The organism is Trabulsiella guamensis ATCC 49490, from assembly GCF_000734965.1.
GTDB classification, from domain to species: Bacteria; Pseudomonadota; Gammaproteobacteria; order Enterobacterales; family Enterobacteriaceae; genus Trabulsiella; species Trabulsiella guamensis.
On sequence record NZ_JMTB01000121.1, the window covers coordinates 57,672 to 115,342 of the forward strand.

Genomic DNA, 57,671 nt, shown 5'->3' on the forward strand with positions numbered 1-57,671 from the left:
GGCGCCTGCCAGCATCATGCTGGCTCTGCCGCTGCGGATCACCTCAAACGCATCGCCAGTCGCGATGGTACCGGTGGCGCAGGCGGCAATCACCGTATTCTGATAACCATTCAGTCCCCAGAACTGACTGCACGCGGCGGTTGCGACGCTGGGCATGGAGTAAAAACAGTTAAACGGCGAAGTCACTCCGGTGGTCGAAAATTCGTCAATGGCGTCGTAGTTTTCATCGAGCCCCGCCCAGCCGGTACCCATGATGACGCCACAGGCGAGGGGGTTATAAAAGGTCTGCGGCGGGGTCTCACCAAAGGCCATAGTCACCGCCTGACGCGCTGCGCCGAGCGTCAGGCGCGCAAAACGCGGAAGCCGACGGCGGATCGCGGCGGGAACGCCTTTCAGATCCGGCTCTTTATCCACAAAACCCAGAAAATGGGTATGGATGTTATGTGCGGTTTTATCGACGTAACGATAGCCGAGACGATTATCCATGATCGCCTGCCAGCTCTCTTCTGCCGTGTCGCCAAGCGGGGTGATGGCGCCATAGCCGGTAACGACGACGCGCTTCAGTGCATTATTCATTGTCATGATTCGTTATCCTGTATTGCGTTTCGCCACCCCCTTGCGCCAGCCAGAGTTGCAGGGTGGCGTAGAGGTAGTCGTATTGGGTTTGTGCGAGCGCGTTTTCGAGCGTCAGCAGATCGTCCTGCGCATCCAGCAGGGTCTGAAAATCCACTGCGCCTTCGCGATAGCGGCTTTCGGTCAGCCGCAGGCGCTGCTGGCTGAGCGCCAGTGATTCATGCAGACGGGCCCGCTGAACTTCAGCGCTGAGCCGCTTTTCCATCGCGTTATCCACCTCGGCGAGCGCCGCATAGGCTGTGCTGCGAAAGGCAATCGCCGCCTGTTTCACCTGCAGATCTGCCTGCTTCACGGTGAGCGTCATGGTGTTCCACTGAATGAACGGCAGCGCCAGCGAACCGCCAACGGTACGAATGGGGTCACTGAACCACTGGCTGAAAATCTGGCTACCGGCGTTAAGCGCGGCATCCAGCGACAGCGACGGGTAAAAGCTCAGGCGCGAGGCGTCATACCCGGCGAGCGCAGCGCGCAGGCGCGATTCCGCGGCCTGAATATCCGGGCGTCGGGCTATGACTTTCAGCGGTGTTTTTTGCATTACCGGTACCCGCTGGCGGGCATCCAGTACTGTCGATTCATCCGCGTGTTGTTCCGCCGGGCGGTTCAGCAACAGCGCCAGCGCGTTGCGGCTGTTATCCCGCTGTTGCTCCAGCGCGCGAAGCTGGTTCTGGCGGCTGAGTAATGACTGCTGCGCCTGCAACAGATCAAGCTGCCCGACTTTCCCGGCGCGGTACCATGAATCCACCAGTTGCACAGTCTGTTCTGAAATGGCGATCCCCGCCCGCTGGTTGCGGATTTGCTGGTTATACAAGGCGATGCTCCAGTAAAGCTGGGCAGTGGTGCCGATGGTCGACAGTACCGTCGCGTCATAATCCTGTTCGCTGGCCACTGCTTCCCATTCGCTTTGTTCGCGGGTACGCGCCAGTTTCCCCCATAGATCAAGCTCATAACCGAGGGTGATGCCAGTGTTGTAGCTCTCCTGGGCAGTAGGGTTGCGGCGCAGGTTTCTGCTGTTGCTCGCCGAGCCTGAGACCGCCACGTCTGGCGTCAGGTTGGTACGGGTTAACCCGGCGGCGATCCGCGCCTGCTGGAGCGTAATGGCTGCCGCGGCGAGATCGTTGTTACTTTCCAGCACTTGTTCGATCACCCGCGACAGACGGGGATCGTCAAATCGCTGCCACCAGTTTTGACAGGCATGTGTACTCTCAACGCCGGTCACCGGTTGCCACTGAGTGGGAAGCGACAACAACGGGCGCTGGTAGTCGCTGCGGGTGAAACTGCCGCAACTGGTCAGCAGAAGCAGAGCCGGGATGAGATAAGCGATTTTCGTCTTCATTCGCGGGCTAGTGCCTCAGTCGGATTGAGGCGGGCTGCTCTGCGCGCCGGGAAATAGCCAAACGTCAGGCCGATCAATGCGGAAAACCCGCAGGCCATCACCACCGGAAACGCGGTGAAGACCATCGAAAACTCATCGGTGAAAAGGGAAAAGAGATTACCGGCGACCCAGGAGCCAATGACGCCGATAAGCCCGCCGAGGGCGCAGATCATCACCGCTTCGATCAGAAACTGGTTCATGATGTCCAGCGGACGCGCGCCGACTGACAAACGGATGCCTATCTCATGCGTGCGCTCCGTTACTGACACCAGCATGATATTCATCACTCCCACGCCACCTACCAGCAGGGAGATCGCCGCAATGGTGGTGATCAGCAACGACATCGAGTCCGACGTTTTCTGCAGGGCGTTAGCCAGTTGATCGTCGGTCTGGGTAAAGAAATCCTTTTTACCGTGCTCGCGCAAAATATGGCGTTCGACGCGCTGCGTCGCTTCCTGCGGCGTCAGGGTCTCCTGAAAACGCAGAATGATGGCTTCGAGCGGCTTTTCACCAGTGATGCGATGCTGGAGTGAGGTATGTGGCACCCACGCCGCCATGTACCCGCCCACCACTTTCGGACCGGGTTTTACCGCAACGCCAATCACTCGCCACGGCGCACCGGCAATCTGCACGATTTGCCCGAGCGGATCTTCGCCGCCCGGAAAGAGCGTATCGCGCCCGGTTTCATCAAGGATCAGCACTGGTTCGCCTTCAGCGACATCGCGGGCGGTAAAGCCATTGCCCTGCACAAAGCGCAGCCCCTGCAATGGGAAATAGTCCTGCGAAACGCCGGAGAGCATCATTGACGAGTCGAGGCCGTTGCGTACAGCGAGCGTCATGCTACTGACCATTGGCGACACGCCCAGGATCCACGGCAGTTTTTGCAGACTACTGACGTCATCCATCGACAGCGCGCGCTCCATATCCGGGCGCTTGTTTCCCCAGCCGGTGCCGGGGCGGATCTCAAGCGTGGTGTTGCCGAGCTTGCCGATCTCACTCATTATCGCCTGCCGTGCGCCTTCGCCCACCGCCATCGACGACACCACGGACGAAATACCGATGATGATCCCCAGCATCGAGAGAAACGCGCGCATCCGGTGACCGAGCAGGGAACGCCACGCCATACGAACTGACTCGTGGATGCTGCGCCCCAGTGAAGCGCGCCCGTTATCCTGTTCAGGCAGCGTAACCGCGTTGTTCACGGCTTCTGTCTGCCGGATGTCAGCCACGATGCGGCCATCGCTGATCTCAACAATGCGTTGCGCCTGCGAGGCGATGTCGCGATCGTGGGTCACGATGATCACCGTATGGCCCGAGGCGTGGAGCTGGTGGAGCACCGCCATCAGCGCTTTGCCGTTGACGCTGTCGAGCGCCCCGGTGGGTTCATCCGCCAGAATCACCTGCGCGCCGTTGATCAGCGCCCGGCAGATGCTCACCCGCTGCTGCTGGCCGCCGGAAAGTTGTGCCGGGCGATGCTGGAGACGGTCTTCCAGACCGAGTTTTTGCGCCAGTGCCTGGGTGCGGGAAACGCGTTGCGCTTCCGGCATGGCGGTATACAGCGCCGGAATGGCGATGTTTTCTTCAGCGGTCAGGTAGGGCATCAGATGGTAGCGCTGGAAAATAAAGCCCAGGTAACGGCTGCGCAGTTCGGCAAGCCGCAGACTGCTGGCGTTGTGCACCGCCGTGCCGTTGATGATGACTTCACCGGCGGTGGGCTTGTCCAGGCAGCCGATGATATTCATCAGCGTTGATTTTCCCGAGCCGGACGCACCGACAATCGCCACCATTTCTCCCGCGGCGATCGACAGCGAAATGTCGGTCAGTACCGGGATTTTTTGTGTTCCGGCAGAGAATTCACGATACACATGGCGCAGGGCGATGATCGGTTCCATGGCTTATCCTTGCACCGTGTCCTGCGCCACGACGACGCGATCACCCATCTGCAACCCTTCCAGTACCTCCGCGTACTGGCGATCGTTAATCCCGATCCGGATCGTGCGCTGCTGCGTTTTGCCGTTCTCAACCGTGGTGACCCGGTAGCGGTCGGTGTCCAGCGCCTGACCCAGTGCTACTACCGGAATACGCAGCACGCCTTTGGCTTCGGCAATCTGAATAAATACCTGCGCTGTCATGGCGGTTTTGAGTTCACGCTGCGTATTCGGGATATCAAAGGTGCCGTTGTAATACACGGCGGTGGCCTGCTGGTTATTACCGCTGCTGCCGGGCTGCTGCTCTTCCAGCGCCTCCTGTGGTGCTGGCTGCACAAATCCCATTGTGCTGGTGTAGTGCTTGTCGGGGTTAGCAATCACGTAAAAGCGCAGTGGCTGACCGGGGTGGATTTTTTGGATATCGGCTTCGGAGATCCGCGTCTGCACCAGCATGGTGTCGAGATCCGCCAGCACCAGGATGGTTGGCGCCATTTGTGACGACACAATCGTCTGCCCTTCATGGGTGACGATCCCGAGCACTTCGCCGTCAATTGGCGCGACGATGCGGGTATAGCCGAGATTGGCGTTGGCGGTTTTTACCGCCATCTCCGCCTGTACAATCTGCGAATCGCTCACCTCAACCTGCTGGATCTGCGCTTCATAATCCGCACTGGCTTGTTCTAAATCGCTGCGTACGCCGGAGCCGTCGCGCATCATTGCTTGCTGGCGCGCATACTCCAGACGATAACGCTTGAGGGCGGTCTCTTCGGCGCGTTTCTGCGCCCGGGCGCTCGCCAGTTGCGCCTCGGCGTTATTCAGTTCGGACTCCTGGATAGTGGGGTCGATCTCCGCCAGCAACTGGCCTTTTTTCACCTTGTCGCCGAGTCGCACATACAGCTTGCGCAGTTGCCCATTCACCTGTGCCCCGACGTTGACCTGCACGGCAGGTTTGAGGACGCCGGTCACCAGCACCACTTTTTCGATATCGCCTTTGTCGACCGTTTCAACGTGCAGGTTTTCCTGCGGTGACGGCGAGGTGAGGGAGGCGATCGCCACACTGATCAACGTTGCTGCCGCCACGATGCCAGCGCCTGCGAGTAACCAACGGGGTTTGAGACGCCATAGCTTCATGCGGTAAGTTCCTTCTTAAAGTCCAGGGAAGTTAAGGGGCTGTTCAGACGGGTGAGTTGCCCCTCCGCCAGCTGGTAGATGCGCTGAAACCCGGCCAGTACCTGGTCGCTGTGGGTGACGACAATCAATGATTTTCCGGTCTGACGGCAGTGGGTATGAATGGTGTCCATCACAATCGCCGCGGTGTCGTCGTCGAGGTTGGCGGTGGGTTCATCAAGCAGCAGTACCGGGCGCGCGCTGTACAGTGCCCGCGCCAGCAACAGACGCTGCCGCTGGCCGAGCGAGAGCGCGGCATGGCTTTCACGGATCAACGCGTCGATACCGCCAGGCAGCGCCTGCACGATATCGCCCAGCGCAAGCGACGCCAGCAGTGACTCGATCCGTGGGCGATCCCGCTCGCGGTACTGCGCGTCGAACAGGGTGATGTTTTCGCGAACTGAGGCGTTAAACAAAATATCTTCCTGGCTTTGCAGGCAGATGGTTTGCGCCAGTTGCTGACGGGGGATCGGCGTTTCTCCGGCGTAACAGGTGCCGCGCTGCGGAGAAAACAACCCGGCAATCAACCGCAGCAGCGTGCTCTTGCCCGCGCCGGATTCGCCGATAATCGCAATCTGCTCGCCCGCCGGTAACGAGAGCGACACCGAATCCAGAATGGGTTTTTGCGGATCGTAGTAATAACAGACGTCATCAAAACGCAGATCCGGGACGGTGGATGCAGGCTCCGCCAGCAGCGGGACGCTGGCCTCTGCATGTTGCGGGAACAGGCTGTGGGCGCGGGTATCAATCACGTTTAACTGGGATTTCTGAATAATGGAGAAAAAGATCCGTGTGACGTACGAGGTAAAAATCTGCCGCAGAAAGCTGTAGGCAAAAAAGTCGCCAAACGAGATGAGCTTGCCATGTACCATTGGCAGCACCAGCAGCATAAACACCACCATCTCCAGGCTGCCGGTCAGCTGATAAAGTCCTTCTTTTACCTGCTCATAGACTTTCTGCTTCTGCAGGCAGGAGAAAAGATCGCGGCTGAACCAGGCGAACTGCGCCTGACGGCGGTTTTCCAGCCCGGCGGTTTTAATGGTCAGAATGCCCTGCAGCGTCTCCATAAAAAAGTCGTTGAGCGCCGCGCTTTTCAGTTGCAACTGCTGGGTGTACCAGCGGTCACGAAATACCGCCCAGACGCTGATAAGCCCCATGATGGTGACGCCCACCGCCGAAATTGCCGCCAGTACGGGTGCTATCCAGAACATGATGGCAAGCGCGATGGCACAGATCACCCAGTCGGAACGCAGGCCGTTGTCCAGTTCTATTTTCTGCAACAGCCCCACCTGCCAGGCGGTGAAGCGGCTGTAAATCTCCCCCGGCGCGCGCTTTTCAAAAAATCGCAGCGGGTTGCTGAGCAGGCGGGAAAACCCGAGGCCGCTGTTGACCAGCACAAAGCGTTTGATAAACCGCTCGCTGATGACCCGCACGCCCAGCGCCATGAAGGTGGCGACAATAAACGCCACGATAAACCAGCCGTAGGGGAAGCCGCTGTTATCCACACTGGAGAAGGCCTGGTTGATGGCATTGCTCACCATGGTGGGCATCAGGAAGAGGGTGAGCGACACGAGGAACGTCAGCAGCATCAGGCGGTAAATGCCAGGCACGACGGCGGTTTCCTTCAGGCTCATCGCCCGCGGTGCCGTTTTTGCGGTTGATGAAGGTGGCAGATCGGCAGGCGCGGGCAGGATGGTGTCCGGCTCGACAATCAGCGCATAACCGCTGATCTCCTGCTTTAGTGCTGCAAACGGCAGCCACTGTTCGCCCACGGCCGGGTTCATCACGCAGACGTGATTACCCTTGCGCCAGGTGAGCAGCACGTAATGGCTTGCGCCGTAGTGCAGAATGGCGGGCAGTGGCAGCGTACTCAGCTCATGGTGTTCAAACAGCACCGGCGTGGTGACAATGCCAAGCCGTGCCAGAATGACCATCAGCGAATCCAGCGATGTGCCGTGATCGGAGGCCGGAAACATCTCGCGCAGGGTGTCCAGCGAGACGGTTTGCCCCTGGGTTTGCGCCAGCATCGCCACGCAGGCAAGGCCGCACTCATTGGTCTCTTCCTGATAAATCATGTCGGGGAGCGTGGTTTTCATGATGCGTTCTAATGATTAATGAAATAGAGAGAGTGGCTGTGCCAGAGCAGCCAGTCCTGCGGGTATTCCCGCAACGTCTGTTCGATAACGCCGGGCATCGCACCTGCCACCGCCTTCGCCGCCACCGGCGGGTGAATGCGGATCTGCAAACCGCCGTCATAACAGAGGTGATAAAACACCACCTGCGCGGCAATGACGCCGGAGAGCCGCACCACGCCATGGTGTAATTTCGCCGCCCGGCCAAATAAGCGGCACGGCAGTTTCGCTTCCAGTGCGCCTTCCGCCTGCAGGGTGTAGTCCGGGGAGATATCCGGGAAGATGATCATGTTCTGCTCGCCCGCGGCGACATCGGCGATCAGCGACATCAGATTGCTGGCGAGCGCCTTGTTCTCCTGATGAATGGAGCAATAGGCGAGCTGAATGCCGCCAAGCGTACGGGCATGCTGGTTATAGAGTTCGGCGCTGGCAGAGACCACCACGCTCGCCTTGCCCGGCGTGACGCTGGCGCCGACGATAGCCGCCAGCACATCCGACACCGCATGCAACGGCGCCAGAATGACCGGGATTTTCTGGTGATGCAGCGGTGCCACCACCGCGTCCAGTTGGTCTGTGCAATGGCGGAGCTGGCGGAGCAGCGTCGGGTTTTGCCCCCAGGTCGCCGCTTCTTCCAGCAAACGGCGGCGAACGGCAATCCACACCGCGTTAATCGGCGTTTTCTGACCGGTCAGACAGCGGAAATTCTCTGTTGCTACCGCGTTTTGCAAGCGGAAAGCGCGCCCGGCCAGGCCCAGCGCACACAGACCCCGCGCCACGCCCAGCACCACGGTGATGGGTACGTAACGCACTATCTTACGCAGCACGGCAAGTTCACCGCGCGCGATCTCACGGTGCAGCCGGTAAAGCCATTCCAGGCTGTTTTTAACGCTAAAGACACTCCAGAGGATAATAAACCTGACCACGGCGCTTATTTTTCCCCTGTCAGCAACTGCTGCATCCGTTGGGCAAATTCAGGGAAATCGCGATCCTGCGCCACGACATAGCGTTTGTTGATAATAAACATCGGCGTGGCGGTGATGGCGTAATGCCGGGTAATGTCCGCCATTTCTGCCAGCCGTGCTTTTACGCCGTCGCTCTGGCGGGTGGCCTGAAAGTGTTTCACGTCGATATTATTTTTGACCAGCCACTCAAGCAGGGTAGGCTCATCGGACAAATTCAGGCTGCGCGTAATAATGGCGTTATAGGCGCTGTCGCGGACTTTTTCTTCAATGCCCATTTCTTCGAGCGTGGCAAATATCGGCGCGTAAACCGCAAGGCCATTACTGTCGCTGGTAATATGGATCGTTTTAAATACGCTGCCCGCTGGCAACGTACGGGCAAATTCTGTCAGATTTTCTTCATTGGCGGCGCAATAATGGCAGCCATAAGACATCACTTCGATAATGCTGTTGTCGTCTTTAATGGGGCTGTCTTTAATCTCTTCAGCACTGACTTCACGAAATGCCTGAGTCTGCGTTTCATCCGTCGCAAAGGTATTAAATACAAAAACGTGATAGCAGAGTACCGTCATCAGCGACGAGACAATAATAAGAAACAGGGAATAGCTAATGAAACCAGCACGCTTAAATTGAATAGCCATAATCATCTCGCAACAGGAAAGAAAAATACCCGGAGAGCAGAGGCTCTCCGGGCAATTACTGATTAACGAAAACGGTTCGGAATGCCGCCACACTTGCTGGCGTCAGCATTCTGCATAGTGGTGGTGGTGCCGTGTTTGTCTTTGCAGGTAGTGACCAGTTTACAGGAGGTCACACCGCCTACGGTCACGTTCTGGTATACACTTTCACAGGTCTTGCAGCAGCCGCCAACGATTCCCGCGGCTTCAAATGCAGTCAGTTTTTTCATCTAGTTTTCCTTATCCAGGTTGTGGTTTATACAGGTAGTGAATTGCAACGAATTACCGGTAATGGACTGCACCGGTAAAATTGCTCAGGGAATGATGCCTTTAATGGCAGCAAACAAATCGATATTGTTTCTTATATTCAGCCTTTTCATTAAGTGGCGTTTTATATAGCTCAACCGGCGCACATCAACGTTCACCTCACAGGAAATTTGTGAGAGTGTTTTCCCTTTGATAATCTCTTCCATCAGCCACCATTCATTACCCGATATCGCATCATCGGTCCGGTTTTGCAGTCTGTTGCGCGTGTATTTAGTCAGTGAGTGGCTGAAACAGTTTCCATTGTGCCGTTTGTGTAATAACTCCTGAAAAAAGAGCCGGGCATATTCAACGCTCTCTTTTTTATGCAGCCAGTGGGCATTGGGCAGCAGTGAATAGAGCGTAATAAACAGCGGCATATTGTGTTCGCCCAATAAAATAATGAGCTTTTTGTTCCTGTGCTGACAAAACCCTCTCATTAAATGCAGCGCCTGAAACCGCTCGCGCGGCAGACTGTCCAGGTCACACAATAACCACAAATGATGTTCGTTACTGCTGTTATCCCGTATCTGCGCCACCATCTGCGAATAATCATTACTGGCGGCACATCCAGACAGGGTTTCCCTGGCGAACAATCGCAGGGTTAGCGTGACGATCCCCTGCGAAAAAAAACAATTTTTATCGTAGATGAAACACTGATACGTCATGCCCCGGCTCCGCCGCTATTGGTAGTTCAGTGTGTAATTCGCCGTGGCGGTAAACGGCCCGGTGGCAATTGTCCCGTTCGCCAGCGCATCAGGTTCCGCTTCCACAAATGCCTGAAAATTAAGCTGCATCACGGTGTCAGTAATCGCCGTCGGGCTGGTGGCAACCCCTAAACGCACTGGTGTGTCATCCGCCTCCAGTAAGCCGATGCCGACACCGCTGGCGTTGTCCGGCGCGGTAGGCTGGATTGCCAGCCGATCCGCCATCACCGTATTGGTGATGCCGTTAAACGTCACAGTGACCGAGTCGAACGTCGTCGGGTTACAGTCCTGCAATTTGATGGCGAACGGGACCGGCGTTGTTCTCCCGGTGCCATACAGTGATTTAATCGAGATCTTGCCGAAATCCACCGGCACGCGCTCAGACTCCGGCGCAATGCTGCACGGGTAGGCGATCACCAGTCCTTTAAAACTGAGATCGCCGCCAATCAGTTCCCCCAGCGCCAGTACCGGTGCCGGGAGCGATGCGGTCAACAGCAGGACAGCGAGGGTCATCAGTCGTTTCATATTCCCTCCTTACTGGAATTCAGCCACGATCGTTGCGGATGCCCGGAATTCACCTTCCGGGATCACGGACGTCGCGCTTCTGGCGATCGGTGCCGCAGTGAGGTTCCAGTCACCTTCGTTATTGGCGAAGCCCGGCACGTTATAAAACGTGTTCGGCGAAACAGGCGTTCCCTGACGATCTTTTAAGGCGATCCCCAGGTCCGAACGGTCCACGGTGCCGGTGGTGCTCAGGTATTTGCCATCGACAAACGCCGGGTTGGGCTGCTGAATGCCGAGTTTGATGTTCAGTGCGCCCTGCGAGAAACTGCCGCCCTCGCATTTCACGTGTATAGGGACGTTCTGGCTGTAACGGGTGCCATCCAGCAGGTTTCCCGATCCGGGAATGGTGCCGAAATCCACCACAATGGGTGAGCCCTGGTTGACAGTGCATTTATCCGGTACGGTCAGCACGCCAGAGGCGATGGTGATCCGCGACAGCGCGGTTTGCCCCATAGGCCCCGGCCCCAGGCGACCAAACAGCCTGGCGATCTCCGAGCCCTGTAAATTCAGGCCGTTGATAATCGGTTTGGTGATCATAAAGGTCACACGGCCCCGGGCACCGGACGCGAACTGGTTAGTCAGAATCGTGTCGGGCACGTTGCAGTAGTTCTGGTTGACGTTGTTAGAGACGTTTTCGAACGGAACCGTGACGTATTGCTGCAGGTTGCCGCCGATGTAGATCTCAATTTTGACGTCCATATAGTCATTGAGCTTGAGATAACCGGGCGTCGAGCCAGACTGGTTTAACGTCGCCTGTGACATAAAATAGACGGGCTGATTAACCATCGGTTGCGAGCAATAGGCTCGCCCCTGAAACATCCCCGCCAGATCGAATTCATCAACAACGGTCGCCCCGGCCTGGTTATTGGTAATATCCTGATTTCCAATGTCGATGAAATAATCATACGTCCCGTTCACCGGAACGATTTCACCGTCCACCGCCAGACAGGCGGCGGAGGGGAACAGTAATGCGCAAAGCAGCAGCTTCACTGAAGGTTTCATTACAGGTACTCCATCTTCAGACGAACCAGACCACTAAACTCGCCAGCAAGAACGTTTGTCCCGGTGGATTCCAGTGCCGCGAGGAAATTCAGTTCGCTGTCGCCAGGATTCACCAGATACGGTCTGTGCGTTTGATTCACCTCCAGCGCGTTGCCTTTCATGTCCATCAGGCGTACGCCCGCGCCCTGGGTTGACCCTGTGGTACGGATCAACTGGCGGTTGTTGATATCGGATTCGCCAATGAAGGTCACCTGAACCGCCTGCTCGCTGGTGCTGTAAGCTCGCCAGTTGTCGCCAGTGCTTTTCGGGCCGAGGCTGGTACGCGCCTGGCTGGCGCCTTTAAGACAATCTTTCAGATATAGCGTGAAGCGCACAGGCTGGCTGCGATCGCCTGCCTGATGGAACTGCCGGGCGCTGATCTCGCCGAGCTCAATATCCTGAATGCGGCTTTTCGTCGTCAGTACACAGGTCGAGGCATACACAGAACCATGAAACCGGACAATGCCGCTCTCTTCGCCGACACGATCCTGAGTAGTGGGCGAGGGCAGCAACGGCGAGTCGGCACAGGTCTGAAACGTCACGCCCACTGCCAGCAGGGCGAGTAAGGGAAGTTTATTTGGCATCGTCAGGTTCCTTCTTTATTAACCCTGCTGTGCAGACGGTAGCGCTTTACAGGTGTTTCCATCGCAGCGGTATTTCAGTTCCGGGTGACCGCCGTAGTCGTTCACATACATCATCGAAAAATCGCTGACGCCCGCGTCGGTAATCTCGAACTGCTTGCTGGATTTCGGCGCGATCATGATCCCCGGGAAACGGGTGATTTTGCTTCCCGACGCTTTCGACAGGCCAATGATGGTCACGTAGTAGGGCGTCGGGTTCTGAGCGGTCATCTGGCTGCCGTTTTTCTGAAAAATCACCTGGTCCTGCCAGACATCGCTTTTGTTTTTCGGGATCACCGCCGCTGGCCGGTAAAACAGCTTGATGCGTGACTGCATCGCCAGTTGCAGCGTGTTGGGTTTATCCGGCTTGGGCGGGATCTCCCGGACGTTGAGATAAAACAGGCTCTCTCTGTCCTTCGGCAGGTTTTCAATGCCCGCGGTTTTGGTGACGCGGGCAATCCCTTTCTGCCCGCCGTTAATGCGCTGCAGAGGGGGTAAGACGATCAGTGGCCCGGTGATTTTTTTGCCATGTTCATCTTCCACCCACGACTGGGCGAGGAAGGGAACATCCGGACTGGTATTGGAGAGATTCGCGCTCGATGACGCCTCTTTTTCCGTAATAATGACGCGGGTGCGATCGAGGGAAACGCCCGCCTGAGCGTCGATGCCGATCGCACTCAGTACGAGAGCGGCAATCCAGCGTCCGTGATGTCTTTTATTGCTCATTTTTGACCTTTTATTACAGTAAGATAACTCGTTATATGGCGACTTAGCGGCGGCACGGCAGCAGCGTGTCTGCCTGCTGACCGGTCGTGCCAGACGGTATCGTGACCTGACACTGTTTCTTGCCGCCCCACATCACGTTCAGCGTTTCGTCAGGATTCACCCCAGCAAGCCAGGCCTGCCCGTTCTCCATTACCATTGCCACGCTAACGCCATCGCCGTTATACACTTCCGCGCCGAAGGGCGGTTCGCTGCCGTCTGCAAGACGCAGGGTGCCCATCATCTTCATCCCTTTCGCCATGCCGAACGCCTGGTAACCAATTGCGCCTTCGGTGAGCGTTGTGGTGCTGATGGCCTTCGACGGTTCGATATTGCCGTCCATCGCATCGACATCCACGCGGGTGTCAAAGCTGTTGTAACTCACCACATCCGGTACCACGGCAATCCCGGCGCTGTTGGTGCGTGAACGCTCGCCGTTGAGCGGTACGCCGCCGATGCCGTTGGTATCCACCATCACGCGGGCGGTGTTCATGGTGGCGCCGCTGTTATGCAGCGCGGCGCCGTGGCGCGTGGCGGTAAAGCCACCGCGCAGAGTGGTGCCTATCGCCATGTACTGGTTATGCTGATAGCTGGCATTGGTATTGATTTCAGCCAGTTGCGAACGATGCTGATAGTAACCATCGGCGCTCGCGTCACCGTTCTGGTTGGCCCCGGCGCGAATACGCCACAGGTTGTTGTAATCGCTGTTGTCGGTGTAAGACGCCATCGGGCTGGTCTTGCCGTTGTTGGTCTGAATGTCGAGACCCGCCCATTTGTTGTCGCCAATCGGTACCGACACGGAGAAGGCGATGGAGTCGTCTCTGCGCCCTTTGTACTCGGTGCGATACGCGGAAACATTGGTGGTAATGCCGTTGATATCGCCAATGCGGAAGGAGCGCCCTATCGAGAAACCGTAGCGATCCTGACTGCGCCTGTCCCAGTAGTTCTGATGCGTATAGGTGAGAAACACGGTGGTCGCTTTGCCCGGCTCGTCAGCCCAGAAGGTCTTGTTGCCGGTAATGGTATAGAGCTCTTTTTCACGCCCCAGATGGCCATAGTCCTGATAGCGCTCATCCAGGTATTGCGCCATGGTACGGAAATCTTCCTGCGAGAAGCGGTAACCGGCGAAGGTGATCGAGCTGTCGTACTCTTCAAACGTTTTCGCGTAGCTCAGCTTGTACGAAGTTCCTTTGAGACGCTTGCCGTCGGGCCTGCGGCTCCAGGACTCGGTGGCATCAATGGAGATCGCGCCGAGAATGCTGAGGTCACGGCCAATACCGAGCGAGGTTGCTGTGTACTCTCTGCCGGAGGACTGCAAACCGCCATACAGCGACCAGGCGTTGCTGATCCCCCAGGAAAAATCACCGGACAGGAACGACGGCCCCTGGATTTTATGGTTGTATCGAGACGGCGCGCCGCCGGAGACGTTGTAGCGCACATAGCCCGGACGCGTGAGATAAGGAATGTTGGCGGTGTTTACCTGGAAAGTAGAGACCGAGCCATCCTGCTCTTCGACGCGAACATCCAGCACGCCACGCACTGAGCTACGTAAATCCTGAATATTAAACGGACCGGCAGGAACGGTGGTTTCATAAATCACCCGGCCGCTCTGGCTGACGGTGACTTTGGCGTTGCTGCGGGCGAGACCATGAATTTCAGGCGCATAGCCCTGCAATGCAGGCGGCAACATGCGCTCGTCACTGGCAAGGTTGACCCCGGTAAAACGCACTGTGTCGAAAACCTGCGAGTTCAGGTAGATTTCACCCATCGTCAGTTTGGCGGCCATCATTGGCAGCGGACGATAGGCATAAAGTTGGTTCCAGTCGAAATCGAACTGGTGGTTGTCGCTGTAGTAGCTGGTCTGGTACTCGCCACGGAAACGCCAGGCGCCGATATTCACGCCCGCCTGACCGTAACCTGACAGCGAACTGTAGTTGTCGCTGTTATCAAATTGCCGGGTCAACTGCCCGTTCAGGCTGTAGTCGAAAATGAAACCGGCAATGCCCTGATCCCAGCGCTCGGGCGGTGTCCAGTCAGGATCGTTATATTTCATCCATGCCTGCGGGACGGTGATATCAAGCACGCCGGCATAGTTATTGACGGTGGCGCCCGGCAGACTTTGCAGGGAGTAACAGTTTTCAAAGCGTTGCTCGACTTTCAGTCGCGCTTCTTCTTTTAACGCCAGTTTGCTCAGCAGATCGCCAGTGATACACGGCAGCGTGCTTTTGCCTTCAGGCGCGTCGATGTAACGAATTTTCTCCTGACCCACCGGCTGGCCATTAATACGGATATCCAGCAGGTAATCGCCAGGCGTGACATAGTTATCCGTTGAAAAACGGGACAAATCGATACGAGTGCGGTCCGCCGCATCCAGCACGTCGGTATTAAACTCAACGTTCTCATCGGCGTAGGTGGTTGCGGCATAACAGATACTCATTATCTGTAGGGCAATTATCGTTATTTTTGTTTTTAATGTTACCGACATGATTTTTCGTCCCAAAAAAATCTGTTGAAAAAATACTGCGTCCCGTCCTGGAATTATTAATTTTATTTATTAGTTGTAATCCATAAAAACCTGGGCAACAGCATAGAACTCGCCAGCTTTAATATTTTGCTCCTGGACCGGAACCAGTGATGCAGTAAATTGCAAGGTATTATCATCGTCACTGAGTTCATATCCCATTGAGGGTTTACCGATCGTTAATATTTCGCTGTGTCGGCCATGCAGACGAATACCAAAACCATCTGCCTCGCCGCTAATTAATAGCGTGGTGGGATCGGAGTTCAGGGCTTCACCCATGAATGTCACGGTGGCATAGGGAAAAAGCGTGCTGCCATTTTCTCTTTTCACTGTCCTGCAACCCGCAAGCTGGATAAGAAAAGGACGCGTGATACTCACTTCTTTACTCTGGTTGATATGACCGGCGGAGATCTCGCCGAATTCCACCAGAACGTCATGATATGAGGGGGCAAACGCGCAGGCCGCTTCGATGATTTCACCGCTCATCGCTAATGTACCCGGCGTCACGGTTGCGGCGACAGTATCAGGCGACGCCAGCAGCGCACATGAAAAAACGGGCAAAAAGAGTGCCTTGCTTATCGTCATTCTGTCCCTCCCTGACGCGGTCATCATGCTTAATAAAGTGCGGGAAAGGCTCCCGCACTCTGGCTTTCTGAAGGATTATTGATAATCGATCTGGAAGTTAATGGTGGACTGGAACGTACCCGCCATCACGGTTGCCGTTGCACTTTCCGCTTTCACGTAAGCCACGAACGGAATGGTGTTGGTACCATTAACCAGCTGTACAGCAGTGGTTGGCTGGCTCCAGGTAACATCCTGGCTGGCACTGTCACGCAGACCGATACCGGCACCAGACGCGGTGCCGGAAGTGAAGGCTGCCAGCGTGCCATCAACCGGGTTGAGGCTGGTCGGGGTGTAAGAAACGATAGCGCTTTGCGCCACAGTGGTATCACAGTGTTGCAGTTCGATATTTTGATGAACGTTGCCAGCGCGCGCGCCATTAGCCAGAGCTGAAACAGGAATCTGGCCGAAATCAACGACGACCGGGCTTGAGTTTGGTGCCAGACCACAAGCGGTATTAACCAGTTCACCCTGGAATTCAATCATACCGTTCGTTGTATCAGCTGCGAGAACTGACATAGAACCCAGAGCAGCAGAGAAAGCAACAGCCATAGCGACTTTATTCATATTCATAACAATATCCTGTTTGTACAAATTTCCTGAGAAATAAAGAGTCATAACTTCGCGATCATTAATTCGCTCTGTTGTTAAAAACTCTTGGTGGTGTTTCAGCAAAGTTCATTTAATAATTAAAAGAGTGAATCATTCACTATTTAATTATTTATCCTCCGTTGAACTGATTCGGATGCTAACAAATCAAAAATTGCCTTCAAAGCACTACATTCCATGTGGGGATATATACGCATTTATAACTCGCAGATAATTTTGGACGAGATTTATATCTCGCAAATCGGTGCGATTAATCTTAAAGATATTGTTACGGTCGATATTTTTCGAAAAACTGAGTGATCAGGTAAACCGTTCCTTGACTAATGACAAAGCGGTATCGCGGCGGCTCTCTCTATAATCCCCCGTCTTCTTCTTACGGGTATTCATCAATGGCGTATCAACTGAATCTGAACTGGCCGGAATTTTTAGAAAAGTACTGGCAAAAACAACCTGTTGTGCTGAAAAATGCCTTTCCGGGTTTTGTCGATCCGATCACGCCAGATGAGCTGGCCGGTCTGGCGATGGAGCCGGAAGTCGACAGCCGTCTGGTCAGTCATTTCGACGGTAAATGGCAGGCCAGTAATGGTCCTTTTGAACATTTTGACGGCCTGGGTGAAACCGGCTGGTCGCTGCTGGCGCAGGCTGTAAATCACTGGCATGCACCGTCCGCTGAACTGGTGCGTCCGTTCCGTGTGCTGCCGGACTGGCGTCTGGATGATCTTATGATCTCCTTCTCCGTGCCGGGTGGTGGTGTCGGGCCACACATTGATCAGTACGATGTGTTTATCATTCAGGGGATGGGCAGCCGTCGCTGGCGCGTGGGGGACAAACTGCCGATGCGTCAGTTCTGCCCGCATCCGGCGCTGCTGCATGTTGATCCGTTCACGCCGATCATCGATGAAGATCTCGAGCCGGGCGATATCCTTTATATTCCACCTGGCTTCCCGCATGATGGCTTCACCCATGAAACCGCGCTGAACTATTCAGTGGGTTTTCGCGGGCCAAATGGCCGCGATCTGATCAGCAGTTTTGCCGATTACGCGCTGGAAAACGATCTTGGCGGCGAGCACTACTGCGATCCCGATTTAACCTGCCGCGAACATCCGGGACGGGTGGAAGAGTACGAACTTGACCGTCTGCGCGACATGATGATCGACATGATCAACCAGCGTGAAGATTTCATTCAGTGGTTTGGCCGCTTTGCCACCACGCCGCGTCACGAACTGGATATCGCACCGGCGGAACCACCGTATGCGCCGGAGGAGATCTACGATGCGCTGATGGGCGGTGAAACGCTGGTGCGCCTGAGCGGGCTGCGGGTGCTGCACATTGGCGACAGTTTCTTCATCAACAGCGAGCGCCTCGAAACGGTTGACGCCACGGCGGCGGATGCGCTGTGCCGTTACACCATGATCGGCCAGAACGAACTGGGCGATGCGCTGCAAAACCCGGCGTTCGTGGCTGAACTGACCGAACTGGTGAATCAGGGTTACTGGTTCTTCGACGAATAAGTTTTACCGTTGGCACGGCGTCTGACGGCGCCGTGCCGGTCGGTTACTCCCCAACAATTTCAATCAGATTGCCATCCGGATCAGTCAACACGGCTTCGTAATACCCGTCGCCGGTGACTCGTGGCGGACTTTTCAGGATCCCCTGCTGACGCGCGCGATCGGCGAGCGCATCCACACTGGCTTTGCTGCCCACATTCAGCGCGACGTGCGCCCAGCCGGTCATTGTGTTATTGGCCGGGGCATCAGCCAGCGTCGGGAGCGTCATCAGCTCAATGGTTGGGCCTTCATCGAGGGTGATGAAATACGATTCAAAGCCGGGATTGTTACGGCTCTGATATTTCGCATTCGCCGTGCCGCCAAAAAAGGTTTGCCAGAACGTGGCCTGCGCCTCGAGATTGCGGGTCCATAGCGCAACGTGGGCAATTTTCATTGTTTGTCTCCTGTCATAACCGCCATAAGGGCGAACAATTTACCCTCAAAGGTATCACTGACCGGCCATTCGTCGCCTGCGATTTTACTGATATTGCTGAAGCCGCAGTCCGCCAGCAACTGCTGATACTGTTCGTCATGCCATGCTCTCGTCTGGCTACTGAATCGTGTGACAACGCCATTATCCTCAAGCACCCAGAAGAGCGTCGTGCTGATCTGCGCGGCCTCATCCCACTGGTTTTCCGTGAGCAACACATGCGGGCGATCCACAAACAACCCGACCGGGCACGGCTGCCAGCTCCGCTCCGCCTCGCCCTGGCGTTTCACTTCTGCAAACGTATGAACTTCGATCAGCAGCTTTCCGCCGGGTTTGAGCCACGACGCACAACGGCGGAGCAGGGCGAGGGTGTCTTCAGCGCTGAACACGTTGATTTCGCCGAAGGTCATCATGATCAGATCGAATGACTGCGCCGGGGCAAAATGCCGGACATCCTGCTGATGATAGTCGATGTCGAGGCCGTGCTGGTGGGCCTGCTGCCGTGCCCAGTGGATCGCTGCGGGCGAAAAATCGACGCCGGTACAGGGATAACCCCGCTGTGCCAGACGCAGGGTATACAGACCCGGGCCGCAGCCGAGATCCAGAATCTGCCCGCCATCCGGAAGCTGGCGGGCAATCCATGCCACCTGCTGTTCAATCACCGGTAACTTGCGGCTTGCCCAGTCATGATCTTGTGACAAATGGTTATCCAGCATGCGCTGGCTGAAAGCGGCATCATCCCACGGAATTTTGCCCTCGCCAGGAGCGAGCGGTGTGGGACGCCGGATAAAAATGATATCGCTGATATCCATATATTCTCCCTGAAAACCCCGCCTCCCGACGGGGTACTGATTTACTTATCTGTCCATCCGGTCATGCGGGTGAAGTTAAAATAGCGACCGGCTTCCACGGCCATCATCGCCCGATCACGGATGGCGTAGGGGTGATTACAATCGAGCCACGATTGCCAGGCCGCGCCGTTTACCTCGCTCTCAGTGCAGAGATCCATCCTGAGAAACGCGCTTTGCTGCCATAACTGCCGCCACCAGTCGACGGTGAAAAAGTTCATGCCCGACTGCCAGTACGGCGTCATCTCAGGTGGAACGCCGTCGTTAAAGGGTGCTTTCAGGCCCGGCACGACCACCGCCACGCGCGCGCCGGGTTTGAGAAATGGCACGAGGTGATTATCGAAAAACGACGAGCTGGCGCCGAAATAATGCCAGGCGTCGATGCTGATCAGCGCGTCAAAGTGATCTTCCGGAAAAGGGCGATCACGTGGCAGGTCATTAACATCCTGATGTAACGCCGTGATCTGCTGCTCAAGCCCGAACTGTGCGAAACGCTGCCGGTTGTCTTCGGCGGCAATCCACAAATCCATCGCCACGATCTCCACACCGTAACGCCGGGCGAGGTGAATCGACGTCAGACCGGTACCGCAGGCGAGATCGAGCACCCGCATACCGGGTTTCAGGTTAAGCGAACCGGCGACTTCGTCAGCCAGCATCAGGGCGTTCGGCCCCATCATGTTGTCATTGATAAATTCGTGAGAAATCATCGTGTTCATTTCACGCTCCTTAGCGGTTATCCAGCTGAGAACGCACGTGGTTCAGGCCTGTGGTATTGATGCGATAAGGCTGTCCGTTGACGGAACGGATCAGTTTTTTGGTTCTGAGTTTTTTGAAAACAGCAAGCGTGCAGTCGCTGAGCAGCAACCCTTCGCGGGAATAGCACTCAACGGCAGTAACGCGGCCGGATGCGTCGCGGGTATGGACGATACGTCCGCCCTTAGCGAGAACGTGCAGGGTACGTTGTTCCTGACGGGAAATGTTCATGCTGAGAAATACCTGTAATCATCATGTGCAAAAACGAGCCAACACCCGCAGGTGTTCGCGTAAGGTTTAAGCGCAGCGATAACCAGTCCGGCCCAGGCGGGTCGGGAAGCTGATTATCTGATGGTTACAATCTCCAGCATCAAAGCCTCAGAATGAGATGAAAAGATATTTACTGGCTGAATGATACCATGACTTTTCACGCGGTCATTATTTGCTGTCAGAAATGTGATCTGCTGACGGCGTGGGAGCCGCCAGCAGCGTAGAGTTACTCCTCCTGCTGGCTTTTTTTCACTTTCCGCATCAGCAGCCACATGCGCACGGTGCGCGGTGCACGGTGGGACGCGTTCGGTTTTTCAGGCACCAGCCCGGTGTTGTGTTTATGGTAGCCATTGAAAAACAGGTTCAGCAGCACGGCGCTGATCGTCGCCAGCATGATCCCGCTGTGCAGCAGCGGCTGCAGCTCTGACGGGAATTTAGAGAAGAAATTCTGCGACAAGGTTGGCGTCATACCCACCCCGAGGCTGATGGCGACAATGTACAGGTTATAACGGTTGGTGGTGTAGTTGATCCTCGCCAGAATGCGGATCCCCGTAGCCAGCACCATTCCGAACATCACCAGTCCCGCGCCGCCCAGCACAAATTGCGGAATGGACGCGACCAGCACGCCCATTTTAGGCACCATGCCGAACGTAATCAGAATCACGCCAGAAGCGATGCATACCCAGCGACTGTACACCCGGGTGACGCTGACCAGCCCGATGTTCTGCGAAAACGAGGTGTGCGGGAAGCTGTTAAAGATGCCGCCGATAATACTACCGACCCCGTCCACTCGCAGACCGCGGATAATGTCCTGCGGGGTCAGCTTGCGTCCGACGATCTCGCCAAGCGCCAGAAACATCCCCATGGATTCAATAAACACGATGATCATTACCGCGGTCATGGTGAGGATCGATACCGGGTCAAAGACTGGCGTACCGAGCGCCAGTGGTGTGACGATGGCAAACCATTTGGCGTCATGCAGACCGGTGAGATTCACTTCGTTCATCAGCATCGACAGCACGAAGCCAAAGACGATCCCCAGCAGCACCGCGACGTTGGACATAAAGCCTTTGGCAAAACGCGTCACCAGCAAAATAAACAGCAGCACGGCAAACGAAATGCCGAGGTAAACCGGGTTGCCATATTCCGGGTTGCCTTTGCCGCCCGCAGCCCAGTCGATCCCCACCTGGATAATGCTGAGGCCAATGGAGGTGATCACCACGCCGGTCACTAACGGCGGAAAAAGCGGTATCAACCGACCAATGAGCGGGGCGAGCAGGGTTGTGATACATCCCGCGGCAATGGTGGCGCCGAAAATCCCCATCAGGCCAATGTCGGGGTTAATTCCGATGGCCAGCATCGGCGTGACCGCCGCGAAGGTCACAGACATGATCACCGGCAGCCGGATCCCCATAAAACGACCAACGCCGACACACTGCAACAGCGTGACGATGCCGCAGCAGAAGAGATCGGAACTGATCAGCAGCGCAATCGTCTCTTTACTCAATCCAAGCCTGTCGCCAATCATTAACGGAACGGCGACGGCACCTGCGTACATAACCAGAACATGTTGCAACCCCAGAATGATCAACTTCCCTGGTGACAAAATACGATCCACCTCATCAGTTGCGTTGGGGCTGCCAGAGACCGATGGTGGCTGAGAATCAATGGCGCTCATAACTAAATCTCCTTGTTATCCAGCAGCGCGATCCTGAGAGATCGGCTGAGCAGAGTGCGAAATAGTGGCAATACAAATCCGGGAGAAAGCATGCTTAGGGAGTGCCAGTTTTTTGTTCAACGGCGGGAAAGTCATTGAAATGCGGCGACTATCACAGAAAAGCACTGTCGCTCATCGAAAGGGGTCCATGGGGTAGCGGAGGAGAGGGTTACCTTTTCTCAAATTGAGAGAAAATTAATCATTCTGACTCGCCCGGTGATTCACTTGCGAAACATTGCCCTTGCCGCGTGGCTGAGCTTTTGTGCGTAATGTTGAGGTGCATCGCAAAATCGGCGCAGGGTTTATGCCCCGCGCAAAACGCGTCTGAATATTGCATTGCGTTCCCTGTTGATATCAAAAACAAGAAAAGGGACACGAATGAATAAGTTTATTGTTGCCGATGCGGCAGAGTGCATCGGTTGTCATGTTTGTGAAGTGGCCTGCGTCACATCGCATCTTCAGGATAGCTGGCCGCTGACGCGCCATGAGTTTACCCCCCGCATCCATGTTGTCTCACAACAGACAGCGAGCAATACCACCACCTGTCGGCACTGCAACGATGCGCCCTGCGTCACCTCCTGTCCGACCGACGCACTGCGCGTTGAAAACCATAGCGTCCAGCTCGATAGAGCGAAATGCATTGGCTGTAAAAACTGCGCGATTGCCTGCCCGTTCGGCGCTATCGAAATGGTTGCGGAAAAGGGCAATGCGTCGCTGGCGCAGAAATGCGATCTCTGCCAACAGCACCCGTCCGGGCAACAGCAATGTGTCGCGACCTGCCCAACGCAGGCGCTGCGTTTGATGGACGAAGACGGGCTGAAGAAACTGCAACGTGAAAGGCAACGGCGTGCGGCGCAGGGGCAAAATACGTCATGGTCACCTGCGGCGAACAGCCGGGAATTCCTGAAAAAGCCGCCACGTAAAGGGGCGGAAAAAATAGCGGCGGAATTGCGCAAAACCCATTTTGCGGAGATCTACCGTGGGCTGGATTGCGCTGAGGCGAGCTACGAAAGTTCACGCTGCCTCTATTGCTCACAAAAAGCGTGGTGCAACTGGACCTGTCCGTTGCATAACCACATCCCGGATTTTATCCGCCTGGCAAAGGACGGAAAAATCATTGAGGCTGCCGAACTGTGTCACCAGAGCAGTTCACTGCCGGAGATTTGTGGTCGGGTATGCCCGCAGGACCGGCTCTGCGAAGGTGCCTGTACGCTCAAAAATCATCACGGTTCCGTGACTGTCGGCAACCTGGAGCGTTATATCACTGATACAGCGCTGACCATGGGCTGGCGACCGGATATGAGCGCCGTATCGCCGCGCGCTGAACGGGTGGCGGTGATTGGCGCCGGGCCTGCGGGGCTGGGTTGCGCTGATATTCTCGCCCGCGCAGGCGTACAGGTGGATGTCTTTGACCGACACCCGGAAATCGGTGGTTTGCTGACTTTCGGCATTCCGCCTTTCAAGCTTGATAAGTCCGTATTGAGCCAGCGGCGCGAGATTTTCAGTGACATGGGGATCCGCTTCCATCTCAACCATGAGGTTGGGCGTGACGTGTCCTTCAGTGATTTGCTGACGGATTACGACGCCGTCTTCCTCGGTGTTGGCACGTATGGGTTGATGACGGCCGGGCTTGACGGTGAAGACGCCACCGGCGTGATTCAGGCGCTGCCCTATCTTATCGCCAGCACCCGCGAGGTGATGGGGCTGGAAGAGAGCGAAGAATACCCATTGCCCCAAATTAGCGGCAAGCGGGTCGTGGTGCTGGGCGGCGGCGATACCGCGATGGATTGCCTGCGCACCTCCGTTCGTCGCGGTGCAGCCAGCGTTACCTGCGCCTATCGCCGCGATGAACTGAGCATGCCTGGTTCGAAAAAAGAGGTGGTGAACGCCCGTGAAGAGGGAGTCGAATTCCTCTTTAACGTTCAGCCGAAATACATCAGCCGTAACCAGAAAGGGCATGTGACCGCCATCGGGCTTATCCGCACCGAAATGGGCGAACCGGGGCCTGACGGGCGGCGGCGTCCGCGTCCGGTAGCGGGTTCCGGGTTTGAACTGCCTGCTGACGTGCTGATTATGGCGTTCGGGTTTCAGGCGCACGAAATGCCGTGGTTACAGGGGCATGGCGTTGAGCTGGATCGCTGGGGGCAGATCATCACCGGCGGTAAAGGCCGGACGAGTACGCAAACCACTCACGCCAGAATCTATGCCGGTGGCGACGCGGTGCATGGCGCGGATCTTGTCGTGACCGCGATGGCCGCAGGCCGACAGGCTGCCCGGGAGATGCTGGCGAGTTTTCGCCTGAAGGAGGCTGTATGACCCGTTTTATCATTGCCAGCGCCGACGACTGCATCGGCTGCCGTACCTGTGAGCTGGCCTGTGCGCTGGAGCATGAGCCGGGTGTCACGGAACTGTTGCCGCGGCTGAAAGTCATGCGTCTGAGTCAGATCAGCGTCCCGGTGATGTGTCACCAGTGTGAGAACGCGCCGTGTGTGGCAGCGTGCCCAGTGGCAGCGCTGACGTTGGGCGAGGCGTCCATCGAAGCGGATGATTCGCGCTGCATTGGTTGTCAGAGCTGCGCGGTGGCCTGCCCGTTCGGGGCGATCACCATCGTGACGTCTGAAAACCGTCATCCACGGATCGTAAAGTGTGATGTGTGCGGTCACCGTGACGCCGGGCCTGCCTGCGTGGAAGTTTGCCCGACGAGCGCGTTGCGTATCATGACGGATGACGCGTTAGCGGCGCAGCAAAAGCAGCAGTTAGTGAAGCATGCCAGCCTGTTGAACCGGCTGTAACGTGAGAGGCCCGGCGTTGCCGCCGGGCAGTTTGTCAGATGGCCCAGCCACCCGCGTAGAAGACAACCAGCACCACCGCGATAGCGATCGTACCGATATTCAGTTTCTGCCATTTCCGCGCAAACACGCGCCCGACCACCAGTGTCACAAATCCAAGCATGATGCCGGTTACGATGTTACAGGTCAGCACGATAAACACTGCGCACACCAGGCCTGACATCGCATCAATAAAGTCGCCAAAGTCGAGCTTCGAAACGTTGCTCAGCATCAGCAACCCGACGTACATCAGCGCAGGTGCGGTGGCGTAACCGGGGATCAGGTACGAGAGCGGTGACAGGAAAAGTACTAACAGGAACAGCACACCGACCACCACCGCAGTGAGACCGGTTTTGCCCCCCGCAGCAGTTCCCGCCGCAGATTCGATATACACCGCCGCCGGGGCCGCACCGACCAGCCCGGAGAAGATAGAGCTGACCGAGTCGCTGGTCAGCGCTTTGCCACCATTGATGATCTGGTTGTTCTCATCCAGCAGATTTGCCTGCCCGGCGACGGCGCGGATGGTGCCCGTAGCGTCAAAGACGGCGGTCATCACCAGCGCCAGCACGCTCGGCAGCACATACGGCTTCAGCGCGCCCATAATATCGAGGGTGAAGATCAGCGAATTGCCCTTGTCATCAGTCAACGACGGCATCGCAATCAGTCCGTGGTATTTCACCGCCGGATCAAAAATCAGACCGATGATCGAAATACCGATGATCGTCAGCAGGATCCCGCCGGGAATTTTGCTTTTCTCCAGACCAAAGATCATCGCTAAGCCCAGCAGAGTCATCATCACCGGAAAGGAAGTGAAGGCACCCAGCGCAACCGGCATGCCATCAAGCGGGTTTTTGATCACCAGCCCGACGCCGCTGGCGGCAATCAGCAACAGGAACAGCCCGATGCCGATCCCGGTGCCGTGGGCGATCCCCATCGGCAAATTACGCAGGATCCATGAGCGCACGCCAGTGACAGAGATGGCGGTAAAAATTACCCCCATCAGAAAGACCGCGCCAAGCGCCACAGGAATGGAGATTTGCTGGCCCAGCACCAGGCTGAACGCGGTAAAGGCGGTCAGTGAAATAGCGCAACCGATCGCCATTGGCAGGTTTGCCCACAGCCCCATCAGTAATGAGCCAAACCCCGCCACCAGGCAGGTGGCGACAAACACCGCGCCGGGTGAAAACCCGGCTTTGCCCAGCATTCCGGGAACCACAATCACCGAGTAAACCATCGCCAGGAAGGTGGTCAGGCCCGCCAGGATCTCCTGACGTACCGAACTACCGCGTGCGGAAATTTTAAAATATGCATCCAGGCCGCCGCGCGGGTTGGCGGCGCCGGGAGTGCGTAGTGAATCGTCTGCCATAGTGGTATCCCCTGCAGAAAGTGATTTTTTATCAGGTACGTTCATAAACCAGACGGCCATCGACATACGTGCGATAAATCGAGCGATCGTCGCCCAGGGTAATCATGACGAACAGCTTGTCGATGAGGGACGCCGAGTTGTCGTAGCGCAGCTGCTGAAGCGGCGTTGCGGTCGGCTCCAGCACGACAAAATCGGCCTCTTTGCCTGGATGGAAATTGCCAATACAGTCATCGAGACCCAGCGAGCGGGCCCCGCCCAGCGTCGCCAGATAAAACGCTTCATAGGCTGACAACCGACATCCCTGAAGCTGCATGACTTTGTAGGCTTCGTTCAGCGTTTGCAGCATGTTGAAGGTGGTGCCTGCGCCGATATCGGTCCCGACGCCCACGGCGACGTTCTTGTGCCAGGCTTTTTGCAGATTGAACAATCCGCTACCGAGATACAGGTTAGAGGTCGGGCAGAACGCGATGGCTGAATGCGTATGGCTCAGGCAATCCCACTCTTTCTCTTCCAGATGCACGCAGTGGGCGAACACGGATCTTTTTCCCGTCAGCCCGTAGTGGTGGTAAACATCCAGGTAGCCATCCCGCTCCGGGAACAGTTCTTTGACCCAGGCGATCTCTTCCACGTTTTCACTGAGATGCGTATGCACCCAGGTATCGGGAAATTCTTCGCGCAGTTTCCGGGCCATGGCTAATTGTTCTGGCGTAGAAGTAGGAGCGAAGCGCGGCGTAATGGCGTAGAGCAAACGGCCATTTTTGTGCCAGCGTTCAATCAGTGCTTTGCTTTGTTGATAGCTTGATTCGGCGTCATCCAGCAGATATTCCGGTGCGTTGCGGTCCATCATCACCTTACCGGCAATAAGTCGCATATTGATGTGGCTGGCCGCCTCAAACAGCGCATCCACTGACTGCGGGTGCACAGTGCCAAACACCAGCGCCGTGGTGGTGCCGTTGCGCAGCAGTTGCTTGAGGAAAAACGCAGACATTTCCCGGGCGTAGTCGAGATCGGCATAGCGCTGTTCCGTCGGGAATGTATGTTTGCTCAGCCATTCCAGCAATTGCTCGCCGTAAGCCCCGACCATTTCACATTGCGGATAATGGATGTGCGTATCGACGAAACCCGGCACAATCAGCTTACCGCGATAGTCACGAATGCGAACGCTGGCGGGCACGCGGGATTTTCCGTCCTGCCACTCGCCAAACCATTCTACTTTTCCGTTACGAACCAGTAGTAAGCCATCCTCAATAAACCGCAGTGCGGATTCGATCTCTTCGGGATGTTCCACCGCACGGGTGACATCAAGAAACGCGCCGCGAATGGCTTTAATGGTGTGTTCTCCTGACATACATAATTCCTTAGTTATTCCAGTTCATTGATGCTGGTGGTGGCGTTTTTTTGCTCATCTCGTCTGAGCGGGATGAGCAGGTTGAGCGCAATCGCCGTCAGCCCTCCGGCACAGATGGGATTTTCAACCAGCACGTAAAGTGACGGGGGCAGCACCTGGAAGATGGCGGGATCGTAAGAGACGCCAAGACCCAGGCCTAACGAAGTGGCGACAATCAGCGTTTCCCGGCGCCGCAGCCCGTTGGAGATGATGATGCGGATCCCGGCGATGGCGATCATTGAGAACATCAGCGTCATGGCACCGCCAAGTACCGGTGACGGAATGGTCGTGAAGAATCGCCCGATCCCAGGGAATAAGCCGAGCACGATCAGCATGATGGCGATAAAGCGTCCGACGTAGCGCGATGCGACGCCGGTCATCTGGATTACCCCGTTGTTCTGCGCAAAGGTGGTAAGCGGCAGGGAGCCGAGTGCGGAGGCAATGACCGAAACCAGTCCATCTGCCAGTACGCCACCTTTCAGGCGCGATTCATACTCTTCGCCTTTGATCGGCCGCTGTGACACCATCGCGGTAGCGGTGATATCGCCGACGGCTTCCAGCACGCTCAGCAAATAGATGGTGCCGACCACCAGGAAGTGATGAAAATTAAAGGAAAAGCCATACTTGAACGGCTGTGGCACGGTAATGATCGGCAGATTGCGCAGGCTGCTGAAATCCACCATCCCGAGGAAAAACGAGACCACATAGCCCACCAGTAAACCGATGGCGATCCCGCTCATGCGAAGTAACGGACTGCGCATGCAGTTGAACCCAATGACCACCAGCAGAACCAGCAGACCGACGCCAATATTCTGATAGTTGCCAAACGTGCCGCTGCTTTTTGCCGCAAACCCGCCGCCAAAATCAATGATGCCGACTTTGATCAGGCTCAGGCCGATCATCAGCACCACGATGCCGCTAACGGTAGGTGTAATGACACGGCGGAGGTAGGGGAGAATAAACGACGAGCCGACCACCAGAAACGCCCCGACGAATGAGACACCCAGCAGGGAAGACATGATTAACTCTTCATGTAATCCGTCGCTTTTCATGCTGCTACCGAGCGCAATCATCACGGTCACGAAGGAAAAATTGACCGACTGGATCGACAGCAATCCGGAGCCGATGCAGCCGTAGCGATGGACCTGCAACCAGGTGCCAACACCAGAGGCAATCATCGCCATTGATACCAGATAAGCGGTGGTATCGGTCGAGAGTTGTAATGCGGTACCGACAATAAGCGCCGGGGTGACCATAGGCACAAAGATGGCGAGCAAATGAGTGATTGCGCCAATCAGGCTCTGGTTTACGGGCGGCTTCTCTTCCAGCTGATAAATAAGATCTGAATCAGTTCGGGTAATATCAGACATCCCTTTACTCCTTCCTGGTAAATTTGATTATCTGATTCAACTGATAACTATCTGCTAGCCAGTAACAGCGTCATACCGAGGGCAGACAGCCCTGTGAATTCATGTCATGTTGTCTTGTCATCAGCCGTGGGCTGACGGTGATTGTGTTGGGGCCGCAGCGCGGCCCCGCGTGGTTACAGTTTTCCAAGTGCGGTGAGTATTTTCTCCGGTGTGAAATGCCATTCGCGCAACCACACGCCACAGGCGTCATGGATGGCGGTTGCAATTGAAGGCGCAGCGCCGTTAACGCCGATTTCAGAGATAGACTTGGCGCCAAACGGGCCGACCTTGTCATCGCTCGGTACCAGCACAGCACGGAAATCGCGCGGTATATCGCCGATTTTCGGTGCGCCGTAGCTGCGCAGATCGCGGGTAATCGGGTGGCCTTCGTCGTCGTAGAGGATCTCTTCTGACAGACTGTGACCGATGGCGCGCAGGGAGGCGCCGTAGATTTGCCCCAGCGCCAGGTCCGGGTTGACCGGCGTCCCGCAGTCGAGCAGGGCATAGAACTTCTCCAGGCGGATCTCGCCGCTACGCATGTTTATCGCCACTTCTGCGAAGTTAGCGCCATACGGGAAGGCGAAATCTGGCGTGATGTAGCAGGCCGACGCCACCAGCGAGCCAAAGCCAGTGCCGGTTTCGCCTTTATGGGCGATCTCGGCAAAACTGACTTCGCCGCGTTGACCGCGTACGATACCCGGTGCCACCAGCACAACATCTTCCAGCGGTTCGCCGATCATCTGTGCGCCGTGGAACAGAATTTTCTCGCGCAGATTTTCTGCCGCCATCCGCGCCGCGTTGCCAGAGAAACAGGTGCCTGACGAGGCGTACGCGCCTTTATCAAACAGCCCGTGGTCGGTATCGCCGGAGATGACATGTACGTCCGCCAGTGGGCAGTGCAACACTTCCGCCGACAGTTTGGCGACCACGGTATCCAGCCCGGTGCCGATATCCGCCCCGCCGGAATGGACGATAAAGGTGCCATCCGATTCCAGCTTGATCATGCAGTTGGCCTGATCGATATCCGGGATCCCCGATTTCTGCATGATGATCGCGACGCCGCGACCAATGCGCCAGTCGCCGTCGTGCGGTTTCGGGGAATCCCATTGGATCAACTCACGCCCCTGACGGAGGATCTCCTCCAGTGCGCAACTGGCGGCGGTAGGCACCGACGTCGGCGCTTTACCTTCTCCGATCGCACCGAGGATCTTCAGCGGCTGACCTTCATGCACGCGGTTACGCTCGATGATCTCCAGTTGATCGATATTCAGTTGTTCGGCCAGCTCTGCCAGCGCCATGGTGATGGCAAAGTTACCTTTTGGCGCGCCATAGCCCTGGTATGCGCCTGCCGGGCACATGTTGCTGTAGTAGGTAGTGACCTGGAAATCCACGTTGTCGCAGGGATACAGTGGCAGCGACAACGCCGGGCCATTGGACGGCACGGTAAGCGAGTGGTTGCCAAACGGCCCCGTATTGGCGCGGAAATCCATGCTGATCGCGGTCAGACGACCATCTTTTTTGGCACCCAGTTTGACCGTCACTTTCGCCACGTGGCGCGAGGTGTTGGCAATAAACTCCTCTTCACGGGTATAGCGGAAATAGACCGGACGCCCGGTCACGCAGGTAGCCCAGGCGCAGACCTCTTCCAGCAGAATGTCCTGTTTCGAGCCAAAGCCGCCGCCGACACGCTCTTTAATCACATGAACTTTGTTCTGCTTCATGCCTACTATGCGCGCCACCTGACGGCGGACGTGCCATGGCACTTGTGTGGACGCGTGGATCACCAGCCGATCGCCATCCATGCGGGTGAAGCAAATATGCGGTTCGGTCGGGCATTGTTGCGCCTGTGTGGAACGGTAGGTGCGCTCAATAATCACGTCTGCATCCGCAAAGCCACGTTCCATATCACCGATGTGGCCATGCAGGCTGGCGGCGATATTTTTGCGCGGGCGGGAGCCGATCGGGAAGTTGATGATCATATGCTCGCCGCGCTGTGCCGCATGGCGGTTGTCCTCTTCCAGCGTATCAGGAGCGCCCGCCACGTAAATAACCGGTTCGTCATGCACTACTGGGGCATCTTCTGCCATCGCTTCATCAATGGTCATCACCGGTTTCAGCAGCTCGTATTCCACCTCGATAAGCTTCAGCGCGGCGAGGGCAATTTCTTCACTTTCCGCTACCACAGCGGCGATACGGTCTCCGACATGGCGCAGCTTTTTACTGAACATGCGTCTGTCGAGCGGTGACGGCTCTGGCGCGCTTTGCCCGCCAGGGGTGTAGTAAATATCCGGGCAGTTCAGGTGCGTAATGACATGAACAACGCCGGGCAGGGCCTCGGCTTTACTGACGTCGAGACGGGTAATGATGGCGTGCGGATGCGGGCTGCGCAGCATTTTAATCACGCAGGCGTCCGGGGTGATTCGGTCTTCAACGTAGCAGGGTTTCGCCTGTACCATTTTGGCGGCGTCGGATTTTGGATGCACTTTGCCGATCAGGGCCAAATCCTCGCGGAACGTCGGCGCATAGCTGGCGGCGAGCTGCGGGTTTTCCTTACGCGCCACGGCCAGTTCGATGACCTGATAAAACTGCTGATAGCCCGCATCGCGGCTGAACAGGCCGGAAAGCGCATCGTCAATCTCTTCGCGGGTCGGGTCGGCGATCCTCTCCAGCAGATCGGTGATGATCAGCGCCGCTGCAGGATCGTTGAAGCCGGACTGCACCACGCCCACATCGACCATCGCCTGTTGCACCAGACTCAGCTGATTCCAGCTTCCCAGTGACTCAGCGGTGAGTACCGTCGCGCGATCCAGTTGTGCAGCGATCAGCAGTGAGGCATTGACGATGCGGCCGTTAAACAGGATGGCATCGGAACCGGCGAAACCAAACCCGTCGTCGCTGTTGCGCACCGAGTGCATACCGAGCGAGAACAACAGGCGCTGGACGTTTTCCCCAGGCGCCACTTTCAGCTCTCGTGCGCCGCCATTCAGAGTGAAATGAATGATCATGCTAATTCTTCTCCCATCTGCTGGCAGTCGGCGTAGAGATCCGCCACGACAACACCAGCGATATAGCGTTTGTAGGCGACGCTGCCGCGAATGTCCTCTCGCGGGAATACCGCGGCGCGAACGGCCATTTCCAGGGCTTCACCTTCCAGTTGCTGTGCTTCGACGTCACGCAATCGGAGCGGGATATCGGCAACGCCATCCAGCGCGATACGCGTTTCGCCATCGTCGGTAAGCGCTACGGCCGCCGTAAGAACGGAAAGGCCGGCATGTGAACGGCTGATTCTGCGGGTCGCGCAGGGGCGGAACGGATCGTGAATGACGATTTCCGTTAACAACTGGTCGTCGCGCGAAGCAAGCCAGGCTTCCAGCGGCAAAGTTTCGCCATTGGCGAAAACCAGTAAGGCATCCAGCGCCAGCAGAACCGGCAACAGCACAGATTCCTCCTGCCGCGCGGCGATCTCACCGCCGAGGGTCGACTGATTCCGCAGATGGCGGGAGTCGATGAATCCCAGCGCGTCGTGCAGGGCGTCAGGAATAAAATGCAGCTCTCGCAGCGTCTGGAGCCGGGTCATGAGACCAATACGCAGGCAGCCGTTGTCCCAGTCAGCCCAGTCGAGTGACAGGTCTTCGAGGGAGATCGCAATACGTTTGTCCGTGCGGCCCGGCGTTGCGTTGAGCTTGCTTCCACCGGCAAACCAGACGGCCTGCTCTTTGTAGTGGCGTTTCAACTCCAGTGCCTGTTCGATGGAGTCTGGTCGGAAAAATTGCTCTAACATGATTCATCCTCTTCGGCTCCTCCCCGCTGCGGGCGGGGAGGGACAGGGTTAGTTCAGCGCATCCATGCGTTGCCATAGCCGGGCGGCGACCTTCCTGGCTTCGGCAAAGATGGGTTCACAATCAAAGGTGAACTGTCGGTTCTCGTAGACCATCACGCCGTTGACCATCACGCTATTCACGCTGCTGGCGCCGAGGCCAAACGCGATATGCCCGGCAATGTTTTCCGCGATAAGCGGCGTCGGAGAGACGTAATCGCAGATCGTCAGATCGGCCTTGTAACCTGCTTCCAGTCGGCCAAATTTGGCGTGGAAGTTGCGGCTCAGCAGGGCGTTGCCGTTGCTTAGCGCGCGGGCAAAGCTGTCTGGCCATAACGGGCCACCAGCGTCGCGGTGTTTGAAGAAGGCGAATTTCATCTCTTCAAACATGTCGGAGCCGATGCCGTCCGTACCCAGCGCGAGGTTACGGATTTGCGTCAGATGTGAGTTGTAACCGACCTGGTTGTTCATGTTGGAACGGGCGTTATGCACCAGGAAACCGTCGTGGTCATTGAGCAGCCGAGTGTCGTTTTCAGAAAGATAAAGGCCGTGCGCGACCAACGTTTTGCTGTTGAGCAGGTCGTATTCCGCCAGTCTTTCCAGCAGGTCTTTGCCGTAGTGATGGTGGCTGTGCGAGACGTCGTAGCGGTCTTCCGCCGCATGGATATGTAACCCGCGATCCGTCGCCTTAACCGCTTCACGCAGCATCGACAGCCCTTCATCGGAAACGGTGAACGGTGCGTGGGCACCGATATGCGCTTCCACCAGCCACGGTTCAGCGCCTTTTTCACGTGCGCTGTCAATTTCATGTGCGAAGCGGATGTTTTCTTCGACGCCTGCCTGCTGTTCTTTCAGGCCGCCGTTGCGATCAGTGGTCTCGAAGCAGGTCATGCCGCGCAGCCCCACTTTGAGGAACGCGTTACGCAACTGGCTCAGTGAGCCCGCAATGTAATTGGGCGAGGCGTGGTGATCGATAACCGCCGTACAGCCGCTGCGGATGGCCTCTATAGAACACACCAGCCCGCTGTAATACAGGGATTCTTCATCCAGCGCGCGATCAAGCTTCCACCACAGATTTTTGAGCGTCGAGATGAAGTCCGGGCAGGGAGCGATGTTGGCCTGAATGCCGCGCGATAATCCGGAGTAAAAATGGTTATGTGAGCAGACAATGCCTGGCATGACCAGACGACCATGCATCTCTTTTACCTGCGCCTGCGGGTAACGCTGGCTGAGTCCGGGGCCGATGTCGTGGAGGATATCGCCTTCAATGGCGATATCGACGTTTTCCATCACCATGGCCGGATAGAGCTGTGCGGCGGTGACATTTTTCAAAATTAACATGCTTATACCTCCACGCTGCCAAGCAGGTAGTGATGATGCTGATGCACATGGCTGATGATGCGGCAGGTGGCGTCAAGCTGCGGCGGTACCTGCTCAAAGCTGCCTTGCTCATCGATGTTCAGCACCCAGGTCTGGTTATCCTGGCGGACGTGCACGCGCGTATCCTCAATCAGGAAGCCGGGGTTGGTGCTGTTAGCGAAATCCTGAGGCAGGCTGAAAATGGTGAGCTTGTCTTTGTAGGGTTTGCCCTGCCACGGGCAGAATTGCGCGCAGTTGCCGCATTCGTTGCAGTAGGCATCCAGATGCAGCGTTTGAAAACGGTTCTGGAACCCCGGTACGGCAATGGAGACGTTGGCGCGGTTTGGACATACATCCACGCATTTGCTGCAGACGTAGTTACATTCCAGACAGCGGGAAGCTTCCTGCGCCACGAAGGCGTCGCGGTCGTCTTTATCCACTAGTGCGATGGAGATTGCCCCTTTGCGGCGATAGATGTCTGCCGGATCGACGTTGTTCCAACGTTTGTCTCCGTAGTGTGAACGGATGTTTTCCCGCGCAAGAATAACATCGGTAGCTCTACGGGCGTTGCCGATAGCAGAGACGATCGAAGACGGACCGCGTTGTACGTCGCCAATCAGGAACACGTCTGGCTTACGGGTCTCCCCGTCGGCGTTGACTTCCGGCCAGCCGCGCGTATCTAACGGGATCCCCATCGCGTCCAGCGCGTCGGCATCCTGCTGTTCGCCAATGGCCGTGATCAGCGTATCGACCTGTATGGTGCGGGTTTCGTCAGTCTCTACCGGGCGACGGCGACCTTGTTCATCGGCCTCGCCCAGTTTCATGACACGCACGGTCAGTGTGCCGTCGCGGTCGAATTTTTCCGGGTTGCTCAGGAACTGGAATTCGACACCGTCATGCAGAGCCTCTTCGTACTCCTCGCGCCAGGCAGGCATTTCCTGCAAGGAGCGGCGATAGACGACGGTGGCTTTTTCCACACCCGGTATGCGAAGCGCGGTACGCGCGCAGTCCATCGCGGTATTACCGGCACCTACCACGACAACATGTTTGCCGGGCTGTAAGGGTTTGCCGAGATTGTAATCACGGAGGAACTGCAGCGATTTCCAGACGTTCTGGTTATCGCCTGCCAGCTTCACGCCGTTGTTTTTTGCAGTACCGGTGCCGACCAGCACATATCTGAAGCCTTCCTGTTTTAGCTGATCGACTGTCAGGTGCGGATCGCAGCCGTAAACAATGTTTACGCCGTGGGCGACCACGAAATCAATGTCGTGCTGGATGAGTTCGCCAGGAATACGGAATTGCGGAATGATATTTCTGACCACGCCGCCTGCGTTTTCTTCGCGTTCAAACAGCGTCACCGGGTGCCCGGCACGGGCAAGGAAATAGCCTGCCGCCAGACCTGCCGGGCCTGCGCCAATCACGGCGACCGGGTTCAGAGAACCAGACCCCGCCGGTTTATGCCAGCGCTGCTGATACTCGTTCCAGCCTTTTTCCAGCGCGACCTTTTTCAGTTCGCGAATGTTCAGCGCGCTGTCGTAGTCGAGACGCGTACAGTTGTACTGGCACTGGTGATCGCAGATATGACCCGTGATGGCAGGCAGGGCGTTACGCTGGTAAATCAATTCCAGCGCATCGGCGTAACGGTGCTCACCCATCAGGCGGATGTATTCCGGGATGTCCTGCTTAATGGCGCAGGCTGTGACGCACGGCGCTACGTAGCAGTCCGTCATTGGCAGTTTTTCGCCGACGTCGATACGCTCTTCCGGTTTCCAGTGTTTCTGTGTGTACTCCATGCTGACGGCCCGTTCCGCCAGGGCGTTCAGGCGCGCAACATCGACATGGTTCATCTCCCAGCCGTCGGCTTGTTCCAGTTCGCGCATGCATTCGCTCAGACGCAGATAGCCACCGGGTTTCAGCAGATCGGTCGCCATGGTGATGGGGCGAATGCCGGTTTCGAAAATATCTTTAATCGTGAGCTGGCTGGCACCGCCGGAATAAGAGATTGGCAGTTTGCCGTCGAAAGCGCGGGAAAGCAGGGCGGCAACGTTGATGGAGAGCGGGAACAGCGCGCGGCCTGACATGTACATTTCATCACCCGGCAATGCACCTTTGTTGTTGATGGTGCCGAGTGTGTTGGTCAGCTTCACGCCAAAGCCGAGCCCTTTCTCTTTCGCCAGCACCATCAGGCGTTGCAGCATCTCCAGTGCCTGGCCGATTTTCAGGTCATGCTCGAAGGATTCTTCTTTCAGGCCGACATAATCAAAGCCGCAGGTATCGAGGATTTCACGCACCCGCTGATAACCGAGCAGCGTCGGGTTGAGTTTCACAAAGGTGTTAAGCCCTTTTTCTTCCAGCATGTAGCGGCAGATGGCTTCGATTTCGTCAGGCGGGCAGCCGTGCATAGTCGACAGAGTGACGCCATGGACCATCGTCGCTGGAATGTGCTCCGTCAGTGTGGCGAGCTGGCAGCGAATATCTTCGAGCTGGTGGCGGCGAAGGAACTCGTCATCACGCAGCCAGCGGTTCAGCGTGTCGCGGTAGAGCGCGAATTTCGGATGGGCGGCGGCGTTCATCATGTTGTCGATGAACTGCTGCATTGGCGGCTGTTTAATACCGTCAAGGTTATAGCCCACACTCATATTGAAGATGAAGGATTTCCCGGCGCGGGTCGGGGTGAGAGGGAAGATGGTTTCCAGCAGATGCAGTACAAACCAGGCTTTCAGGTACTCGTCCCAGGCTTTCAGCAACGTAAATTCGGTGGACCATTCGGTGTTGAAGCACTCGTCTTCAGCATCAATACAGGGCTTTTCCAGTTCCAGCCTGTCGAGGATTTGCACCGTTTTCAGTTCGATGAAGCGCCCACCCGTCAGCCATGAAGTAATGATGTTTTGCGCGAGCTGGGTATGCGGCCCGGCGGCGGGGCCAATCGGCGTCGCGCAGGTTTCACCAAACACACTGAGCTGATGCTCTTTCACCGGTGAATAGAACTGCTCTTCAGGAATACCGAAAATTGAATGGTGGTTCTGGTATTCATCAAAAATGCGCGTCAAAAGTTCCTCAAACGGAATGGGACGCATGATATCCCCCATAACCCTCTCCTTAGTTTCATATACACAGCGGTGTATCAGGTGGAATCAACATGGCCGGAATGGCAGTCACTCCGGCGGATTGGGTTAATCAGAGCAACATTCGCACCAGTTATTACCGTGGAAGGAAGGAAGAATGAAAAAATGTGAAGCGTCTCGAAAGTTAAGGTCGGTTTGTGAATTATCTCACGTCGGTTAAATGAGAATTACACTCACTCATTTCACCGCGAGGGTTATATTTCTCAAATATCATTTTTAACTATCATAATGATAAATTCACCTGCGAAGAGTTTATTTGCGGGCGCGCAAACGATTAACTGGGTAAATTAACCCCGATAATTATCTTGCAGGTTGATAAAATCTTGCGGCGTATCGATATCAAAAATGATTTCCGGTTCTTCCATGTCGATACAGCGATGTTTCCCGGTCAGTAACGCATTGCGCATCGAGCGGGTTAGCCGTTGAGAAACAGCAGCTTGTAGCGTGGACTGATTGATCAGCACAGGGTGGCCCGGCGTGCCGTTGTGGTGCGGAATAAGGGCGTAATCACCGCGTAACACCCAGAGTTTGCTGAAGATTTTTTCATTGAGACAGGGGATGTCGCCGTGGGTAATAAAACAGTATTCAGTTTCCACATGGCGGGCGCCCGTGACGATGGAAGAGAAGAGCCCGTTGGCATAATCAGGATTATCTACCAGCAGAAGATTATCATTTTTCGCGTAGCGTTGATGTAACGCATCGCCGCGAAAGCCAGTAACTAAAATAATACGCGAGCAAAATTGCATTGCGTTTTTAATACTTGCATCAAGAATTGTTCCTTGCTGCCAGGGTAACATCATTTTCCACTGTCCCATACGTGAAGATAATCCCGCAGCGGTAATAATACAGTCGATCTGTTGCATAGCTTACCCAATATAACCAGAAGCAATTTAGCGAATGGAAAATATACCTCAACGTGAAACCCTGTTTTGTGATTTGGGCGCATTTGTTCGCCCGCTGGTGATATCCGCCGTCGGCGCAGGGGGGAAAACCAGCACGCTGTTCTGGCTGGCGACACTCTTCCGCCAGGCGGGCAGACGCGTGCTGATCACCACGACCACCAATATGTTTCTTCCCGCTGAACAGTGCCCCGTTATGTTGTGTCGCAATCCCGCTCAACTGCCTGCGGCGTTTTTTCAACAACCGCTGGCGGCCTGCTTCTCCCGCTGGTTACCGGAGGCCGGCAAAGTACGTGGATTTACGCCGCAAACCATAGATGCGCTGGCGGCGCGTGCTGACTGTGACGTCATTCTGGTCGAAGCCGACGGCGCTCACGGTTTTGCTATTAAGGCGCCAGATGAGCATGAACCTTGCATACCTCAAACCAGTCATTGCGTGGTTGCGGTAACGGGCGGGGGAATGCTCGGGCAACCGGTGGGGCCAGACAATGTTCATCGCTGGCCTGTATTTTCCCGCATCACTGGCGCGGAGCCTGAAGATACGCTGGATTTCCCCATGCTGTTTCGGCTGGTTAAACACCCACAGGGGGCGTTCAAAAACGTGCCGCCTGGCTGTCGCCGGGTCTGGCTGCTGAACCAGATTTCTCAAAATGAGAAATTACCCGCGCCGCTGTTTTCCACTGTGCTGGAGAACGGAGAGGCCGATGCCGTCTGGTTGGGGGCCGTACAGGAAAACCCCGCCATCACACGCAGACTGGTGAGATAGCGACGCCGGACCGCTGGGGTCATTGAAGGGATATCCATTGAGGTTTTTATGAATATTTTCTCAGAAGCTGCAAAACTCGAAGAACAAAACCGACCGTTCGCCCTGGCGCAGATTGTCGACAGCAGGGGCTCTACGCCGCGCCACTCCGCACAGATGCTGGTGCGTGAAGACGGGACCATCAGTGGGACCATCGGTGGCGGAATGGTGGAGCGCAAAGTTATTGATGAAGCGCTCGACGCGCTGAGAGAAAAGAAACCGCGGATGTTTCATGGCCGCATGGCGCGAAATGGTGCCGATGCCGTAGGTTCTGATTGCGGCGGCGCGATGTCAGTCTACATCAGCGTTCACGGTTTACGGCCGCGTCTGGTGCTGATTGGCGCCGGGCACGTTAACCGCGCGATTGCGCAGGGTGCCGCGCTGCTCGGCTTTGAAATCGCTGTCGCCGATATCTACCAGGAGAGCCTTAATCCGGACTATTTCCCACCTTCTGCCGAATTACTGCATGCTGATTCCTTCACCGCGGCAGTGGATCAACTGGACATTAAACCTGAGAACTTCGTCCTCATCGCTACTAACAATAAGGACCGTGAAGCGCTGGATAAACTGATTGTTCAGCCGGTGGCGTGGCTTGGGTTACTGGCCAGCCGCCGTAAGGTGCAGGTCTTTCTGCGGCAGATGCGGGAAAACGGTGTGGATGAGAACGACATCGCGCGTTTGCATGCGCCGGTGGGGTTTAACATTGGCGCGGAAACGCCGCATGAAATCGCCATCAGCGTGCTGGCGGAGATCCTGCAGGTTAAAAATCACGCCGCGGGTGGGCTGATGATGGCGGCACCACATCCGTCGCAGCATCAACGTGTGGTGATCCGTGGCGCGGGGGATATCGCCACCGGCGTGGCACTGCGTCTCTGGCATGCCGGGTTCAAAGTCATCATGTTGGAAGTGGAAAAACCGACAGTGATCCGCCGCAGTGTGGCATTCGCGCAGGCGGTTTTCCAGGGTGAAACGCAGGTCGAAGGCGTGACAGCGCGACGGGTCGCGTCAGCGGAAGAAGCCATTAGCGCTGCTGACAGTGGCGTGATACCCGTACTGATTGATCCGCTATGCCAGTCGCTCGAGCTGCTGAAACCTGGGGGCGTGGTTGATGCCATTCTGGCGAAAGAAAACATGGGCACGCGCATCGACATGGCGCCGATTACCATAGCGCTCGGGCCAGGCTTCAGCGCCGGAAAAGACTGCCATGCGGTGATCGAAACCAACCGTGGTCACTGGTTAGGGCAGGTGATCTACCAGGGTACGGCGCAGGAAAACACCGGTATTCCCGGCAATATCCAGGGTTACACGTCTCGTCGCGTGATTCGCGCACCGGTCGCAGGTGTGATGAATGCCTGCGTTCAGCTCGGCGACATTGTCAGTGAAGGGGAGATGATTGCCCGTATCGGTGAAACCGAGATTCTGGCACCACTGTCGGGGATGGTGCGCGGGCTTTTGAACGACGGACTGGTGGTGAACAGTGGCTTTAAAATTGGCGATATCGACCCGCGTGGCGCGTCAGCCGATTTTACCAGCGTCTCTGACAAAGCCAGAGCGATTGGCGGCGGGGTACTGGAAGCGCTGATGACGCTGATGCATCAGGGCGTGAAATCCACCCGCGAACTGGTGACAGTGGCATAAAGAATGGCCCCGGTAGCAGCGCTCCGGGGCCTGTTCTTACTGGCTGATGACCGTACCGGTCTTACCTTCAATCCCTTCTTTCGCTTTACTGAGCACAGTAATGAGCGCCTCGCGGCCCGGGCGGGAACGGGCAAACGATGCAGCGGCTTCCACTTTCGGCAGCATCGATCCTTTCGCGAAATGCCCTTCAGCGATAAAGCGTTCGGCATCGCTGAGCGACAGCCGGTCAAGCCATTGCTCGTTCGGCTTGCCGAAGTTGATCGCCACTTTTTCCACAGCAGTGAGGATGATCAGCATGTCGGCATCAATCATCGCTGCCAGTGTTGCGCTGGCCCAGTCTTTATCAATTACCGCGCTGGCACCGCGCAGATGGTTTCCTTCACGGATAACCGGAATACCGCCGCCACCTACAGTGATTACCACCTGACCGGCGGCCATCATCGCTTTAACAGATTCTTTTTCAATGATATCGACGGGTTTTGGCGAGGCTACAACGCGACGATATCCACGACCCGCATCCTCTTTCATGGTGTAGCCCTGACGGCTCAACTGTTCTGCATCGTCTTTGCTGAAGAAGGAGCCAATCGGCTTCGTCGGGTTCTGGAATGCCGGATCGTTGGCGTCGACTTCCACCTGCGTGATAAGCGTCGCCACCGGGACGTTCATCCCACGGGACAGCAGCTCTTCACGCAGCGCGTTTTGCAGATCATAACCAATGTAGCCCTGACTCAGCGCTACGCAGACCGACATCGGCAGCATCGGGGTGTGCGCTTCGGTTTTCGCTGCCGCTTCAAACGCCAGATTGATCATCCCGACCTGCGGACCGTTACCGTGCGTGACAACAACCTGATGTCCCTGAGCGATAAGATCCACAATCGCTTGTGCGGTGAGTTTGACCGCTTTCATCTGCCCGGCAAGATCGTCACCTAAGGCATTCCCGCCCAGGGCGAGAACAATTTTCTTACTCATCCATTCCTCTCTTTATGGTTATTGACCCAGCGGGGAAACGCTCCCGTCCACGGGTGATGTTGGTGCGCTAAACGGTTTACGGCGCAGGAAGCGGCCCTGTCCGGCGACGCCGGAAAAGACGCCATCGTTGTAAATGACTCTGCCGTGAGAGAGCGTCTGCCGGATGGCTCCCTGGCATGCAAAACCTTCCCAGGGGGAGTAGTCCGCGTTGTCATGCAGTTCGGCGTGGCGAATGGTGGTGCGCTGGCGCGGATCGATAATCACAATGTCGCCATCGGCACCTGGCGCGAGCAGCCCTTTTTGCGGCCACAAGCCAAACAGCTTCGCGGGTGTGGCGCTGGTCAGCGCCACGAAACGTTCGGGCGAAATACGGCCGCTCATCACGCCGTGTGAGAACAGCAACAGCAGGCGGTTTTCCACGCCAGGTAAACCGTTCGGACAACGGCTGAAATCACCGCCAGATAGTTGCTGGCGCTGCGCATGCGAGAACGTGCAGTGATCGGTAGCCACGACATCGACCGCGCCATCGCTGATGCCGCACCACAGCGCATCGTTGTTGCGCGCATTGCGCAGCGGCGGACTGAGGAGATAGTTCAGCGCGTCTTCGCGCTCGTAGCAGCGGTCATCCAGCAACAAATATTGCGGACAGGTTTCCACCCATACAGGTTGATGGCGTGCCTGCGCCAGACGCAGGTAATCCAGCCCCAGCCCGTTAGACAGATGGACGATATACAGTGGCGCGTTGCCGGACAGTTTCGCCAGGTTGATCATACGGGCAATGGCTTCGGCTTCGCACTCTTCCGGGCGACTCAGTGCGTGATATTTCGGTGCCGTTTTCCCTGCGGCGAGAAATTCGAGGCGTTTGCGGTGGATTACTGCGTCATTTTCAGGATGAACAGTGGTCAGTGCCCCCGCCTGGTGGAGATGCCGCAGCGCCTGCAGTACCTCGTCATCATTCAGTTTGTACTGGTAGGTCAGATAGAGCTTAAAGCTGCTGATCCCGGCGTCTACCATCATTGGGATCTCATCCAGAATGGCGTGATTAATATGCTGGATCACGCCGTGGAAGCTGTAGTCGATCACCGCTTTGTGTGCGGCATAACCGTGATACACCTCCAGTTGGTGGTGTAGTCTACATCCAGCGGGACCAAACCCCATGTGGTCAATGATGGTTGTTGTACCGCCACACGCGGCGGCGCGGGTGCCGGTAAAAAAATCATCACAACTGCGGGCCATGCCGGTATCAATATTGAAGTGGGTATGCACATCAACACCGCCCGGCATCACATAGCAGCCATCGGCATCGATCACCTCGCAGGGAAGTTCAGGCGAAATGTGGTCGGCAATCTGGCGGATGATGCCGCTTTCGATGAGCAGATCCTGTTTCGCTTTTCCGTCAGCGTTAACAACCGTTCCGTTTTTAATCAGTACACGCATAGCTGCAAACTCCGGCCTCCCGCCAGGACAGTGGCGGGAGGCATTACAGGTGATGATTACTCAGTGGCCAGCCAGCTCAGTGGGATGGCGGCGTACATCGCAGCGCAGGTCACAAGATGCGCTTTCCAGGTTTTCTCGTTCGGCGCATGGGCTTCCGGCTCTTTACCCGGACCAAAGCCGATCACCGGAATACCGTGGCGACCCATAATGGAGACGCCATTGGTGGAGAAGGTCCACTTATCGACGACCGGCGACTGTCCAAACAGCCCTTCATAGGCGTTGCTCAGCGCTCTGACGGTGAAGTGATCTTCTTCGACTTTCCAGGTCGGGAAATAGCACTCAGTCGGATAAACCAGGCCAGTCCAGGACGGACGGTCATAGTTGTACATTGATACCACGGCATTCGCTTTCTTCACGGCTGGCAGTGCGCGGATCTCTTCCAGTGCACCTTCCCAGGTTTCGCCCCAGGTCAGACGACGGTCAATGGAGACCGCGCAACTGTCGGCAACGGCGCAGCGGCTTGGTGAGGTAAAGAAGATTTCAGAGACAGTCAGCGTGCCCTTACCGAGGAACTCGTCATAGCCAAGACGGCCGGCAAGCTCCTCGAGATCGCCCAGGATCGGGCCCATTTTGAAGATGGCGTTATCACCACGTTCCGGCGCAGAGCCGTGGCAACTGACGCCCTGCACGTCGATGCGGATCTCCATGCGTCCGCGCTGGCCGCGGTAGATCTGGCAGTCGGTCGGTTCGGTACTGACCACAAACTCCGGGCGAATGCCGGATTGTTCAATAATGTACTGCCAGCACAGGCCGTCGCAGTCTTCTTCCTGCACGGTACCGGTCACCAGCAGGGTGTATTCGTCTTCCAGCCCCAGATCTTTGATGATCTTCCCGGCGTACACCATCGACGCCATCCCGCCTTCCTGGTCAGACGCACCACGCCCGCCGATCAGCTCGTCGGTTTCCATCCCTTCGTAGGGATCGAAATTCCAGTTCTTAATGTTGCCGATCCCCACGGTATCGATGTGCGCGTCCATCGCTACCAGGCGTGGACCATGGCCGATATAACCTAAAATGTTGCCCATCGGATCGATAACGACTTTATCGAAGCCGACTTTTTCCATCTCTTCTTTGATGCGGTGAATCACGCGTTTTTCATCGCAGCTTTCGCTGGGAATGGCGATCATGTCGCGTAAAAAACGGGTCATGTCTTCCTGATAGTGATTTGCTTTTTCCAGAATCAGTTTGAATGGAATGTGCTTAGCCATCGGTAATTTCTCCAGTCCTTTCTGCCCCGCCTGGCGGGGCGAATATGTATCAATATGGTGGGATTAACGTGTTGCCGGATGTTTGCCTTCCCAGACCACTTCCCGATAATGTTTCGCGTCGGTATCGCCTTCAGTGCTGATCACCAGCACCACGGAGTCGCGGTCCAGCCCCAGTTTTTGCATCAGGGCGTCGCGTTGCGGGTGGTAATGAATGGCGGCGAGAATGCCGGTGCCAACAGCACCGGATTCACCGGAAATCACTCGCGGATCATGACCCAGCGGGTTGCCGAGCACGCGCATGCCGAGCGCCGCCACGGCGTCCTGGCAGGAAATAAACTGCGTCGCGCAATTGCGCAGCACTTCCCAGCCGAGCGGGTTTGGTTCGCCACAGGCCAGTCCGGCCATGATGGTGGCCATGTCACCGCCAACATTGACGATTTGCCCTTTCACACCAGAACGGTAGATGCAGTCGGCCAGCTCCGGTTCCACGACGACGGAATGGAGGTTGCTGGCGCCGTAGACATCCACCAGATAACCCAGTACGCCGCCTGCCATTGCGCCGACGCCTGCCTGCAGGAAGACGTGGGTTGGGCGGCTGATGCCCATTGACGTCATCTGTTCCACTGCTTCGTCAGCGAGGGTGGCGTAGCCTTGCATAATCCAGGTCGGGATTTTGGTGTAGCCTTCCCAGGCGGTGTCCTGCACCACTTCCCAGCCGTTTTCCTGGGCTACTTTCATGGTGTATCGCACGGTATCGTCGTAGTTCATGTCGGTGACGATGCATTCGGCGCCGAGTTTCAGAATTGCGTCGACACGCTCTTGTGCAGAGCCTTTCGGCATGTAAACCACCGCGTTCTGCCCAAGCTGTTTGGCCGCCCATGCCACGCCACGGCCATGGTTACCGTCGGTGGTGGTGGCGAAGGTCATCTTTTCTTTGATCGTGGTTTTGATGGTGTCGAAGGAAAAATCGTTGATGTTTAACTGGTATTTTTCACATAACAACCGTGCAATCGCGTAAGAGCCACCAAGCATCTTGAAGGCGTTGAGACCAAAGCGTTGCGACTCGTCTTTGACGAGAATATTTTTTATGCCCAGCAAGGCTGACAAGTCTTTCAGCGCATACAGCGGCGTCGGCTGATAGCCGGTAATTTTCTGGTGGAAATGCCGCGCCTGTTGCGCTTGCCTGCGCGAAAAGAGCGGTGACGTTTCGCCGTTAAAATAGCGATTGTCGGCAATATCAATTTTGAGAGAGAAAGCAGACATATTCTGTCCTTATCCTTCATAACAGTGAGTTGCAGGCCGACCCGCAGGCCGGCCTGACGTGTTATTTGAGGCGCGCTTGCGCTTCCTTGAGCAACTGGTCCAGCAGCATGCCCGGTCGGGCGTATTTACGGGCGAGGATCATGGCGGCGATGATGTACGGCTTCCAGCTCGCCTCTTTGTAAGTGGCGATGCGGTATTTTTCGAAGACGGCTTCGGTCACTTCCCCTTCGGCACAGGAGACGCCGGTGATATCCGCAGGTAGACAATGCATGTAGAGGGCATTGCCGTTGCGGGTCAGCTTCATCATCTCTTCAGTGCAGTGCCAGTCTTTGTGGTTGGCATTCTGCGCCAGGCAGGCTTTTTCCAGCGTTTTCAGGCCATCGTGATCGCTGGCGCGCAGCAGTTCGGTGCGTTTTTCCATCACCTTGTAAGGTGCCCAGGATTTCGGGTAGACGATGTCGGCATCTTTGAAGGCCTCGGCCATGTTGGTGACCTGGGTGAAGCTACCGCCAGAGGCTTTGGCGTTGTTTTTGGCCACTTCAATGACATCCGGGATCAGGTCGTAACCTTCCGGGTGCGCCAGCGTGACATCCATGCCGAAGCGCGTCATCAGGCCGATGATCCCCTGCGGCACAGAAAGCGGTTTGCCGTAGCTTGGGGAGTAAGCCCAGGTCATGGCGATCTTCTTGCCTTTCAGGTTTTCCAGTGAGCCGAAATGCTCACGCAACCAGGCGAGGTCAGCCATTGACTGCGTCGGGTGGTCAATGTCGCATTGCAGGTTGATCAGCGCCGGGCGCTGCGGCAGCACACCATGCTTGAAGCCATCGTCGAGCGCGGCACCCACTTCGCGCATGTAGGCGTTACCGGCGCCGAGATACATATCGTCGCGGATACCGATGGCATCGGCGCAGAAGGAGATCATATTGGCGGTTTCACGCACGGTTTCACCGTGGGCGATCTGCGATTTCCCTTCGTCAAGATCCTGCTGCGCCAGACCTAACAGGTTCAGTGCCGAGGCGTAAGAGAAGCGAGTGCGGGTGGAGTTATCACGGAAGACGGAAATGCCCAGGCCACTGTTGAACACTTTGGTCGCAATGTTCTCGGCCCGCAGCGTTTTTAAAGCCGCCGCGACATCCAGTACCTGCTTCAGTTCATCCGGGGTTTGTTCCCACGTCAGGAGAAAGTCTTTCTCGTGCAGGTGGGAGTTGCGTGTGTTGATATCCTTAATCAGCTCGTTAACTGTTTTCATCGTATAGTCCTGGTAGTGAATGACTGGCGTAATGACAATGTGGCTGTACAGTCGACGAACGGACGTTCAGAGAAGTGACTGTCAGCGATATTCACTGCTTAACAATAAGTGTGCCAGTTCCCTGAAATCGCGCTTTTCGTGGAGCAAGCGAGGGTGTTTATGAGATGTGCGTCACAAAATAAACGGTGTCTGTTTTATATTTCGTGAACGAAAACGTTTGGCTTTTTTCGCTGGAAAGTGTGTTTTTTGAATAGTTACGGAAATAAAATTGGCTGGCTCTATAAATTCCGCCAAATTGATAAAAACAGCGGGAAGATTCTCATATTGATATGAAAATGTGATGTTTCTTCCATATTTTTATCAACAAATGATAAAGAAGGAGCATCTTTATCAATATTGTCCGGCGCTAAGTTAGTATCATGGAATCATAAAAATACAATTATCGCACTTCTATAAATATCAGTCAGTTATTGATATTAAAGGTTACGCTATGATGCCCTCAAACACATTATCAGTTCTGATGCAGATCCAACCCACTATCCAGCGCTTTGCCCGAATGCTTTCCAGTGTATTGCAACTGGACGTCGAGATTGTCGACGAAGCGCTGTGCCGCGTTGCCGGTACTGGCGCGTATGGCAAATCGATCGGGCGTAAATTGAATGCGGATTCGCGTTTGCTTCGTTATGTTCTTGAAACGAAGAAAGAAAAAGTTGTGACGCACTCGCGGTTCGATCCGCTTTGCGAAGGGTGTGTCAACAAAGATAACTGTAAAGAGAAAGCTTTCCTCGGCACGCCGGTGATTTACCAGAACACCTGCGTCGGGGTGATTAGTCTCATCGCCGTGACACATGAGCAACAGGAACGTATTGCGGATAACCTTCATGCGTTTTCTGATTATGTTCGTCATGTTTCGTCAATATTTGTATCGCGACTTCTGGATGACCAAAGCGGTAACGATAATATCCGAAAAGTATTTCTCACCATGATTGAAAATATGGATCAGGGTGTTCTGGTGGTAGGCCAGGATAATCAGGTGAAGATGGTCAATCAGGCGGCATTAAAGGTGCTTGGTGTGACGCAGGCGAATATTCTCGGCAAAAACGTTCATTTTCGCCCGCTGACTTTTGAGCGTAATTTTACCAGCGGCCATATGCAGCATGTCGTATCATTCGATGATAATAGCGAGCTGATTATTGGTCAGTTGCATACTATTCAGGATCAGCAGCTGTTTTTGATGGCATTCCACCAGTCACACTCCTCTTCCACGCTGGCGCCGGTCCAGGACGAACCGCAAATTGAACATCTTGTCGGCGAATGCCGCCCGATGCGGATCCTGAAAAACCTGATTAGCCGCATCGCCCCCAGCCCCTCCAGTGTGCTGATCGTCGGGGAAAGCGGAACGGGGAAAGAGGTAGTGGCAAGAGCCATTCACAAGCTGAGCGATCGTAAATCAAAACCCTTTATCGCTATTAATTGCGCCGCCATTCCGGAACAGTTACTGGAAAGCGAGCTGTTTGGTTATGTGAAAGGCGCGTTTACCGGCGCTTCAGCCAATGGTAAAACCGGTCTGGTGCAGGCCGCCAACCACGGCACGCTGTTTCTCGATGAAATCGGCGATATGCCGCTCACGTTGCAGGCCAAATTATTGCGCGCTATCGAAGCGCGCGAGATCCAGCCAGTAGGTTCCAGTAACCCGGTGTCGGTGGATATCCGTATCATTTCCGCGACCAACCAGAATCTTGAGCAATTCATTGCCGACGGTAAATTCCGTGAAGATCTCTACTATCGTCTGAACGTCATTCCTTTGCGGCTGCCGCCGCTGCGTGAGCGGCAGGAAGATATCGAACTGCTGATCCACTATTTCCTCCATCTGCACACCCGACGGCTGGATCTGGTTTACCCCGGTATCGCGCCGGAAGTGATCGCGCTGCTCAAGCGGTATCGCTGGCCGGGTAACCTGCGCGAGCTGAGCAATCTGATTGAGTATCTGGTGAACGTGGTGCCGTCCGGCGAGGTTATCGATCTCTCCTTCCTGCCACCAAATCTGGTGAACAGTGGCAGGCTGCCCGAGCAGGAAACGGCAAGCGTGACGGTGCTCTACAACCCGAAAGAGGAAGAGGGCGTGACACCACTGGAAGAGATGGAAAAACAGATGATCCGCGAGGCGTTGTCCCGCTACAGTAATAAAAAACAGGCGGCGGATGAGCTGGGGATCGGCATAGCCACGCTGTATCGCAAAATAAAGAAGTACGAACTTATGAGCGCCTGAGGATCGGGCAGGTGTGCGGTTTGCACCTGCCCGGTTTTCGTTATTGCTCTTCTTCGCAGGCCTGAACGGTCTCAACTATCATCTGATATCCGGTGCAGCGGCACAGATTTCCCGCCAGTCCGCGGCGGATCTCCTGCACTGTGAAAGGTTTGACGTGAGGTTTAGCCAGCAGTGCGGTAGTCGCCATCACCAGCCCTGGCGTGCAAAAGCCGCACTGTACCGCGCCAGATTGCGTAAACGCCTCCTGCACTCGCGACAATTTCCCGCCCACGGCTTCCCCCTCCAGTGTGCGGATTTGCTTACCGTCAATCCAGGCGGCCAGATAGAGGCAGCTGTCCACGGCAACGCCGTCCACCAGCACGGTACAGGCGCCACATTCGCCGACGCAGCACCCTTGTTTCACGCTGAGCAGCCCATGCGAACGCAGCAGTTCTGACAGTGGCGTCGCCGGAGACAGCGTGAATTGATATGGCGAACCGTTGATGGCACATTCCACAGTCACCCATGTTGTATGATTCATAATACGCCCCCCGCGTGCGCCACTGCGTCGCTTATCACGCGCTGCGCCATGGTTTTGATCAGGTGTAAACGGAAATCTTTCGCTGCACGCCAGGAGGATCGTGGAGAGACATCCTGCAGCAGTGCTTCGCAGACTGCGCTCAGCGTTTGCCCATTAACGGGGGCATTGTGCGCGGCGAGTTCAGCCTGTTCGCAGCGGATCGGTGTCGGCGCGGCAACGCCAAAGGCCAGCCGCAACTCGTGGAAAATGCCGTCAGCAATGTGGCACCAGGCCGCGCAGCCAATTGTGGCGATGTCCATCGCATCGCGCATCGCGTATTTAAAATGAGCGCTGCCGATGCCCGTCGTGGGTTGCGCTGGAAAATGAAAAGCGACGGCAATCTCGCCTGGCGATAATGCCACTTTGCCCGGGCCGGTGTGGAAGCCACGCACCGGGGTAAAACGCGTACCCTGGGTTGAGATAATCTCCAGCGAAGCGTTGTAGATAAGCGATGGCGTGGCGGAATCCGCACTGGTGGCGCCATTACAGATATTGCCGCCGTAGGTCGCGACATTACGGATTTGTGGCCCGGCAATCGACGCGGCAGCGGCTGCCAGCGCCGGCAGGTGCTGTTGGATCAGCGGGCTTTCAATCAGCTCGGTAAAGGTTGTGCCGGCGCCAATGCGGATATCGCCGTGCTCATTGCAGGTAATACCGCGCAGGTCATCCAGCCCGTGAATGTCGACCACGTGGCGGTATTTGTCGTTGAGATGGTGAAGCTGAATAAGCACATCGGTGCCGCCTGCGATGAGCCGGGCTTCCGGATGGGCGGCGGTAAGGGTAACGGCATCCTGCAGGTTCGCGGCGCGGTGGTACGTTTCAATATCAAACATAGCGATTATCCTTCAATCAATCCGGCCTGACGAAACTCAGTAAACAGGCGTTTCGGCGTGAGTGGCAGGGTGTTGATCCCGACACCCGTCGCCATCAGCACCGCATTACGAATGGCGGCGGCAACGGAAATCAGCGGCGGCTCGCCCAGTGATTTATGCCCGTAAGCGGACTGTGGTTCGCAACTGTCGACAAACGCGCTTTCCAGCGTCGGCAGATCCATCATGGTGGGCATTTTGTAATCCAGCAGATTTGGGTTGCGTACCAGTCCACTGGTTTCATCGATGATCATCTCTTCAAACACCGACCAGCCAATTCCCATGCCCATGCCGCCATGCACCTGACCTTCCGCCAGCAACGGATTGAGAATGCGCCCCGAATCATGGACGTTAAGAATCCGGTTGATGGTGATTTTGCACAGCGCCACGTCCACCATGAGATCGACAAACGTGCAGCCGAAGGCTGGCGGATTAGTGATTGTTTTAACGGATGCTTCCGCCGTGAGCTGCGCGCCACGTTCCGGGTGATAGAACGCGTCCATCGCCACCTCGGCGACGGAAATCAGCGGCATCTCCGGACGTTCGGTCATTGCAATCATGCCGTGGCGCAGCGTCAGGTTTAGCGCCGACTGATGTAGCATTTCCGCGGCATGAAGAATGATTTTTTCCCGCAACTGGCGCGCGGCCTCGCGCAGCGCCGGGGCGGCGACATAGCTCTGGCGGGAGCCAAACGCGCCCGGGTCAAACGGCGTCACGTCGGTATCCTGCACGGAAATGACACGCACCTGGTTCACTGGCACGCCAATGGTTTCCGCCACCATCTGGCTGAAGACGGTATCGGCGCCCTGGCCGATTTCCGTCGCGCCGCTCTGTACGTGAATAAACCCGTCCTGATTCAACAGCACCCTCGCACCGGCAATTTCCACGCCCACCGGCCAGGTGTTGGAGCCATAACTAAAACAGGCGACGCCCACGCCGCGCCGCAGATTGCCATGCTGCGCAGCACACTCAGCGCGTCGTTTATCCCACTCAAACAACTCGCGACCTTTGCGCAGGCATTCCGGCAGCCCGGCGCTGTAGATGGTTTTCTTATTGACGGGGTTAATATCGCCTTCCTGGGCGGCATTGCGCAGACGAATATCAAGCGGATCGAGTTTCAGCGCGGTGGCGGCATCATCGAGCAGTGATTCCAGCGCGAAGATAAGCTGCGGCGCGCCGTAGCCACGCATCGCTCCGGCGGTGGGCAGGTTCGTGTAGCAGGTCGTGGCGCGATAACCAAAGGCGCTGCGCGGGTAGAGATAGCTGATTTTATTGCCGCCCGCCGCAGCGATGGAGTGGCCGTGCGAGGCATAGGCGCCAGTGTTGGAGAGCACGTCCATGCAGTAGCCTTTCAGCGTGCCATCGCGCTCAATACCCAGTTGCGCATCAATGGTAAACGCGTGACGGGTACGGGTCGCCATGAAGCACTCTTCCCGGCTGAGCGACACTTTGACTGGAATACCGCCGAGTCGGGAGGTCAGGAACGCCGCCATTGGCTCTTCCAGCACGTCCTGTTTGTTACCGAAACCGCCGCCGACATAGGGTTTGATGACGCGGATCGCCGACCACGACATGCCCAGCGCCTGGGCGACAATGCGGCGCACAAGATGCGGGATTTGTGTACTGGAGACGATGGTGATGCGTTGATCTTCTTCCATCCACGCGAAGCTGGTGACGCCTTCCATATGGCAGTGTTGCACGACGGGTGTCTGGAAATGGTTCTGAAACTGGTATTTCGCGGCGGCAATCATGCTTTGTGGATCACCGGCGCTGATCTCACTCGATTTCAGTACGTTGCCGCCCTCGTGGATAGCCACCGCCCCCTCGGCCATCGCCGCTTCCGGCGTGGTGATCACCGGCAATGCTTCCCACTCCACTTTCACCTTATGTGCGGCGCGCTCGGCGGTCAGTTCGTCGCGGGCCACCACAATGGCGACAGCATCGCCGTGATGGCGGACGTGACGGGTCAGAAGGTAGCGATCGGCGATATCCCGTTTCTCAGGATCTAATGTCCAGGCGTGGCCTGCCGTCGGGAAAGGTAGCTCAGGTACATCTTCCCAGGTGAACACCGCCAGCACGCCGGGCAGGGCGCGGGCTTCGGTACTGTCTATCTGGCTGGCGTAGCCATGGGCGATGGGGCTGCGCACATACTTTGCGTAACACATCCCTGCCATAACGTAATCATCCGTATAACGTGCGCGTCCGGTCACTTTGGCGATGGCATCCACACGCAGACACGACTCGCCGGTGGCGGTAGCTTCCCGCTCATCCATAATATTCCCCTTGTGATCTTTTAAGCATCCGGGAAAGAGGCAAGAAGTACGCCAGAAACGTGAGAACGCGTGGATGAGACGTTAATTTGTGATGCGCTTAAAAAATGTCCGCCAAAAGAGGGGGAGAAGGCGGAAAACAGCAGTGCGGTGAATATCATATTGAGCATTCGTAAACTCATTATGATAGAAAAAGCAGCCCTGCGGGCTGCCTGAGAAACGGGCTAGACCAGTGATTTGATGATGCTCAGCAACTTCGCCACATCTTCCGGGCGTGTATTGCCGGTGTCCGGATCAATGATGGAGCTGTAAACATGCGGCATCGCCTGCGCGATCCCCGTCTCAAGACAGGTTTGCAGAATAATGCCAAAATTATCAAGGTCGATGCCGCCTGTCGGCTCGATCAGCGTCATGCCATTGTTCACCGCCGCTTCCGTCAGCGCTTTCAGTTCCGGTAACGATTTTTCGCCCCCCATCGGGAAAAATTTCGCCGCATGAGCGCCCATATCCACCATCATGCGCACGGCGGCATCACAGGAGACGCGCGCCGGGCTCCCCTGGCTGCTGCTAACGCCGGTGGAAACAATCACTTCGCCAGGCACGCCGGTCGGGCTTACCAGCGCGTTGATCCGCGTGGTGATGCCGCCAGTGGCCGCCAGCGCGCCCGCGGCGAACCCGCAACCAGTAAAGGTCTGGTTAACGTGCGCCGGATGGACGCGGGCGGCAATCATCGCCGCTTTATAAAACTGCGCCGGATCACCCGCCCCCAGGCCGACAGAAATAGACGGGATGGCATCCATCCAGCGTTGTACGTCGTGAATACCGTCCTCAGGCGTGGCAAACTGCGCCGAAAGGACGCCGATCACCGCATGACCTTCAGCGGCGTCATAGATTTCCCGGGCATTGGCGATATCCTTTGCCAGCACATTTATCGCCACACGCTGACGATAAAAATTAATGTGTTGCATGTTGAGCAATCTCCTTCAGCCGCGCGACAATAATGTCCATCTCACCGGGCGCGAGCGTACGTGGGTCGATACTGAAAACCCCTTCGTGCAGGAAGTAACGGCGGGTATAAATCGCAATCTCGCCTTCCCGCAACTGTGCTTCGACCGCGCGGGCATCCAGTCCGAGTTCGCTTTGCGAGATACGGATACGAACACGCCAGATCGCACGTCCGGCTTCGTCCTGTTCGATGTCTGCCTGCATGCCGCGCAGAGCGGAAATCGCCTCCGCGACGGGGCGCAGTTGTGCTTCGGTGGGGCCTTGCGGCGTCAGGTGATAACGGTCGAGGGCGAACAGCAGCCCGACCATATTTTCCTTGCCGATTTTCATGGCGCGGGCAATACCGTGATGCTGCGCTTTGCAGGCGTCGATCCAGCGTTGTTTGCCGGTGATAAACCCGGAGGTCGGCGCGTTAAACGCTTTTGCTCCGCTGTAAATCACCATGTCGGCACCGCTGGCGACCCAGTGGCGTAAATCTTCTTCGGCGGCGGCATCGACGATCAGCGGCAGATTATGCGCACGCGCCACCTGCACGAAATCATCAATAGTCAGCATCCCTTTCTGTACGCAGTGGTGTGATTTCACAAACAGCAGCGCCGCGGTGCGTTCGCTGACAGCGCGTTCCAGTTGCCAGCGGGCAGCAAGATTACTGGCGCCCACTTCCACCACGCGCCCGCCGCCGAGGCGAATGGCGCTGGTGATCGGTGCGCCGTAATCCACGACATGGCCCCGCAGCATCAGGATTTCGTTCGCCAGACCGCTGCTGTCCGGCATTTGCGCCACGCGATCCGGTTCACCCTGAGTAATGGCAGCAGCGACAGCAATTGCGATCCCGGCAGAGGCGCAGGAGGTGATGTAGCTGTCTTCTGCGCCGGTGTGGCGGGAGACTCGCTCTCCCGCACAATCCACCAGTTTGTCGATCTCCACGAACGCGCCCGCGGCTTCGGCAGTGGCCTGCATCACCCCGGACGCCACGCTGGAGACGCCGAGAATCGTCATTTTGCCGCAGGCGTTAATCACCCGTTTCAGCCCCAGTTGCTGGTAGATGTTCTGGCTCATGGCTTACAACACTCCCAGCAGCGAGCAGGCGACGCTGATCGCCACAATTGACAGCAGGATCGTGGTGTAACGCGGCCCTTTTTTCACCAGATAGAAGTAGATGGCAAACACCGCCGCCAGCGGCAGCAAACCGGGGGCGATGGAGTCGAGGATCTGCTGAACCACCACTTCCGACCCTTTCAGGGCGCTGATTTTCAGCGGTGTGGTGATCTTCACGTAGCTTGCCGACAGCGCGCCCATCATGATGAGGCCGAGCACGTTCGCGCCGTAGATAAGCTCTTTTATCCTCCCCCCCTGTAGCAGCCCGACGATGGAATCGCGCCCCAGCGTGTAGCCTTTGTGGATCAATCCGTAGCTAATCGCCAGCGTCACCGCCGGGTAGAGGATCAGCGGTGCAATCCCACCGAAGGCGCTACCGCTGGCGGCAAACGGAATGAAGATGGCGATCAACAGCGGCATTACTGCCGCCCAGACGATCGAGTCGCCCATCCCGGCCAGCGGTCCCATCAGACCGGTTTTGATCCCGGTGATCGACGCGTCGCTGATCGGCTCGCCACGGGTTTTTTGCTCTTCCATGGCGATAGAGATCCCCTGGATCACCGCCCCGAAGGTCTGTTCCGAGTTGAAGAAGTTCAGGTGGCGCTTGAGGGCTTCAACCTGTTCCTCTTTTTGCGGATAGAGTTTCTTGATAATCGGCGTCATCGAGGCACAGAAAATCAGGCTCTGCAAACGTTCATAGGAGTTGGACACTTCCGCCCCCAGCCAGTAAATAAACCAGGCTTTGGTGATGTCCGCTTTCGTCAGCGCGTGGCTTTCGCGCGCACGCTCAACAAGTTCATGCTGCATTACGTCGCTGCTCATCATGCTGCTCCTTCATTTTTCGCCAGGCCTTTAATCAGGAAGGCCACGCAGGTGCCGAAAATCGCCATCGCCATGATGTCTACTTTGAGGTAGAGCACCGCGAAGAATCCGCCGATAAACCACGGCAGCAGGCTGCGTTTGCCGATAACCATGATGGTGATCGCGAAGCCCAGCGCTGGCAGGATCCCGCCCATAATTTCAAACGAGTGGGTGAGCCACTGTGGCATCAGTTTGAGGAATTTCTCGACCACGCTCTGGCCGTAATAGTTGGCGGCGAATACCACCGGGAAACGCAGTACCAGCCCCAGCAGCGCCGGGTAGATAAAGGCGCAGCGCATGATCCCCGCCATGTTGGCGGTTTCGGCATGCTTGTCCGCCATATGTACCCAGGCGGCGTTCAGCGTGCGGCGTAGCTGGTCGAGGAACACGCCAATCACGCCAAAAGGAATAGCCAGCGCAATCGCCATGTTGGGCTCCATGCCCGCCTGAACGGCAATTGGAATGGAGATACAGGCCGCCAGCGCCGGGTCGGAAGGCACGTTACCGCCAGGTGTGGAGGTGACCCCGAGATAAACCAGCTGCATACCGGCGCCGATGATCATCGCGGTCTGCATATTGCCGAGCAGCAGACCGACAAATACTGCCACCACCACCGGCTGGAGAAGCATCGCTGAGAAGGTGTAGCCCAGGCGTAAACGGGCGAACCAGTAATACAACCCCATCAGGCTCGCAAAAAGCAAAGTGTCCATAATATTCTCTCATTTTAGAGGGTTAGAATTTTTTCAGAATATCGTCCAGCGACTGCGGTTTATCTTCCGGGATCGTCTGGAAAAACACCTGAATTCCACGACTTTTCAAATCTTTGAGAATGCCCACGTCTTTCTCATCCAGGGTGATGTTCTGGAAGACGGCTTTGCGGTTTGGTCCGCCGCCCAGTCCGCCCACCTGAATGGTGCCGACGTCAAAACCGTTCTGTACTACCTGTTGAATCGCGGCCAGTGACGGGAACAGCACCAGCACGTTGCCATCACCCAGCCGGTTCTCTTTCCACGTTGCCGCGAAACTGTCGTTGCCATAGCAATCCACTTTGATGTTCGGCGGCGCCGCCATCAGGTAGATGTTCTTCATAAACGGATCGGCATCCAGTTCATCGCTGACCACCACAATGCGGTTCGCCTGAGACTGGCCGACCCACTTTGTGACCACCTGACCGTGGATGAGGCGGCTGTCGATACGGCATAAGACGATGTTTGCCATAATGTTTTCCTTGTTGTGGTGTTTAGGGTTGTTGTAATTGACGAACATGGGCGACGACATCGCGGCAACTGCTGCGTCCGGCATCCACCAGCGCTGCGACGCAATCGGATAACCGTCCGTGCTCGCGCTTGTCGAGCGCTTCCAGCAACAGCGTGGCGTTAAGCCCAGAGATCACCGCCACCGGATAATCCGCACTCAGCCGTGCCGCCACGTTGGAGGTGGTGCCGCCAATAAAATCAGTCAGGATCAGCGAGCCATCGGGCAGTGTTTTCACGACCGCTTCAACGCGCTGGTAATACTCCCCCAGCGTGTCGACCGGCATCAGCGCAATCTCCTTCACGCCTTCGATTTCGCCCATCACCATGCGCAAACTGTTGCATAGCTGCTGCCCCCAGCCGCCATGCGTCAGCAGCAGAATTTGGGACAGGGACGGAGTGGATGTAGTGGGTGTCAAAATGGCCTCCTGGCGCGGTTTCGTTTACACCCGAGATAAGAGCAAGCGTTGTGCCAGAGTTAGTGTCACGC

The 57,671-nt window shown here is 56.3% G+C and carries 49 protein-coding genes and 1 pseudogene (1 of these 50 only partly in view); 7 read left to right on the forward strand and 43 right to left on the reverse strand.

Annotation, left to right across the window (positions count from 1 at the left end; genetic code table 11):
- The 16 genes from GTGU_RS21780 to GTGU_RS21855 all read right to left on the reverse strand — a co-directional run.
- Positions 1 to 582, reverse strand: partial view of a beta-ketoacyl-[acyl-carrier-protein] synthase family protein gene (locus tag GTGU_RS21780; RefSeq protein WP_038162531.1) — the start only. The gene continues 672 nt to the left of window position 1, outside the view; the window shows 582 of its 1,254 coding nt (coding positions 1–582); its start codon is at positions 580 to 582; the stop codon falls past the left edge of the window.
- The gene (locus GTGU_RS21785) at positions 569 to 1,966 is read right to left on the reverse strand and encodes a TolC family protein (RefSeq protein ID WP_038162534.1); all 1,398 of its coding nucleotides are present in this window, start codon (positions 1,964 to 1,966) and stop codon (positions 569 to 571) included. The genes GTGU_RS21780 and GTGU_RS21785 overlap by 14 nt, the downstream gene beginning before the upstream one ends.
- Entirely contained in the window at positions 1,963 to 3,897 is a 1,935-nt protein-coding gene (locus GTGU_RS21790) for a MacB family efflux pump subunit (protein WP_038162537.1), read from the reverse strand. The genes GTGU_RS21785 and GTGU_RS21790 overlap by 4 nt, the downstream gene beginning before the upstream one ends.
- Before the next feature lie 3 nt (positions 3,898 to 3,900).
- Positions 3,901 to 5,064 (reverse strand): efflux RND transporter periplasmic adaptor subunit, encoded by a 1,164-nt coding sequence (locus tag GTGU_RS21795; RefSeq protein WP_038162539.1) that lies wholly within the window; start codon positions 5,062 to 5,064, stop codon positions 3,901 to 3,903.
- The gene (locus GTGU_RS21800) at positions 5,061 to 7,196 is read right to left on the reverse strand and encodes a peptidase domain-containing ABC transporter (RefSeq protein WP_038162542.1); all 2,136 of its coding nucleotides are present in this window, start codon (positions 7,194 to 7,196) and stop codon (positions 5,061 to 5,063) included. The genes GTGU_RS21795 and GTGU_RS21800 overlap by 4 nt, the downstream gene beginning before the upstream one ends.
- A gap of 8 nt (positions 7,197 to 7,204) precedes the next feature.
- Entirely contained in the window at positions 7,205 to 8,155 is a 951-nt protein-coding gene (locus GTGU_RS21805; RefSeq protein ID WP_038162546.1) for an ABC transporter, read from the reverse strand.
- Between the two features lie 5 nt (positions 8,156 to 8,160).
- Positions 8,161 to 8,832: a thiol:disulfide interchange protein DsbA/DsbL gene (locus GTGU_RS21810; RefSeq protein WP_038162744.1), complete on the reverse strand. Its 672-nt coding sequence runs from the start codon at positions 8,830 to 8,832 to the stop codon at positions 8,161 to 8,163.
- A 62-nt stretch (positions 8,833 to 8,894) separates the two neighbouring features.
- Positions 8,895 to 9,098: a DUF4762 family protein gene (locus tag GTGU_RS21815; RefSeq protein WP_038162550.1), complete on the reverse strand. Its 204-nt coding sequence runs from the start codon at positions 9,096 to 9,098 to the stop codon at positions 8,895 to 8,897.
- A gap of 84 nt (positions 9,099 to 9,182) precedes the next feature.
- Positions 9,183 to 9,839: a helix-turn-helix domain-containing protein gene (locus tag GTGU_RS21820; RefSeq protein ID WP_038162553.1), complete on the reverse strand. Its 657-nt coding sequence runs from the start codon at positions 9,837 to 9,839 to the stop codon at positions 9,183 to 9,185.
- A gap of 15 nt (positions 9,840 to 9,854) precedes the next feature.
- Positions 9,855 to 10,403 carry a fimbrial protein gene (locus GTGU_RS21825; protein WP_038162556.1) on the reverse strand — a complete coding sequence of 183 codons (549 nt, stop codon included), beginning with the start codon at positions 10,401 to 10,403 and terminating at the stop codon, positions 9,855 to 9,857.
- 9 nt (positions 10,404 to 10,412) lie between these two features.
- Entirely contained in the window at positions 10,413 to 11,444 is a 1,032-nt protein-coding gene (locus GTGU_RS21830; protein WP_038162558.1) for a fimbrial protein, read from the reverse strand.
- On the reverse strand, positions 11,444 to 12,067 hold the full coding sequence (locus GTGU_RS21835; protein WP_038162572.1) for a fimbrial protein: 624 nt from the start codon (positions 12,065 to 12,067) through the stop codon (positions 11,444 to 11,446). Before GTGU_RS21835 ends, GTGU_RS21830 begins: the two co-directional genes overlap by 1 nt.
- A gap of 18 nt (positions 12,068 to 12,085) precedes the next feature.
- On the reverse strand, positions 12,086 to 12,829 hold the full coding sequence (locus GTGU_RS21840; RefSeq protein WP_038162574.1) for a fimbrial biogenesis chaperone: 744 nt from the start codon (positions 12,827 to 12,829) through the stop codon (positions 12,086 to 12,088).
- A gap of 43 nt (positions 12,830 to 12,872) precedes the next feature.
- A complete protein-coding gene (locus GTGU_RS21845) occupies positions 12,873 to 15,350 on the reverse strand; it encodes a fimbria/pilus outer membrane usher protein (RefSeq protein WP_038162577.1) in 2,478 nt (825 codons plus the stop codon).
- A 69-nt stretch (positions 15,351 to 15,419) separates the two neighbouring features.
- Positions 15,420 to 15,971, reverse strand: coding sequence for a fimbrial protein (locus GTGU_RS21850; RefSeq protein WP_038162579.1), 552 nt, complete (start codon positions 15,969 to 15,971; stop codon positions 15,420 to 15,422).
- A gap of 75 nt (positions 15,972 to 16,046) precedes the next feature.
- Entirely contained in the window at positions 16,047 to 16,580 is a 534-nt protein-coding gene (locus GTGU_RS21855) for a fimbrial protein (RefSeq protein WP_038162582.1), read from the reverse strand.
- A 425-nt stretch (positions 16,581 to 17,005) separates the two neighbouring features.
- Here GTGU_RS21855 and GTGU_RS21860 point away from each other — a divergent pair, with 425 nt between their 5' ends.
- Positions 17,006 to 18,127 carry a ribosomal protein uL16 3-hydroxylase gene (locus GTGU_RS21860; protein WP_038162585.1) on the forward strand — a complete coding sequence of 374 codons (1,122 nt, stop codon included), beginning with the start codon at positions 17,006 to 17,008 and terminating at the stop codon, positions 18,125 to 18,127.
- Positions 18,128 to 18,170: 43 nt separating this feature from the next.
- On the opposite strand, the gene GTGU_RS21865 is transcribed toward GTGU_RS21860, so the two are convergent.
- From GTGU_RS21865 to GTGU_RS21885, 5 genes and pseudogenes are all read right to left on the reverse strand, one after another.
- Positions 18,171 to 18,557 (reverse strand): VOC family protein, encoded by a 387-nt coding sequence (locus tag GTGU_RS21865; RefSeq protein ID WP_038162588.1) that lies wholly within the window; start codon positions 18,555 to 18,557, stop codon positions 18,171 to 18,173.
- 20 nt (positions 18,558 to 18,577) lie between these two features.
- Positions 18,578 to 19,405 (reverse strand): annotated as a pseudogene (locus GTGU_RS21870) (class I SAM-dependent methyltransferase); the annotation flags it as partial.
- Between the two features lie 41 nt (positions 19,406 to 19,446).
- Positions 19,447 to 20,157, reverse strand: coding sequence for an SAM-dependent methyltransferase (locus GTGU_RS21875; protein WP_038162593.1), 711 nt, complete (start codon positions 20,155 to 20,157; stop codon positions 19,447 to 19,449).
- Between the two features lie 10 nt (positions 20,158 to 20,167).
- Positions 20,168 to 20,425, reverse strand: coding sequence for a YjhX family toxin (locus GTGU_RS21880; protein ID WP_038162597.1), 258 nt, complete (start codon positions 20,423 to 20,425; stop codon positions 20,168 to 20,170).
- 265 nt (positions 20,426 to 20,690) lie between these two features.
- Entirely contained in the window at positions 20,691 to 22,142 is a 1,452-nt protein-coding gene (locus GTGU_RS21885) for a nucleobase:cation symporter-2 family protein (protein ID WP_038162601.1), read from the reverse strand.
- Positions 22,143 to 22,559: 417 nt separating this feature from the next.
- Here GTGU_RS21885 and ygfT point away from each other — a divergent pair, with 417 nt between their 5' ends.
- Both ygfT and GTGU_RS21895 read left to right on the forward strand, forming a co-directional pair.
- Entirely contained in the window at positions 22,560 to 24,497 is a 1,938-nt protein-coding gene (gene ygfT, locus GTGU_RS21890; protein ID WP_038162603.1) for a formate-dependent uric acid utilization protein YgfT, read from the forward strand.
- Entirely contained in the window at positions 24,494 to 24,973 is a 480-nt protein-coding gene (locus GTGU_RS21895) for a 4Fe-4S dicluster domain-containing protein (protein ID WP_038162606.1), read from the forward strand. Before ygfT ends, GTGU_RS21895 begins: the two co-directional genes overlap by 4 nt.
- A gap of 34 nt (positions 24,974 to 25,007) precedes the next feature.
- On the opposite strand, the gene GTGU_RS21900 is transcribed toward GTGU_RS21895, so the two are convergent.
- The 8 genes from GTGU_RS21900 to GTGU_RS21935 form a co-directional block, all read right to left on the reverse strand.
- The gene (locus GTGU_RS21900; protein ID WP_038162608.1) at positions 25,008 to 26,375 is read right to left on the reverse strand and encodes an NCS2 family permease; all 1,368 of its coding nucleotides are present in this window, start codon (positions 26,373 to 26,375) and stop codon (positions 25,008 to 25,010) included.
- A 31-nt stretch (positions 26,376 to 26,406) separates the two neighbouring features.
- Positions 26,407 to 27,723, reverse strand: coding sequence for a guanine deaminase (gene guaD / locus GTGU_RS21905; protein WP_038162611.1), 1,317 nt, complete (start codon positions 27,721 to 27,723; stop codon positions 26,407 to 26,409).
- A gap of 14 nt (positions 27,724 to 27,737) precedes the next feature.
- Positions 27,738 to 29,132, reverse strand: a complete 1,395-nt coding sequence (locus GTGU_RS21910; protein WP_038162615.1) for a nucleobase:cation symporter-2 family protein — start codon at positions 29,130 to 29,132, stop codon at positions 27,738 to 27,740.
- 173 nt (positions 29,133 to 29,305) lie between these two features.
- Entirely contained in the window at positions 29,306 to 32,176 is a 2,871-nt protein-coding gene (locus GTGU_RS21915; protein WP_038162619.1) for a molybdopterin-dependent oxidoreductase Mo/Fe-S-binding subunit, read from the reverse strand.
- A complete protein-coding gene (gene ygfM / locus GTGU_RS21920) occupies positions 32,173 to 32,952 on the reverse strand; it encodes a molybdopterin-dependent oxidoreductase FAD-binding subunit (RefSeq protein ID WP_038162622.1) in 780 nt (259 codons plus the stop codon). The genes GTGU_RS21915 and ygfM overlap by 4 nt, the downstream gene beginning before the upstream one ends.
- Before the next feature lie 48 nt (positions 32,953 to 33,000).
- The gene (gene ssnA / locus GTGU_RS21925; RefSeq protein WP_038162624.1) at positions 33,001 to 34,335 is read right to left on the reverse strand and encodes a putative aminohydrolase SsnA; all 1,335 of its coding nucleotides are present in this window, start codon (positions 34,333 to 34,335) and stop codon (positions 33,001 to 33,003) included.
- Complete coding sequence (gene ygfK, locus GTGU_RS21930; protein WP_038162628.1) at positions 34,332 to 37,436, reverse strand: putative selenate reductase subunit YgfK; 3,105 nt, start codon at positions 37,434 to 37,436, stop codon at positions 34,332 to 34,334. The genes ssnA and ygfK overlap by 4 nt, the downstream gene beginning before the upstream one ends.
- A 323-nt stretch (positions 37,437 to 37,759) precedes the next feature.
- Positions 37,760 to 38,335, reverse strand: coding sequence for an NTP transferase domain-containing protein (locus tag GTGU_RS21935; RefSeq protein ID WP_038162629.1), 576 nt, complete (start codon positions 38,333 to 38,335; stop codon positions 37,760 to 37,762).
- 34 nt (positions 38,336 to 38,369) lie between these two features.
- Here GTGU_RS21935 and yqeC point away from each other — a divergent pair, with 34 nt between their 5' ends.
- On the forward strand, positions 38,370 to 39,137 hold the full coding sequence (gene yqeC / locus GTGU_RS21940; RefSeq protein ID WP_038162633.1) for a selenium cofactor biosynthesis protein YqeC: 768 nt from the start codon (positions 38,370 to 38,372) through the stop codon (positions 39,135 to 39,137).
- 48 nt (positions 39,138 to 39,185) lie between these two features.
- Positions 39,186 to 40,811, forward strand: a complete 1,626-nt coding sequence (yqeB, locus tag GTGU_RS21945; protein WP_038162638.1) for a selenium-dependent molybdenum cofactor biosynthesis protein YqeB — start codon at positions 39,186 to 39,188, stop codon at positions 40,809 to 40,811.
- A gap of 36 nt (positions 40,812 to 40,847) precedes the next feature.
- Here yqeB and arcC read toward each other — a convergent pair whose 3' ends face one another.
- From arcC to ygeW, 5 genes are all read right to left on the reverse strand, one after another.
- On the reverse strand, positions 40,848 to 41,780 hold the full coding sequence (gene arcC, locus GTGU_RS21950; protein ID WP_038162641.1) for a carbamate kinase: 933 nt from the start codon (positions 41,778 to 41,780) through the stop codon (positions 40,848 to 40,850).
- A gap of 18 nt (positions 41,781 to 41,798) precedes the next feature.
- The gene (gene hydA / locus GTGU_RS21955) at positions 41,799 to 43,217 is read right to left on the reverse strand and encodes a dihydropyrimidinase (RefSeq protein ID WP_038162644.1); all 1,419 of its coding nucleotides are present in this window, start codon (positions 43,215 to 43,217) and stop codon (positions 41,799 to 41,801) included.
- 56 nt (positions 43,218 to 43,273) lie between these two features.
- Complete coding sequence (locus tag GTGU_RS21960; RefSeq protein WP_038162646.1) at positions 43,274 to 44,485, reverse strand: YgeY family selenium metabolism-linked hydrolase; 1,212 nt, start codon at positions 44,483 to 44,485, stop codon at positions 43,274 to 43,276.
- Positions 44,486 to 44,548: 63 nt separating this feature from the next.
- On the reverse strand, positions 44,549 to 45,748 hold the full coding sequence (gene dpaL, locus GTGU_RS21965) for a diaminopropionate ammonia-lyase (RefSeq protein WP_038162649.1): 1,200 nt from the start codon (positions 45,746 to 45,748) through the stop codon (positions 44,549 to 44,551).
- A gap of 61 nt (positions 45,749 to 45,809) precedes the next feature.
- Entirely contained in the window at positions 45,810 to 46,997 is a 1,188-nt protein-coding gene (ygeW, locus tag GTGU_RS21970; protein WP_038162651.1) for a knotted carbamoyltransferase YgeW, read from the reverse strand.
- Positions 46,998 to 47,487: 490 nt separating this feature from the next.
- Here ygeW and GTGU_RS21975 point away from each other — a divergent pair, with 490 nt between their 5' ends.
- Positions 47,488 to 49,266 carry a sigma-54 interaction domain-containing protein gene (locus GTGU_RS21975; protein ID WP_038162655.1) on the forward strand — a complete coding sequence of 593 codons (1,779 nt, stop codon included), beginning with the start codon at positions 47,488 to 47,490 and terminating at the stop codon, positions 49,264 to 49,266.
- 40 nt (positions 49,267 to 49,306) lie between these two features.
- Here GTGU_RS21975 and xdhC read toward each other — a convergent pair whose 3' ends face one another.
- The 3 genes from xdhC to xdhA are packed head-to-tail and all read right to left on the reverse strand — an operon-like array spanning position 49,307 to position 52,967.
- Positions 49,307 to 49,786: a xanthine dehydrogenase iron sulfur-binding subunit XdhC gene (xdhC, locus tag GTGU_RS21980; protein ID WP_038162657.1), complete on the reverse strand. Its 480-nt coding sequence runs from the start codon at positions 49,784 to 49,786 to the stop codon at positions 49,307 to 49,309.
- Complete coding sequence (gene xdhB / locus GTGU_RS21985; RefSeq protein ID WP_038162659.1) at positions 49,783 to 50,658, reverse strand: xanthine dehydrogenase FAD-binding subunit XdhB; 876 nt, start codon at positions 50,656 to 50,658, stop codon at positions 49,783 to 49,785. Before xdhB ends, xdhC begins: the two co-directional genes overlap by 4 nt.
- Positions 50,659 to 50,663: 5 nt before the next feature.
- On the reverse strand, positions 50,664 to 52,967 hold the full coding sequence (gene xdhA, locus GTGU_RS21990) for a xanthine dehydrogenase molybdenum-binding subunit XdhA (RefSeq protein ID WP_038162661.1): 2,304 nt from the start codon (positions 52,965 to 52,967) through the stop codon (positions 50,664 to 50,666).
- Positions 52,968 to 53,036: 69 nt separating this feature from the next.
- Here xdhA and GTGU_RS25905 point away from each other — a divergent pair, with 69 nt between their 5' ends.
- Positions 53,037 to 53,180 (forward strand): hypothetical protein, encoded by a 144-nt coding sequence (locus tag GTGU_RS25905; RefSeq protein ID WP_156964231.1) that lies wholly within the window; start codon positions 53,037 to 53,039, stop codon positions 53,178 to 53,180.
- A gap of 8 nt (positions 53,181 to 53,188) precedes the next feature.
- On the opposite strand, the gene dagF is transcribed toward GTGU_RS25905, so the two are convergent.
- The 6 genes from dagF to GTGU_RS22020 are packed head-to-tail and all read right to left on the reverse strand — an operon-like array spanning position 53,189 to position 57,573.
- The gene (gene dagF, locus GTGU_RS21995; RefSeq protein ID WP_038162663.1) at positions 53,189 to 53,932 is read right to left on the reverse strand and encodes a 2-dehydro-3-deoxy-phosphogluconate aldolase; all 744 of its coding nucleotides are present in this window, start codon (positions 53,930 to 53,932) and stop codon (positions 53,189 to 53,191) included.
- Complete coding sequence (gene dgaE / locus GTGU_RS22000; RefSeq protein ID WP_038162664.1) at positions 53,919 to 55,028, reverse strand: D-glucosaminate-6-phosphate ammonia lyase; 1,110 nt, start codon at positions 55,026 to 55,028, stop codon at positions 53,919 to 53,921. Before dgaE ends, dagF begins: the two co-directional genes overlap by 14 nt.
- A gap of 3 nt (positions 55,029 to 55,031) precedes the next feature.
- Entirely contained in the window at positions 55,032 to 55,892 is an 861-nt protein-coding gene (locus tag GTGU_RS22005) for a PTS system mannose/fructose/sorbose family transporter subunit IID (RefSeq protein ID WP_161804017.1), read from the reverse strand.
- A complete protein-coding gene (locus tag GTGU_RS22010; RefSeq protein ID WP_038162668.1) occupies positions 55,889 to 56,638 on the reverse strand; it encodes a PTS mannose/fructose/sorbose/N-acetylgalactosamine transporter subunit IIC in 750 nt (249 codons plus the stop codon). Before GTGU_RS22010 ends, GTGU_RS22005 begins: the two co-directional genes overlap by 4 nt.
- Positions 56,639 to 56,660: 22 nt before the next feature.
- On the reverse strand, positions 56,661 to 57,146 hold the full coding sequence (locus GTGU_RS22015) for a PTS sugar transporter subunit IIB (protein WP_038162670.1): 486 nt from the start codon (positions 57,144 to 57,146) through the stop codon (positions 56,661 to 56,663).
- 22 nt (positions 57,147 to 57,168) lie between these two features.
- Positions 57,169 to 57,573, reverse strand: a complete 405-nt coding sequence (locus GTGU_RS22020; protein ID WP_156964234.1) for a PTS sugar transporter subunit IIA — start codon at positions 57,571 to 57,573, stop codon at positions 57,169 to 57,171.
- Between the last annotated feature and the right edge of the window lie 98 nt (positions 57,574 to 57,671).

What these genes read in the sequence shown, in the direction of transcription:
- GTGU_RS21785 (WP_038162534.1), bottom strand. Translation starts at nt 1,966, where the DNA reads ATGAAGACGAAAATCGCTTATCTCATCCCGGCTCTGCTTCTGCTGACC.
- GTGU_RS21790 (WP_038162537.1), bottom strand. Translation starts at nt 3,897, where the DNA reads ATGGAACCGATCATCGCCCTGCGCCATGTGTATCGTGAATTCTCTGCC.
- GTGU_RS21795 (WP_038162539.1), bottom strand. Translation starts at nt 5,064, where the DNA reads ATGAAGCTATGGCGTCTCAAACCCCGTTGGTTACTCGCAGGCGCTGGC.
- GTGU_RS21800 (WP_038162542.1), bottom strand. Translation starts at nt 7,196, where the DNA reads ATGAAAACCACGCTCCCCGACATGATTTATCAGGAAGAGACCAATGAG.
- GTGU_RS21810 (WP_038162744.1), bottom strand. Translation starts at nt 8,832, where the DNA reads ATGGCTATTCAATTTAAGCGTGCTGGTTTCATTAGCTATTCCCTGTTT.
- GTGU_RS21815 (WP_038162550.1), bottom strand. Translation starts at nt 9,098, where the DNA reads ATGAAAAAACTGACTGCATTTGAAGCCGCGGGAATCGTTGGCGGCTGC.
- GTGU_RS21820 (WP_038162553.1), bottom strand. Translation starts at nt 9,839, where the DNA reads ATGACGTATCAGTGTTTCATCTACGATAAAAATTGTTTTTTTTCGCAG.
- GTGU_RS21825 (WP_038162556.1), bottom strand. Translation starts at nt 10,403, where the DNA reads ATGAAACGACTGATGACCCTCGCTGTCCTGCTGTTGACCGCATCGCTC.
- GTGU_RS21830 (WP_038162558.1), bottom strand. Translation starts at nt 11,444, where the DNA reads ATGAAACCTTCAGTGAAGCTGCTGCTTTGCGCATTACTGTTCCCCTCC.
- GTGU_RS21835 (WP_038162572.1), bottom strand. Translation starts at nt 12,067, where the DNA reads ATGCCAAATAAACTTCCCTTACTCGCCCTGCTGGCAGTGGGCGTGACG.
- GTGU_RS21840 (WP_038162574.1), bottom strand. Translation starts at nt 12,829, where the DNA reads ATGAGCAATAAAAGACATCACGGACGCTGGATTGCCGCTCTCGTACTG.
- GTGU_RS21845 (WP_038162577.1), bottom strand. Translation starts at nt 15,350, where the DNA reads ATGTCGGTAACATTAAAAACAAAAATAACGATAATTGCCCTACAGATA.
- GTGU_RS21850 (WP_038162579.1), bottom strand. Translation starts at nt 15,971, where the DNA reads ATGACGATAAGCAAGGCACTCTTTTTGCCCGTTTTTTCATGTGCGCTG.
- GTGU_RS21855 (WP_038162582.1), bottom strand. Translation starts at nt 16,580, where the DNA reads ATGAATATGAATAAAGTCGCTATGGCTGTTGCTTTCTCTGCTGCTCTG.
- GTGU_RS21860 (WP_038162585.1), top strand. Translation starts at nt 17,006, where the DNA reads ATGGCGTATCAACTGAATCTGAACTGGCCGGAATTTTTAGAAAAGTAC.
- GTGU_RS21865 (WP_038162588.1), bottom strand. Translation starts at nt 18,557, where the DNA reads ATGAAAATTGCCCACGTTGCGCTATGGACCCGCAATCTCGAGGCGCAG.
- GTGU_RS21875 (WP_038162593.1), bottom strand. Translation starts at nt 20,157, where the DNA reads ATGAACACGATGATTTCTCACGAATTTATCAATGACAACATGATGGGG.
- GTGU_RS21880 (WP_038162597.1), bottom strand. Translation starts at nt 20,425, where the DNA reads ATGAACATTTCCCGTCAGGAACAACGTACCCTGCACGTTCTCGCTAAG.
- GTGU_RS21885 (WP_038162601.1), bottom strand. Translation starts at nt 22,142, where the DNA reads ATGAGCGCCATTGATTCTCAGCCACCATCGGTCTCTGGCAGCCCCAAC.
- ygfT (WP_038162603.1), top strand. Translation starts at nt 22,560, where the DNA reads ATGAATAAGTTTATTGTTGCCGATGCGGCAGAGTGCATCGGTTGTCAT.
- GTGU_RS21895 (WP_038162606.1), top strand. Translation starts at nt 24,494, where the DNA reads ATGACCCGTTTTATCATTGCCAGCGCCGACGACTGCATCGGCTGCCGT.
- GTGU_RS21900 (WP_038162608.1), bottom strand. Translation starts at nt 26,375, where the DNA reads ATGGCAGACGATTCACTACGCACTCCCGGCGCCGCCAACCCGCGCGGC.
- guaD (WP_038162611.1), bottom strand. Translation starts at nt 27,723, where the DNA reads ATGTCAGGAGAACACACCATTAAAGCCATTCGCGGCGCGTTTCTTGAT.
- GTGU_RS21910 (WP_038162615.1), bottom strand. Translation starts at nt 29,132, where the DNA reads ATGTCTGATATTACCCGAACTGATTCAGATCTTATTTATCAGCTGGAA.
- GTGU_RS21915 (WP_038162619.1), bottom strand. Translation starts at nt 32,176, where the DNA reads ATGATCATTCATTTCACTCTGAATGGCGGCGCACGAGAGCTGAAAGTG.
- ygfM (WP_038162622.1), bottom strand. Translation starts at nt 32,952, where the DNA reads ATGTTAGAGCAATTTTTCCGACCAGACTCCATCGAACAGGCACTGGAG.
- ygfK (WP_038162628.1), bottom strand. Translation starts at nt 37,436, where the DNA reads ATGGGGGATATCATGCGTCCCATTCCGTTTGAGGAACTTTTGACGCGC.
- GTGU_RS21935 (WP_038162629.1), bottom strand. Translation starts at nt 38,335, where the DNA reads ATGCAACAGATCGACTGTATTATTACCGCTGCGGGATTATCTTCACGT.
- yqeC (WP_038162633.1), top strand. Translation starts at nt 38,370, where the DNA reads ATGGAAAATATACCTCAACGTGAAACCCTGTTTTGTGATTTGGGCGCA.
- yqeB (WP_038162638.1), top strand. Translation starts at nt 39,186, where the DNA reads ATGAATATTTTCTCAGAAGCTGCAAAACTCGAAGAACAAAACCGACCG.
- arcC (WP_038162641.1), bottom strand. Translation starts at nt 41,780, where the DNA reads ATGAGTAAGAAAATTGTTCTCGCCCTGGGCGGGAATGCCTTAGGTGAC.
- hydA (WP_038162644.1), bottom strand. Translation starts at nt 43,217, where the DNA reads ATGCGTGTACTGATTAAAAACGGAACGGTTGTTAACGCTGACGGAAAA.
- GTGU_RS21960 (WP_038162646.1), bottom strand. Translation starts at nt 44,485, where the DNA reads ATGGCTAAGCACATTCCATTCAAACTGATTCTGGAAAAAGCAAATCAC.
- dpaL (WP_038162649.1), bottom strand. Translation starts at nt 45,748, where the DNA reads ATGTCTGCTTTCTCTCTCAAAATTGATATTGCCGACAATCGCTATTTT.
- ygeW (WP_038162651.1), bottom strand. Translation starts at nt 46,997, where the DNA reads ATGAAAACAGTTAACGAGCTGATTAAGGATATCAACACACGCAACTCC.
- GTGU_RS21975 (WP_038162655.1), top strand. Translation starts at nt 47,488, where the DNA reads ATGATGCCCTCAAACACATTATCAGTTCTGATGCAGATCCAACCCACT.
- xdhC (WP_038162657.1), bottom strand. Translation starts at nt 49,786, where the DNA reads ATGAATCATACAACATGGGTGACTGTGGAATGTGCCATCAACGGTTCG.
- xdhB (WP_038162659.1), bottom strand. Translation starts at nt 50,658, where the DNA reads ATGTTTGATATTGAAACGTACCACCGCGCCGCGAACCTGCAGGATGCC.
- xdhA (WP_038162661.1), bottom strand. Translation starts at nt 52,967, where the DNA reads ATGGATGAGCGGGAAGCTACCGCCACCGGCGAGTCGTGTCTGCGTGTG.
- dagF (WP_038162663.1), bottom strand. Translation starts at nt 53,932, where the DNA reads ATGCAACACATTAATTTTTATCGTCAGCGTGTGGCGATAAATGTGCTG.
- dgaE (WP_038162664.1), bottom strand. Translation starts at nt 55,028, where the DNA reads ATGAGCCAGAACATCTACCAGCAACTGGGGCTGAAACGGGTGATTAAC.
- GTGU_RS22005 (WP_161804017.1), bottom strand. Translation starts at nt 55,892, where the DNA reads ATGATGAGCAGCGACGTAATGCAGCATGAACTTGTTGAGCGTGCGCGC.
- GTGU_RS22010 (WP_038162668.1), bottom strand. Translation starts at nt 56,638, where the DNA reads ATGGACACTTTGCTTTTTGCGAGCCTGATGGGGTTGTATTACTGGTTC.
- GTGU_RS22015 (WP_038162670.1), bottom strand. Translation starts at nt 57,146, where the DNA reads ATGGCAAACATCGTCTTATGCCGTATCGACAGCCGCCTCATCCACGGT.